The sequence below is a fragment of the Paenibacillus algorifonticola genome (assembly GCF_000971975.1).
Lineage (GTDB): Bacteria > Bacillota > Bacilli > Paenibacillales > Paenibacillaceae > Pristimantibacillus > Pristimantibacillus algorifonticola.
The window spans coordinates 325-57995 of record NZ_KQ040784.1 but is presented as its reverse complement, the minus strand read 5'-3'; the positions used below and the strand labels follow the sequence as shown (position 1 = coordinate 57995).

At 49.7% G+C, this 57671-nt stretch carries 50 protein-coding genes, 1 other RNA gene and 2 riboswitches (1 of these 53 running past the window's edge); of the genes, 43 read left to right on the top strand and 8 right to left on the bottom strand.

Going from position 1 to position 57671, the window contains the following annotated elements:
- From cyoA to WH37_RS05590, 3 genes are all read right to left on the bottom strand, one after another.
- Window positions 1-682, bottom strand: partial view of a ubiquinol oxidase subunit II gene (gene cyoA, locus WH37_RS05600; protein ID WP_082110673.1) — the 5' portion only. The gene continues 281 nt to the left of window position 1, outside the view; 682 of the gene's 963 nt are visible here — the first part of the coding sequence; it begins with the start codon at window positions 680-682; its stop codon lies off the left edge, out of view.
- A 392-nt stretch (window positions 683-1074) separates the two neighbouring features.
- The gene (locus WH37_RS05595; protein ID WP_046229591.1) at window positions 1075-1347 is read right to left on the bottom strand and encodes a hypothetical protein; all 273 of its coding nucleotides are present in this window, start codon (window positions 1345-1347) and stop codon (window positions 1075-1077) included.
- A gap of 139 nt (window positions 1348-1486) precedes the next feature.
- The gene (locus WH37_RS05590; protein WP_052736834.1) at window positions 1487-3541 is read right to left on the bottom strand and encodes a transglycosylase domain-containing protein; all 2055 of its coding nucleotides are present in this window, start codon (window positions 3539-3541) and stop codon (window positions 1487-1489) included.
- 355 nt (window positions 3542-3896) lie between these two features.
- On the opposite strand from WH37_RS05590, the gene speE reads away from it, so the two are divergent.
- The gene (speE, locus tag WH37_RS05585) at window positions 3897-4724 is read left to right on the top strand and encodes a polyamine aminopropyltransferase (protein WP_046229590.1); all 828 of its coding nucleotides are present in this window, start codon (window positions 3897-3899) and stop codon (window positions 4722-4724) included.
- A gap of 31 nt (window positions 4725-4755) precedes the next feature.
- Window positions 4756-5625 (top strand): agmatinase, encoded by an 870-nt coding sequence (gene speB / locus WH37_RS05580; protein WP_046229589.1) that lies wholly within the window; start codon window positions 4756-4758, stop codon window positions 5623-5625.
- 168 nt (window positions 5626-5793) lie between these two features.
- Here speB and WH37_RS05575 read toward each other — a convergent pair whose 3' ends face one another.
- Complete coding sequence (locus tag WH37_RS05575) at window positions 5794-6345, bottom strand: guanylate kinase (RefSeq protein ID WP_046229588.1); 552 nt, start codon at window positions 6343-6345, stop codon at window positions 5794-5796.
- Window positions 6346-6514: 169 nt separating this feature from the next.
- Window positions 6515-8191: a PucR family transcriptional regulator gene (locus tag WH37_RS05570; RefSeq protein ID WP_046229587.1), complete on the bottom strand. Its 1677-nt coding sequence runs from the start codon at window positions 8189-8191 to the stop codon at window positions 6515-6517.
- Window positions 8192-8474: 283 nt separating this feature from the next.
- Here WH37_RS05570 and allC point away from each other — a divergent pair, with 283 nt between their 5' ends.
- From allC to WH37_RS05555, 3 genes are all read left to right on the top strand, one after another.
- A complete protein-coding gene (allC, locus tag WH37_RS05565) occupies window positions 8475-9788 on the top strand; it encodes an allantoate deiminase (RefSeq protein WP_046229586.1) in 1314 nt (437 codons plus the stop codon).
- Window positions 9785-11023 (top strand): pyridoxal-phosphate-dependent aminotransferase family protein, encoded by a 1239-nt coding sequence (locus tag WH37_RS05560; protein WP_046229585.1) that lies wholly within the window; start codon window positions 9785-9787, stop codon window positions 11021-11023. Before allC ends, WH37_RS05560 begins: the two co-directional genes overlap by 4 nt.
- A gap of 390 nt (window positions 11024-11413) precedes the next feature.
- A complete protein-coding gene (locus WH37_RS05555) occupies window positions 11414-12739 on the top strand; it encodes a cation:dicarboxylate symporter family transporter (RefSeq protein ID WP_046229584.1) in 1326 nt (441 codons plus the stop codon).
- A 112-nt stretch (window positions 12740-12851) separates the two neighbouring features.
- Here the strand turns inward: WH37_RS05555 and WH37_RS05550 are convergent, their stop codons facing one another.
- Complete coding sequence (locus WH37_RS05550; RefSeq protein ID WP_046229583.1) at window positions 12852-13742, bottom strand: LysR family transcriptional regulator; 891 nt, start codon at window positions 13740-13742, stop codon at window positions 12852-12854.
- Window positions 13743-13856: 114 nt separating this feature from the next.
- Between WH37_RS05550 and WH37_RS05545 the strand changes: the two genes are divergently transcribed.
- Window positions 13857-14231: a CidA/LrgA family holin-like protein gene (locus tag WH37_RS05545; RefSeq protein ID WP_074904965.1), complete on the top strand. Its 375-nt coding sequence runs from the start codon at window positions 13857-13859 to the stop codon at window positions 14229-14231.
- Window positions 14228-14914 (top strand): LrgB family protein, encoded by a 687-nt coding sequence (locus WH37_RS05540; RefSeq protein WP_231594133.1) that lies wholly within the window; start codon window positions 14228-14230, stop codon window positions 14912-14914. The genes WH37_RS05545 and WH37_RS05540 overlap by 4 nt, the downstream gene beginning before the upstream one ends.
- 16 nt (window positions 14915-14930) lie before the next feature.
- On the opposite strand, the gene WH37_RS05535 is transcribed toward WH37_RS05540, so the two are convergent.
- Window positions 14931-15203, bottom strand: a complete 273-nt coding sequence (locus WH37_RS05535) for a hypothetical protein (RefSeq protein ID WP_046229582.1) — start codon at window positions 15201-15203, stop codon at window positions 14931-14933.
- 161 nt (window positions 15204-15364) lie between these two features.
- On the opposite strand from WH37_RS05535, the gene WH37_RS05530 reads away from it, so the two are divergent.
- The 22 genes from WH37_RS05530 to WH37_RS05425 all read left to right on the top strand — a co-directional run bounded on the left by WH37_RS05530 (window position 15365) and on the right by WH37_RS05425 (window position 43199).
- Window positions 15365-15883, top strand: a complete 519-nt coding sequence (locus WH37_RS05530; protein WP_046229581.1) for a DNA-deoxyinosine glycosylase — start codon at window positions 15365-15367, stop codon at window positions 15881-15883.
- An 81-nt stretch (window positions 15884-15964) separates the two neighbouring features.
- A complete protein-coding gene (locus tag WH37_RS05525) occupies window positions 15965-16411 on the top strand; it encodes a YwiB family protein (protein WP_046229580.1) in 447 nt (148 codons plus the stop codon).
- 2 nt (window positions 16412-16413) lie between these two features.
- Window positions 16414-18093 (top strand): arginine--tRNA ligase, encoded by a 1680-nt coding sequence (gene argS, locus WH37_RS05520; RefSeq protein ID WP_046229579.1) that lies wholly within the window; start codon window positions 16414-16416, stop codon window positions 18091-18093.
- 265 nt (window positions 18094-18358) lie between these two features.
- Window positions 18359-19369, top strand: a complete 1011-nt coding sequence (locus WH37_RS05515; protein WP_046229578.1) for a glycosyltransferase family 2 protein — start codon at window positions 18359-18361, stop codon at window positions 19367-19369.
- 3 nt (window positions 19370-19372) lie between these two features.
- Entirely contained in the window at window positions 19373-20632 is a 1260-nt protein-coding gene (locus WH37_RS05510; RefSeq protein ID WP_046229577.1) for a mannosyltransferase family protein, read from the top strand.
- Window positions 20633-20720: 88 nt separating this feature from the next.
- Window positions 20721-20808: riboswitch (cyclic di-GMP riboswitch) on the top strand.
- 81 nt (window positions 20809-20889) lie between these two features.
- A riboswitch (cyclic di-GMP riboswitch) is annotated at window positions 20890-20977 on the top strand.
- Window positions 20978-21061: 84 nt separating this feature from the next.
- Window positions 21062-22009, top strand: a complete 948-nt coding sequence (locus tag WH37_RS05505; protein ID WP_052736829.1) for a glycoside hydrolase family 26 protein — start codon at window positions 21062-21064, stop codon at window positions 22007-22009.
- A 416-nt stretch (window positions 22010-22425) separates the two neighbouring features.
- On the top strand, window positions 22426-24624 hold the full coding sequence (locus WH37_RS05500) for a glycosyltransferase (RefSeq protein ID WP_143088647.1): 2199 nt from the start codon (window positions 22426-22428) through the stop codon (window positions 24622-24624).
- Between the two features lie 69 nt (window positions 24625-24693).
- The gene (locus WH37_RS05495) at window positions 24694-25941 is read left to right on the top strand and encodes a Wzz/FepE/Etk N-terminal domain-containing protein (RefSeq protein WP_046229576.1); all 1248 of its coding nucleotides are present in this window, start codon (window positions 24694-24696) and stop codon (window positions 25939-25941) included.
- A 249-nt stretch (window positions 25942-26190) separates the two neighbouring features.
- Window positions 26191-27075 (top strand): UTP--glucose-1-phosphate uridylyltransferase GalU, encoded by an 885-nt coding sequence (galU, locus tag WH37_RS05490; protein WP_046229575.1) that lies wholly within the window; start codon window positions 26191-26193, stop codon window positions 27073-27075.
- Entirely contained in the window at window positions 27075-28403 is a 1329-nt protein-coding gene (gene tuaD, locus WH37_RS05485; protein WP_046229574.1) for a UDP-glucose 6-dehydrogenase TuaD, read from the top strand. The genes galU and tuaD overlap by 1 nt, the downstream gene beginning before the upstream one ends.
- Entirely contained in the window at window positions 28384-29910 is a 1527-nt protein-coding gene (locus WH37_RS05480; protein WP_197091343.1) for a lipopolysaccharide biosynthesis protein, read from the top strand. The genes tuaD and WH37_RS05480 overlap by 20 nt, the downstream gene beginning before the upstream one ends.
- A gap of 26 nt (window positions 29911-29936) precedes the next feature.
- Window positions 29937-31079 carry a glycosyltransferase gene (locus tag WH37_RS05475; RefSeq protein WP_046229573.1) on the top strand — a complete coding sequence of 381 codons (1143 nt, stop codon included), beginning with the start codon at window positions 29937-29939 and terminating at the stop codon, window positions 31077-31079.
- Between the two features lie 43 nt (window positions 31080-31122).
- A complete protein-coding gene (locus tag WH37_RS05470; RefSeq protein ID WP_046229572.1) occupies window positions 31123-32943 on the top strand; it encodes a polysaccharide biosynthesis protein in 1821 nt (606 codons plus the stop codon).
- A 43-nt stretch (window positions 32944-32986) separates the two neighbouring features.
- A complete protein-coding gene (locus WH37_RS05465; protein ID WP_046229571.1) occupies window positions 32987-34297 on the top strand; it encodes an O-antigen ligase family protein in 1311 nt (436 codons plus the stop codon).
- A gap of 67 nt (window positions 34298-34364) precedes the next feature.
- Window positions 34365-35114, top strand: coding sequence for a glycosyltransferase family 2 protein (locus tag WH37_RS05460; protein ID WP_046229625.1), 750 nt, complete (start codon window positions 34365-34367; stop codon window positions 35112-35114).
- Window positions 35115-35153: 39 nt separating this feature from the next.
- Window positions 35154-35729 (top strand): sugar transferase, encoded by a 576-nt coding sequence (locus WH37_RS05455; protein ID WP_046229570.1) that lies wholly within the window; start codon window positions 35154-35156, stop codon window positions 35727-35729.
- A 16-nt stretch (window positions 35730-35745) separates the two neighbouring features.
- Window positions 35746-36621, top strand: a complete 876-nt coding sequence (locus WH37_RS05450) for an SDR family oxidoreductase (protein ID WP_046229569.1) — start codon at window positions 35746-35748, stop codon at window positions 36619-36621.
- A complete protein-coding gene (locus WH37_RS05445; RefSeq protein ID WP_143088649.1) occupies window positions 36621-38294 on the top strand; it encodes a pectate lyase family protein in 1674 nt (557 codons plus the stop codon). Before WH37_RS05450 ends, WH37_RS05445 begins: the two co-directional genes overlap by 1 nt.
- Before the next feature lie 392 nt (window positions 38295-38686).
- Window positions 38687-39733 carry an SGNH/GDSL hydrolase family protein gene (locus WH37_RS05440; protein ID WP_046229567.1) on the top strand — a complete coding sequence of 349 codons (1047 nt, stop codon included), beginning with the start codon at window positions 38687-38689 and terminating at the stop codon, window positions 39731-39733.
- A 4-nt stretch (window positions 39734-39737) separates the two neighbouring features.
- A complete protein-coding gene (locus WH37_RS05435; RefSeq protein ID WP_046229566.1) occupies window positions 39738-41135 on the top strand; it encodes an MBOAT family O-acyltransferase in 1398 nt (465 codons plus the stop codon).
- Between the two features lie 12 nt (window positions 41136-41147).
- On the top strand, window positions 41148-41768 hold the full coding sequence (locus WH37_RS05430) for a YdcF family protein (RefSeq protein WP_046229565.1): 621 nt from the start codon (window positions 41148-41150) through the stop codon (window positions 41766-41768).
- Between the two features lie 51 nt (window positions 41769-41819).
- The gene (locus tag WH37_RS05425; protein ID WP_052736826.1) at window positions 41820-43199 is read left to right on the top strand and encodes an ABC transporter substrate-binding protein; all 1380 of its coding nucleotides are present in this window, start codon (window positions 41820-41822) and stop codon (window positions 43197-43199) included.
- Between the two features lie 199 nt (window positions 43200-43398).
- Here WH37_RS05425 and WH37_RS05420 read toward each other — a convergent pair whose 3' ends face one another.
- Window positions 43399-44532, bottom strand: coding sequence for a S8 family peptidase (locus WH37_RS05420; protein ID WP_046229564.1), 1134 nt, complete (start codon window positions 44530-44532; stop codon window positions 43399-43401).
- 411 nt (window positions 44533-44943) lie between these two features.
- Between WH37_RS05420 and rpoE the strand changes: the two genes are divergently transcribed.
- From rpoE to WH37_RS05350, 14 genes are all read left to right on the top strand, one after another.
- Complete coding sequence (gene rpoE, locus WH37_RS05415; RefSeq protein WP_046229563.1) at window positions 44944-45516, top strand: DNA-directed RNA polymerase subunit delta; 573 nt, start codon at window positions 44944-44946, stop codon at window positions 45514-45516.
- A 398-nt stretch (window positions 45517-45914) separates the two neighbouring features.
- A complete protein-coding gene (locus WH37_RS05410; protein ID WP_046229562.1) occupies window positions 45915-47519 on the top strand; it encodes a CTP synthase in 1605 nt (534 codons plus the stop codon).
- A gap of 139 nt (window positions 47520-47658) precedes the next feature.
- Window positions 47659-48054 (top strand): response regulator, encoded by a 396-nt coding sequence (locus WH37_RS05405; RefSeq protein WP_046229561.1) that lies wholly within the window; start codon window positions 47659-47661, stop codon window positions 48052-48054.
- Between the two features lie 417 nt (window positions 48055-48471).
- Window positions 48472-49731 carry a UDP-N-acetylglucosamine 1-carboxyvinyltransferase gene (locus WH37_RS05395; protein WP_046229559.1) on the top strand — a complete coding sequence of 420 codons (1260 nt, stop codon included), beginning with the start codon at window positions 48472-48474 and terminating at the stop codon, window positions 49729-49731.
- Between the two features lie 131 nt (window positions 49732-49862).
- Window positions 49863-51230 (top strand): transcription termination factor Rho, encoded by a 1368-nt coding sequence (gene rho, locus WH37_RS05390; protein WP_046229558.1) that lies wholly within the window; start codon window positions 49863-49865, stop codon window positions 51228-51230.
- A 22-nt stretch (window positions 51231-51252) separates the two neighbouring features.
- A complete protein-coding gene (locus tag WH37_RS05385) occupies window positions 51253-52509 on the top strand; it encodes a radical SAM family protein (protein ID WP_046229557.1) in 1257 nt (418 codons plus the stop codon).
- Between the two features lie 143 nt (window positions 52510-52652).
- Window positions 52653-52850 (top strand): 50S ribosomal protein L31, encoded by a 198-nt coding sequence (rpmE, locus tag WH37_RS05380; RefSeq protein ID WP_046229556.1) that lies wholly within the window; start codon window positions 52653-52655, stop codon window positions 52848-52850.
- 86 nt (window positions 52851-52936) lie between these two features.
- Complete coding sequence (locus tag WH37_RS05375; RefSeq protein ID WP_046229555.1) at window positions 52937-53353, top strand: hypothetical protein; 417 nt, start codon at window positions 52937-52939, stop codon at window positions 53351-53353.
- Between the two features lie 134 nt (window positions 53354-53487).
- Window positions 53488-53755, top strand: an RNA gene (gene ffs, locus WH37_RS34150) — signal recognition particle sRNA large type.
- 168 nt (window positions 53756-53923) lie between these two features.
- Complete coding sequence (dnaX, locus tag WH37_RS05370; RefSeq protein ID WP_046229554.1) at window positions 53924-55708, top strand: DNA polymerase III subunit gamma/tau; 1785 nt, start codon at window positions 53924-53926, stop codon at window positions 55706-55708.
- Window positions 55709-55730: 22 nt separating this feature from the next.
- Window positions 55731-56042 carry a YbaB/EbfC family nucleoid-associated protein gene (locus WH37_RS05365; protein WP_046229553.1) on the top strand — a complete coding sequence of 104 codons (312 nt, stop codon included), beginning with the start codon at window positions 55731-55733 and terminating at the stop codon, window positions 56040-56042.
- A 42-nt stretch (window positions 56043-56084) separates the two neighbouring features.
- Window positions 56085-56684, top strand: a complete 600-nt coding sequence (recR, locus tag WH37_RS05360) for a recombination mediator RecR (protein ID WP_046229552.1) — start codon at window positions 56085-56087, stop codon at window positions 56682-56684.
- 220 nt (window positions 56685-56904) lie between these two features.
- Window positions 56905-57198 carry a DUF2508 family protein gene (locus WH37_RS05355; RefSeq protein ID WP_046229551.1) on the top strand — a complete coding sequence of 98 codons (294 nt, stop codon included), beginning with the start codon at window positions 56905-56907 and terminating at the stop codon, window positions 57196-57198.
- A complete protein-coding gene (locus WH37_RS05350) occupies window positions 57195-57461 on the top strand; it encodes a pro-sigmaK processing inhibitor BofA family protein (RefSeq protein ID WP_231594132.1) in 267 nt (88 codons plus the stop codon). Before WH37_RS05355 ends, WH37_RS05350 begins: the two co-directional genes overlap by 4 nt.
- Window positions 57462-57671 lie beyond the last annotated feature (210 nt).

Here is a 57671-nt window from a genome sequence, read left to right as displayed (position 1 = left end):
TTGTTTTCACCTCTTGAACCCATGCTTTATAATCATCCTCGGAAGTTGTCTTCACATTAAAGGTCATTTGCGCAAAATGCTCCCCTGTGAAGTTGGCACCCGAGCCATAATAATTGCCGATCTCATCTGCTTGCAAATAAAGCGTCATTGCCATGCCGGACATCGTATAAATTTGGCCGCCCAACTGCGGAATCCAGAACGAATTCATCGCCGTATCCGAAGTCAGTCTGAACTGAATCGGAGTGCCTTCTGGTATTTGAAGGTAGTTGACTGTAGATATACCCTCTTCAGGATAGGTGAACAGCCATTTCCAATCCAACGAGGTCACTTCAATCGTTATCGGTGCTTTCGCAGAAGCAATGGGCTTGGATGGCTCCAGTTCATACGTATATTTCGCCGTCACGATCGCCAGAATAGCGATAATTACAATTGGAATGCTCCACCAAATAATCTCCAGCTTCGTGCTGTGATTCCAGTTCGGCTGGTAAGGAGCATTGTTGCCTTTTTTGTCACGGTAGCGCCATACGATGTAGCCGGTCAAGATCAAAACGGGAACGACAATAACCAGACAGAGGATCGTTGTAATATAAATCAAATCCTTCTGACTTTCGCCAATCGGCCCTTTTGGATCGAGCACCAGATACTGCTCGCCGCAGCCAGAGAGAAGAACGGCCATCAGCATGATGAGCAGGGGTGTCAATACACGAATATAACGTCTCAAATGGTTCAACTCCTTGGATATACTCTTAGCCTTAACATTAGCAGATGTTACGGAGAATAACTGCTGACTTAACAATTACGTCAACAATTCGTCTTTTTTTTGTAATAGAAAGTTCACCAGTTCGACATTTGTCATTCACTGGCTCTCAAAAAAGCGCCGGCTTCGTCTAAAATATGAGCAAAAAGCCAATTGAGGCGGTTCACGCGGGCTAAGGCTTGTCCTTTCTGTATGAATCATATCGTCATAAATGTGACTACATTAAATAGGTTGAAAAAAATAAAAAGCCCCACTGTCCAAATCGACGGTGAGGCTTTAAATTGCACGTTCTCAATTGTGGTGCTGATCCTGCACGGTTACTTGTGTTCTTCAGACTGCTGCGCCCGTCTTGCATGAACAAGGCCAATTGCAGTGCCGATTGTGTAAATAAATACGCTGCCTACCATAAACCCGAGCCCTACCATAAGCCAAACGTTCTTATCGCTGAAGTGGCTGAGATTTATTAAGCAAAGGACTACGCCTACAGAGAGAACGGTCCAAGCGATGATGGTCATTGCGGTTACCAAACGTTTCACACTAGCTGCAGTTGCTGATTTAACGTCGCTAATTGTTGCTGTTTTCGTTGTCATTATAAACACCCCGTTTACTTGTAAGTGCTTTCTTGCACTCATTATAACACACTTTATGCAATTTGTTCAAAGAAAATTCACGATTTGATCAAATTTTAGACAAAATTAGGTGAAGTGGCTTTACTTTTAGGTTGTTGTATTAGTCGTGCTGCCACCAGCGCTTCAAATCATTCCACCATGATTTTCGCTCCTCGGCAGCTTTGCTCTCTTCTGTTCCTTGATCGGAGGTGTCGCCGGGAGCTCCCGACGCTTCGCCGCATACTTCAATTGGCTCTGTACCCTTGACGAAATATTCGAGCTGCTTTGCCGAGCAGGTGGCTTCTGCCAGCTTGCCGCTGGCGGGATCGACGTAGACGCTGACGACATCCGCCGGTATCGGGAAAATTTTCGGCGGAACCGCCGATAGCGCCTGCTCGGTATACGCGGCGAAAATCGGCGCAGCGCGATGTGCTTCGGCTACGGTCAGCTTGCGGCCTTTATCAAACCCTGTCCACACCGCCGTAGCAAGCTCCGGCGTGTAGCCAACCAGCCAGGCATCATTGGCGGTCGTGCCTGTTTTGCCAGCAACGGGCCGTTTGATCATGGCAGCTACGCGATTGCCAGTGCCTCCGCTCTCGAAGACGCTTTCCATGAGGCTGGTCAATACGAACGCATTTGCGGGATCCACGACCTGCTGGGCCTGCTGCTTCGCTTCATATAAAATGCGCCCGCTGCGATCCTCTATTCGTGTAATGGCGGTCGGCTCTACTCGCTTGCCGCCATTCGCTAACACGGCGAAAGCCGAAGCCATCTGGTACGGGCTGACCGGGAAGGTGCCTAGCGCAAGCGAAGGCAGCGGGCTCATTGGGCTGGTAATGCCCAGCTTGCGAGCTGTCTCAATTACTTTGTCCGCGCCAACCGTCATAATGGTATCTACAGCGTAAATGTTATCGGAGCTGGCAATCGCTTGCCGCATCGTAATAAAGTCATTGGTGTACTTGTCATTGTAATTGCTGGGCTTATACACTTTACGTCCCTCATCATAGATGAAGGAAGTAGGCTCGCTCTTGAATCGAGAAGCAGGCGTCAACTGTCCGCTTTGGAGCGCGGTTAAATAGACAATCGGCTTAAATGAAGAGCCGGGTTGGCGTGTATCCGCAAATACGCGGTTAAATTGATTGTTTTTGTAATCCCGTCCGCCAACCATTGCTTTAATGTAGCCATTGCGCGGATCGAGCGAGATGAGCGCTGCTTGCTGCCCGTCGCTGTTCGCCAATTCTTTGTCGACAGCGGTTTCGGCAGCATTTTGCGCCACAGGATCAAGTGTTGTATAAATCGTAATGCCGCCCTCATTAAGGAGCTGCTCGTTGATGCCAAGCTTGTCCACTGCTAAATACTTCACATAGTCGCGGAAATACGGCGCAAATCCGGCCTGGTTGCCGGCTCCGAGCGGCTGAAATTGCAGCACCTCTTCATATGCCTTATCCGCTTCGGTCTTCGAAATCACGCCATCCTCCGCCATAATGGACAAAATGGTAAGCTGCCTGTCCTTGGCGTTTTTCATATCCATGTGCGGGGAATAATATTTGGGCCCCTTTGGAATGCCTGCCAGCATGGCGCTTTCGGCGAGCGTCAATTCCGATGCTTTCTTATTGAAATACAACGAAGCTGCCGCTTCAATGCCATAAGCGCCATGCCCGTAATAAATTTGGTTCAAATAGAGGCTCAAAATTTCGTCCTTGGAATAATGCATCTCCAGCTGCATGGTGTAGATCGCTTCCTTGAATTTGCGCTGCCACGTTTTCTCATGCGTCAAATACAAATTGCGGGCGAGCTGCTGCGTCAGCGTGCTGGCCCCTTGCTTGGCTGATAACGAAACCGTATTCGCCACGATGGCGCGCCCCAGCCCTTTGATGTCGAAGCCAGGATGGTCGTAGAAGCGCCGGTCTTCAATAGCGATGGTCGCCTTCACCAGATTGGGGGAAATTTGATCGAGCGGAACCGAACGGCGATTTTCGCCAGTATGGAATGTATCGATAACCTGGCCATGCAGGTCGAGCATTTGGGAGGTTTGGCTAATGGATGCTGCAGGCAGCGACTGCATGCTCAAATACAGCAAAGCGCCGATGAGGCAGGCGGTCAGCAGCAGAAACAGTGCGGCGATTCGCCCCGCCCATTTTTTAAATCGATGAAAGGCTGTAGGCTGTAAAACCATTCCGGACGTCTGATGCCGTTGCGCATGATGTACGGATGTTTGTGCCGCTTGTGGGCGCCCAGGCCTGTTCGTGCTTGGACGCTGGTGGAGCCTAGGGAAAAATCGCTCGGAAAACGCAGAAAGCTTGCGTCTTAGCGACGGCTTGACGGGCTTGATTTTGTGCTTGTTCATGGAGCGTGCTCCCTTCGGATGAACGATCATTCCTCTTTAGTATGGAAAAAGCAGGGAGGCTATATTCATCCTGTGTTAGCGGAGTGTTAATTTTTTGGGCGGATATGGTGTAAAAGGTTGCTTTTTGACCTCGTTCTACTATAATACAGATTGAACCATTGACGGAAAGAAGGGATATCACGCTATGGAATTGTGGTACACGGAGAAACAAACTGACAGCTTCGGCATTACAGCGAAGATTAAAGAAACTTATGTGACAGAACAAACGGACTTTCAAAAGCTCGATATGATTGAGACGGAAGAATTCGGTACGATGCTCGTATTGGATGGCATGGTTATGACGACAGTGAAGGATGAGTTCGTTTACCACGAAATGGTGGCGCACCCGATCCTGTTCACGCACCCGAACCCTGAGCATGTGCTCGTTGTGGGCGGCGGCGACGGCGGCGTTATTCGCGAAATCATGAAACACCCTAAGGTGAAAAAAGCAGTCCTCGTTGACATCGACGGCAAGGTTATCGAATATTCGAAAAAATATTTGCCGACTATTGCTGGCGAGCTGGACAACCCGCGCGTAGAAGTTATCGTGAATGACGGCTTCATGCATATCCACGATCACAAAAACACGTATGATGTCATTATGGTTGACTCCACAGAGCCCGTTGGCCCTGCTGCTAACCTGTTCACACGCGGCTTCTATCAAGGCATTTACGAAGCGCTGAAGGAAGATGGCATTTTCGTTGCACAAACAGACAACCCTTGGTTTAAGGCTGATCTGATCCAAAGCGTCAACAAGGATGTGAAAGAAGTGTTCCCAATCGTGCGTGTATACGGTGCGAACATTCCTACATATCCGAGCGGCCTGTGGACATTCACTCTGGGCAGCAAAAAATACGATCCGCTTGAGGTTGACGAAGCGTCGATCGCCGAGATCGATACGAAATATTACACTCCGCGCCTTCACAAAGCGGCATTCGTGCTGCCTAAATTTGTGGAAGACCTGATTAAATAAGCAAACGTACAGAAAGCGAGGACAAGCCCTCATGAAACTCGATCAAAAATATTCCGGCAACGTCTTCATCCTGAGCTCTGAGGACTATGCGGCTTCCAAAGCGGTCATTTATGGCATGCCGATGGATTTCACCGTCAGCTTCCGTCCGGGCTCGCGCTTCGGTCCGCCGCGCATTCGCGAGGTATCGATTGGCCTAGAAGAATACAGCCCGTATCTGGACCGCAGTCTGGAAGAGATTGAATACTTCGATGCAGGCGACCTGCTGCTGCCATTCGGCAACGCGGCACGCAGTCTTGAAATCATCGGCGAATTTGTTCGCGGCGTCCTGAACGATGGCAAAATGCCTGTCGGAATGGGTGGAGAGCATCTCGTATCGTGGCCGATTTTCCAAGAGGTGTATGCGAAATATCCGGATCTTGCGATCATTCACTTTGATGCTCATGCTGATCTGCGTGAAAGCTACGAAGGCGAGCCTTTGTCGCACTCCACGCCGCTGCGCAAAGCAGCAGGACTGCTGGGCGGCAAAAACATTTACCAATTCGGTATTCGTTCGGGCTCGCGCGAGGAGTTCCAATATGCCCGCGAGAACATTAATTTCCACCCGTTCGAGGTGCTGGAGCCTTTGAAAAAGGTGCTTCCAGAGCTGGCAGGACGTCCGGTTTACTTGACGATCGACATCGATGTGCTTGATCCTTCGGCTGCGCCTGGCACAGGCACGGCGGAAGCTGGCGGCATTACATCGAAAGAGCTGATTGAGGCGGTTCACGCTATCGCGGCTTCCGGTGTTAACGTTGTTGGCTGCGACCTTGTTGAAGTAGCGCCTGCTTACGATCCGACAGAGCAAACGCAAATCGTTGCTGCAAAGGTCATTCGCGAAATGCTGCTTGGCTTTATTAAGTAGCCTAACGGGAACGACAGGTTAAGAAGGAAAGTGGAAGAACTAAAGCCTGCCCAGACGAGCGTTATTACGCCGTCAGGCAGGCTTTTTTTGGCCGTCCGTAAATGGTCTTTGAAGCAAGGAGCCGCTCTGTTGTTGCAGAGTGGCTCCTTTTGTGTGAAGCAAACACGCTTATAAATGCGATTGAATCGCTTCGCGAATTTTCATCATCGTGCGGTTCAGGTCGAGATTTTCCAGCACATGCTCGCATTGCTTGCGGTAGACGACCTCATCGGTGTAAATCGAGATGTAGTTGTTGATGACCTCCGCAGGAAGCCCCTTCGCCTCCAGACGCTCAATGACGGTGCGTTTCTCTACGTACAGGAATAGGCGGACGACTTGCTCGCCGTAAAGCTTTTTCATCAGAGATGCACCGTCGCTGTTGAGAATCATATATACATGCTTGCCCTCGCTCAGAGGATCGGTAAGCTCGTGGGTACGGATGCCATAATGATGCTTATGGATGAGGGCCGTTTCGATAAAATCCCCACTTGTATTCATGCGGTCAAATCTCTCTTGATCAATATAGTGATAGTCGCGGTCAGGCGGCTCTGAATCTCTTGGAGGGCGTGTTGTATAAGAGCTGACATGCTTGATGCCAAGTTCCTTGCCAATCCGGTGAGCCATTGTTTTTCTGCCAGATCCGCTAGTACCGGTAAAAATGAAGATATAAGGTCCAGCCATAGCCTGTCGCCTCCTTCATCGCGTAGAAATATAAGTCCATTTATAAGCTCATCTATAAGCACACCACTTATAAAGTCTTATATTTTAAAGATAGCATTCGACAAAAATCGCGTGAATCCTTCTTTTTGGAAGAAGCGGCCATGTTAATATTCAATAAATTGGTAAAAAATTACGACCCCGGCGGCTCCAAAATTTGACCGATGAGATAGGCGATGCGGAAGCGCAAATTGTCGCTGTCATTTCGCAGCTTGCGGCCTGTAAGCTGCTCGCATTTTTCCAAGCGGTAAATGACGGTATTGCGGTGAACGAACAGCTGCTTTGCTGTCTCAGCGATCTGGCAGTTGTTGCTGTGATAAACGACGAGCGTTCGCATCAGCTCGCTGCGCTCTTTTTCCTCCAGTCGGTTCAGCTCCTTGAACATGTCGTTATGAAATTTCCGCAGTTCCTCGACCGGCAGCAAGCGAAGCAAATCTGTCAGCTCCTTTGCATGGTAAAACTGCACGAAGCGGCGTTTGCGGCTGGTGAATGCTGTCTCCCAGGCGTCAATCGCTTCCTTATAGGTCGCTGGAATGTCGGTCAGTTTCTTGACCGGATTGCCAATGCCAAAGGAGACGGCGATGCCTGTGCTTTCGAATACTTGATCGCTGATTCGAGCAAGCAGCTCCGGCGCTATCGTCTGCGCTTCTTCGGGCTGGAAGGTGAGTAGGAGCACGAGCCAGCTCTTTTTGCTGAAAATAATAAAGGACAGCCCTTGCTCCTTGAAGGCAGCCTTTAGGCTGTCGTACAGCTCCTCATAGTCGGATAGCTGCTGTTCTTCAAATGGCCGTGCTTTGATTGACGCCTTGGATGCTGTGGGAGAAGCGGGTTCAGCGGCGCTGCTGTCCGGTCGTGCCACAATGCACAAGGAGGAAGTGGTTCCGGCGTTTAAGCCGTACCGCTTGCCGCGGCGCAGCATCTCCTGCTCGGAGGTGACGAGACCGTCTACAAAATCCGAGAACAGATCATTTTTGTAGCGGCGCGAGCGCTCCTTGACCGCCTGCGTCTTCAGCAGCTCGAAGCTAATGACATTGGCGGCCTGCTCCATGGCAAGCGCGGGAAGCTGCTGGAGCTGGTACGAATGCTGGAGTGAGACGAGAAACCCTTGCGGCTGATAGGTTTTGATCGGATGCACGGCAACATGGTTGAAGACGCCGGGCTCAGGGGCAGTCAGGCAGAAGACGGCTTCCTTGTCCTGGGCGCTCAGCGAGCCTACAGCCAAGCGAATTTGCGGGAGCATGCGGGAATACGGCTCTTTCTGAAAATGGGACGAAGCCGCGACTAGCGTAAGCTTCGGATCAAACAGCATCGTCGGGCTGCCCAGCAGCGCCGCGAGCTCCTGGACGATTTCGTGAATGCCCTGCCCCTTGAGCACAATATTGGAAAAGTGGCGGTGGCTCTCCAGCGCATACCGCAGCTCATCGGTTTGCTTCTCCAAAATAAAGCCCAGCGATTGATTAAGAATATCGCCAAGCGACACATCAAGCGACAGCTCAATAAGCGGGAATTGCAGCTCATCCGCTCTGGCGATGGCGGCTTCCGGCATTTCGGCAAGGAAGCGCTTGGTCTTGATGCCGAGGCCCGCGCAGCCAACGGCTGCCATAGAGGTGATCAGCGCGACGAGATCCTGCGGCGTATCTTTGAGCGCATAAGCTGTCGTTACGAGCAACTCATGCGGCTTAATATAATGGATAATATCCGGGGCATCCATCAAATTGACGGTGCTGACCTTGCGGTTTAGCCCGGCGTGCCCGGCAGCAACTGTCGAGCCGGAGAGGGACGGTATTTTCAATAGATCGGCTAAAATCATCGGTTCCGCTTCCTCGCTCTCTTTATGTGAGAATAGATAACGCGAATATATCATTTTTATAGCTGAAAAACAATGAAAATGAGTTAATATAACCAATCAATCGCTGTATCATTAGTCAATTTGAACAATGACTTGCTCGTGCTCTGCTGATTATAATGGAGGTATGTTAGATTAACTGTGCGATTGGTAGAGGATAGGAAGCGGCATAGAGCAGCTGCAGGGCGTGTTGTTAGCTTCTTGCGGCATGTGCATGCATGGTCTAGCGGTAGAGGGAGGTAGCGCCATGAGTAGTAGCGGACTGGGAATTATAGAAGAGCGAGGAGCGCTCATTTCTTCGCTTGCTGAAGATTTGGAACAGCTGCTGGAGTGGTTGTCCGGTTACGGTAAGCAGGAAAGCGGCGGGGTGACGCGGCTGTTGTATTCCGAAGCGTGGAAGGAGGCGCAGCAGGCGCTTGCTGAACGAATGCGTGTGAGCGGACTTGTCCCTTCCTTCGATCAGGTGGGCAATTTGTATGGCAGACTGGAAGGGACGGGCGTTGCCCTTTCCTCTATCCTGACGGGCTCCCATGTCGATACGGTCAAAAACGGCGGTCTATACGATGGGGCATTCGGCATAGCGGCAGGGATTGTAGCGCTGGATTATTTGAAAAAGCATTTTGGAGCACCTAGGCGCAGCCTGGAGGTCGTGTCCTTTTGTGAAGAGGAAGGCAGCCGCTTCCCTATCGCTTATTGGGGCTCCGGCAGTGTGACGGGCCGCTTTAAGCTGGAGGATGCGGCGGGTGTAGCCGACATGGATGGTGTGCGGCTGGAGGATGCGATGCGGCAGGCGGGTTTTGGAGCCGAGGGAAGCCATGCTGGCAGAGGAGCGGCTGGACCGAGCAAAGCTGAGCGGCGCGACATCGCGGCTTTCGTGGAAATTCACGTGGAGCAGGGGATTGTTCTGGAACGCGAGCAGCTGCAAATCGGAGTCGTTGAGGCGATTGTAGGCCAGCAGCGTTATACCGTAACGGTGACAGGCGAAGCCAACCATGCGGGAACGACGCCGATGGTATGGCGCAAGGATGCGATGCGCGGCGCGAGCAAAATGATTAATTGGCTGCTGGATGCCGCTGCTCAGCAAGGGGCTCCGCTCGTAGCGACGGCGGGCTATATGGAGGTTCGTCCAAATGTAACGAACGTCATACCGCGGGAGGTAGCATTTACCGTTGATGTTCGACATACGGATGAACGGGCTTTGGAGCTGTTTTGCAGCCGCTTCCGCTGTTGTTTCGAAGAAATTGCCGCATCCTTGGGACTTGGATTGCATATCAAGCACTGGATGGACACTTCGCCGGTCTATATGGATGAACAGCTAACTAGGCAGGTGGAGCAAATTTGTGAGCGAAATGGCATTGCTCACCGCCGCATGGTCAGCGGAGCGGGGCATGATGTACAGGAGCTGCAAAGCATTTGCCCTTCAGCGATGATTTTTGTGCCGAGCCGTGCGGGAATTAGCCATTCGCCGCTTGAGCATACCGATTCGCTGCAGCTCGCAGAAGGAACGGTCGTGTTGATTGAGCTTTTATACCAACTTGCCTATGGAGAGGGTTCCCTATGAAAAAATATAAAGATTTATCCCCATCGCCGCGTACGATTATGACTCCGGGTCCAGTGGAGGTTGACCCGCGGGTGCTTCGCGCCATGTCTTATCCGATATTGGGGCAGTTTGATCCCGAATTTACAGGACTGATGAATGAAACGATGGGCATGCTGCGGGAGCTTTTCCAGACGGAAAATGAGTGGGCGTTCCCTATCGATGGCACGTCGCGTTCCGGGCTTGAAGCGGTGCTGACGAGCGTCATTGAACCGGGAATGAAGGTGCTGATCCCGATTTATGGGCGTTTTGGCCATTTGCTGGCGGAAATTTCCGAGCGCTGCGGAGCGGATATTGTAACCTTGGAGCAGGAGTGGGGCAAGGTGTTTGACCCAGAGGAGGTCATTGGCGCGATTAAGCGCGAGCAGCCTGCTGTCGTGGCGATGGTGCATGGCGAAACCTCGACAGGGCGCATACAGCCGCTAGCAGAAATCGGCAGAGCATGCCGGGAGCTGGATGTACTGTTCGTTGTAGATGCGGTCGCGACGATTGGCGGCGTGCCGGTCGAGACGGACAATTGGTGTATTGACGCCGTCATTGGCGGAACGCAAAAATGCTTGTCTGTCCCCTCGGGCATGGCGCCGATTACGTATAACAGCCGAATTGAGCAGCATATAATGCAGCGAAAGCGCATTGAGCGGGGGCTGCGTGATCCGGGCGAACCGCTGCTCGAGCTGGGCCGGACGATTCGCAGCAACTATTTTGACCTGAGCCAGCTTCAGGATTATTGGAGTGCAGCACGGCTGAATCATCATACGGAAGCGACGTCGATGCTGTATGCGCTGCGCGAAGGGCTGCGGATTTTGCTGGAGGAGGGGCTGGAGGCGCGTTTTGCCCGCCATTTGCTGCATGAACGTGCGCTCGCCTCCGGCATCGAAGGAATGGGGTTGGAGCTTTATGGCGATCCGGCATGCAAGCTGCCCGTTGTCACCTGTGTAGCTATTCCGGACGGCGTAGATGGTGAAGCAGTCAGAGCAATGCTGCTGGAGCAGTTCAGCATTGAAATTGCCAGCTCGTTCGGTGTGCTGAAGGGGAAAATATGGCGGATTGGCACGATGGGCTATAGCTGCCGCAAGCAAAACGTGTTGCAGGTGCTAGGTGCGCTGGAGGCCGTCCTGACCTATTGTGGCTCGTCTGTTAATAAGGGGGCTGCCGTTCAAGCTGCGCTCGTTGTTTATCGCGAAGCGGAGGCGACCTGAAGTAGCGAGTAGTGACGGGCAATGGCTTGCCTTCTTGCGTTGCAGTGATAGCCTGTTTAATAGCTTTGTTTAATACAAATAGATTGTGTATGAGCCTGCCCACTGTGGCAGGCTTTTTTCTTTGGGTGGATTTTGCTGGAACATTGGAGGCGTAAACGCAAAGGGTGGTGTTATATAACATGACTAAAAACCAGGGATGTTTTTTGGTTACAATAGACAATGTAAAAAATCCACGTTCCCCTTATAATAATGTTAGTAAACAATACTTAATAAGTGATGAAACATAACATATAAAGAATGATGTGGCATGTTTCGGCGCGATTTTAGCCAAGGAGGCTCCGAGAGAAGCGGTAGTCAAATGGAATAACACATTCATAGGGGGACTAAAGAATGGATCAAACTATTAAATCGCGTCAGCCGTTTTACAAAGGACTATTTTTTCAAATTATGCTGTCAATTGTGGCGGGTATTGCGGTTGGATATTTGTGGCCTACGTTCGGCGTAGCCCTTAAACCTGTCGGCGACGGCTTTATCCGCCTCATCAAAATGGTCATTGCTCCGCTCGTGTTCGTCGTTGTCGTGCTGGGCATTGCCAAGGTCGGCAACATTAAGACGGTAGGGCGGATCGGCGGGAAGACGCTGCTTTATTTCGAAGTCATCACGACGCTGGCGCTCATTATCGGAATGGTGATCGCCAATCTGATGAATCCAGGCGCTGGTATGAATATCGACCCGGCGACTCTATCAACGGACGGTGTGGAGCAGGCGACGAAAAACGGTCATTTGCCGAGCGGCTCGGAGTTTTTTCTGAATATCATCCCAGAGAGCGCTGTAGCAGCTTTCTCTACGAATACGATGCTGCAAGTGCTGTTGGTTTCCTGCTTCGTCGGCTTCGCCATTGTGCATATCGGCGGGCGTACCTCTGAGGTTCTGGTCGATTTTCTAGACCATGTCAGCAAAGTTATTTTTCAAATTATGGGTTATATTATGAAGCTTACAGCGCTTGCGACCTTTGGGGCAATGGCATTTATGGTCAGCCAATATGGCGTTCAGACGCTAATGGCTTTCGGCAAGCTGTTCCTTGCCATGACGGTCGCTTGTGTGCTGTTTCTGCTCCTGCTGGCCGTTGTGATGCGGGTGTTCGTGGGCATTAGCCTCTGGAAGCTGATCCTACTGGTGCGTGAGGAAATCGTATTTGCTTTTGCCACAGGCTCAACGGAGGCGGTTATGCCGCAGCTCATGAACAAATTTGAAAAAGCGGGCTGTGACCGCGCTGTAGTTGGACTAGTTGTGCCGACAGGTTATTCGTTTAATTTGGATGGCGCCTCCATCTATCTATCGCTCGCTGTTGTATTTTTAGCGCAGGCGACGGGTGTGGATCTCGGTTTGAAGGAACAACTGGTGCTGCTCGGTGTGCTGTTGCTCACCTCCAAGGGGATGGCGGGCATTCCAGGCTCGGCATTTGTCGCCTTATCCGCTACTGCGGCAAGTACGGGTTCTATTTCCATGGCTGCTGTTGCTCTTATGCTTGCTCCGGACCGGATCATGGGCAACTTCCGAACGACAGTCAACATTATTGGCTATTCGGTTGCGACGTTTGTGATTGCCCGCTGGGAGGGACTGCTCGATAAGGGGCTCGCGCAGCAGGCGATGCAGCGCAAGATTGTGGCAGAGGCTCCGGCATTGGTGAAGGAAACGCCGATTGCCAGCAAGTAAAACGGTGGTCCATTCATAATTAAAGCTTAAACAAGGGGCTATTCCGAACGCCGAATTTTACAGGCGGAGCGGGATAGCTCCTTTCTCGTCGTTGTGGCATCGGGGGAATGGTCTATTCGGCAGGCTCAAAATAAGCTTTCGTAAACCGTATCCATTCTTGGGCGGCAAACGATAAATAGCCGTCGCGACGCCAGATCATGGCAAGATTCCAAGGAATGACGGGGTCTACCATAGCAATGGTGCTGACGCGCGCCGTATCAAGCTTTTGGCAAATGGCTTCCGGCAGCAGGGCGATGCCCAGTCCAACCGCCACCGTTTCGCTAATAAAATCCCACTGGGAGCTTTCGAGCATGATTTTGGGCTTAAAGCCGAGCCGTGCGCATTCGTCTATGATGCGGGCATGCAGCGCGAAGTCCTCGCGGTACATAATGAACGCCTCCTGCTCGAGCTCGCGCAGTGTAAGCTCGCTGCGTCCTGCCAGCGGATGCTGATGGTGCATCACGACTCGAAGAGCCGCATTTTGAATCGGAAAAACCTCGAATTGGTCATTTCTCACGGGCAGCATTACAATTCCCGCATCAATGGCGCCGCTGGCGACCTCTGCCTCGACTTTCAGCGAGCCCTCTTCAACCAGCCGAATGGTCAGGCCGGGATAACGTTTGACGAATTGGCTGACGATTTCGGGAAACATAATCGAGCTGATCATCGGTGGGAGGCCAATGCGCACCAGCCCTTTGCGAAAGTCGGTTACATCGTTAAGCTCGTTCTGCAGTGTTTTGAACAGACGGATAATATCTTGCGATTGGGCAACGATGGCCTGCCCTGCGTCGGTTAGCTGCACTTTTTTGCCGGATCGAATGAACAGGGGAGTTTGCAGCTCGTCCTCCAAGTTTTTAATCATTTTGCTAATGGTAGGCTGCGTAATATGCAGCGCCTCGGCTGCTTTCGTGAAGCTTTCGTGGCGCACAACCTCCAGCACATATTCCAAATGACGAATGTCCATGCGAATACTCCTTCTTCTTTTTCCATAGATAAATCGAATATGACTCATTCTAATTATTCATTTTACCTATGTCAATTCACAGGTATACACTGTATGAAGGAAGGGGCTATCCGCATGTTAAGAAAAATAACACTTGGACTCGTCCAGGTTCTCTTTTTTGTAGGACTGTTTTGGATGCTTAATGGACTGTCGGTTTGGCTGCACTTGAAGGTGCCGGGGAGCATTTTGGGGCTGATTCTTGTCTTTCTGCTGCTTCATTTTCGAATTGTAAAAGTAGAATGGATTGAAATGGGCTCAACGTGGCTGGTCGCGGAAATGCTGCTGTTTTTTATTCCTCCTGCCGCGGGCATGATGCAGTTCAAGGATTTATTGCTGGGGAATGGCGTGCAAATTTTGCTTGTTATTGTGGTGACTTCTGTTCTCGTCATGGTGTGCGCTGGCGTAATGACACAATTCGTAGCTAGCAGGAAGGAGCGGAGCAGGGGATGATGATGGCGCTGATGTATATTGTGCTGACGGTCGGCATTTACTGGGGAGCGAAGCGGCTACATCGGTTGAAGCCCGTGCTGCTGCTGTCACCGCTTATTGTGACCCCGGTTATCGTGATTATGATACTGGTATTAGGGAAAATTCCTTACCAAAGCTACAATACAGGGGGGCATTGGCTCAGCAGTATGGTAGGTCCGGCGACAATTGCTTTGGCGGTTCCTATGTATAAGAATGCAGCTATTATGAAAAAGCATGCGCTCGAAATTATAGCGGGCGTTCTCTCGGGCTGGATTGTCGGCATGATGGCGGCGCTGTTGTTCAGCCGTTCGCTGAAGCTAAGCGATAGCCTGATTGACTCGCTGCTGCTGCGTTCGACGACGACGCCGATAGCGCTGGCCATTAGCGATATGATCGGAGGCATTTCCACTCTGACAGCTATTTTTGTGCTGATAACAGGCATTCTTGGCACGATTATTGGGCCGCTCGTTATTCGAATGGCGCGTATTCGCAGCGATATCGCCAAAGGTGTTCTAATGGGGAGCAGCGCACATAGCGCAGGAGCTCATAAAGCCTTTGAGTTTGGGCTTGTGCCGGGATCGATTGCGAGCATTGCGATGATCGTGACCGCCTTTATTTCGCTGGCGCTGCTGCCTTGGCTGACAGGGCTATTTATGCATGGATAAAGGAGGGGATAGGCGTTTATGGCCCGAATATGATCACGGCGAGCGGTGAAAATATAAAAATGTACCAGCTGAGCAGCAGGAAGTTGGCTGTTGCGACAGCTGCGCACCAAATGGATCGTTTTCTAGCCTGGAATGGGCCGCAAAAGCTAATGATCGTGCCTGCCAGGCTGCTTGCAAACCCAATAAGCCACTGCGAACCGAACAGCTGTTGTTTTGTCATTAAAAAGTAGATGGTTAAAAGTGCCATGCATGCGGCAAATAAGGTAAGTGTGCTGCGTGCTTTGCTCATTTGATCAGCTCCTTGTCCTTTTATTTTAGAAAAATAATGCGGATTGAAGAAGTACTAACTTTGTGTAGTACTTCTTATTAGCATGTCTTTATTTGTGCGCGAGAAATTTCCCTCCAAAAATGCCATAATAGTAAAAACAGCTAGCAGGGGGTGACAGAGCTATGACAGAGCGTGTTTATTCTTTTCCTCCCGTCATTGATGAGCGGGCCCGCGTGCTGGTGCTGGGGACGGCGCCGAGCGTGAAATCGCTGGAGCATCGCCAGTTCTACGGTCATCCGCGGAACTATTTTTGGGGGATGGTGTATGGGTTGTTTGACGCTGGGGCGCCGGACGAGGATTATGCGAAGCGGCTCGCTTTTTTGCAGGAGCATCGGCTGGCGGTGTTCGACGTCATTGAATCTTGCGAGCGCGAAGGCAGCCTTGATGTGAACATTAAAGATGAGAAGCCGAATGATCTGCCTGCACTGCTAGCGCAATATCCGGGGCTGCGCTGCTTTGCATTTAATGGAACGAAGGCGTACGATACGTTTCGAAAATATTTTCGCGAGCATCCTGCGTTTGATTCGCTGGCGCTGCTCAAGATGCCTTCAACGAGCCCGATTCCGACGCAGAAAATGCGAAACCTCGAAGATCGGATCGAAGCGTGGCGCGGCATTGTTCCTTTTCTGGAGGAACAGTAATCGCCCTTAATCGTTGAAATTGAGAGGATACGTGTATATAGTAGAAGCATACGTTAAGACTGAAGATACAGGAGCACGGATATGTCTGAAAGAATGAACGTCAGCATTAAGCTGGAAAGCAGGCAGGATGGCGCTGTTCAGGTCAATGAGCACCGTGGGGAGCTGTTTCGCAAGGATCGCTCGCTCTACATCCGCTATGAGGAGCCGATCGAGGGCGAAGCGAATTCGGAGCCGATCAGGTCGCTTATTCGCTATCGCCAAGGCGAGCTGCTTATTACGCGCCGGGGGGCGGTAGATTCGGAGCAGCTTTTCGCTGTAGGCGGCAAGCGGGCTGGGCGCTATCGGTCCCCCATTATGTCTTTTCAAATGGAGACAGAGACGGAACAGCTCGCGCTTCATGCGGAGGATGCTGCTGAGGGAGAGTTGGCGGAGCCTCCTTTTACAATAGAGTGGAAATATGATTTGTGGATTGACGAGCATTTATCTGGCCGATTTCATATTCGGCTGCATATTCAGGGGGAACAGTAACGATGAGTGGAAATGTATTGGAGCAATTGTATGAGCAAGTAAAAGCGGCTATTGCCGATGCGGCAGTAGCGGGCGGGCTCGCAGCACGCGAGGAGCTTCCGGCATTCGTGCTGGAGGTGCCTAAGGATAAAGAACATGGCGATTTGGCGACGAACGCAGCGATGCAGCTCACCAAGCTTGCGAAGAAAAATCCGCGGATGATCGCTGAGGCGATTATTGCGAATTTGGACTATGCGAAGGCGTCGATTGTATCTGCAGAAATCGCAGGACCGGGCTTTATTAACTTCCGCATGGACAAAAGCTATTTGTACGCCGTCGTTGGCGAGGTTGTCGCAGGTGGCGACAACTACGGGCGTACGCAGATCGGCGCAGGCAAGCGCGTGGAGATGGAGTTTGTCAGCGCGAACCCAACGGGCAGCCTTCATCTTGGACATGCACGCGGCGCGGCGGTAGGCGATGCGCTGTGCAATGTGCTAGAATATGCGGGCTATGAAGTAACCCGCGAATATTATATTAACGATGCCGGCAATCAGGTGAACAATCTGGCGAAGTCGATTGAAGCGCGCTACCAGCAGGCGCTGGGCAAGGAAGCGGAGATGCCGGAGGATGGCTACCACGGCGCGGATATTGTCGGTTTCGGAGGGCTGCTTGCTGAGCAGGAGGGAGATCGTCTGCTCGGCCTGAGCGCGGAGGAGCGCCTGGAGTTTTTCCGCAGCTTCGGCCTGGAGCGAGAGCTAGACAAAATCAAGCATGATCTTAATCGCTTCCGCGTCGGCTTCGATATCTGGTACAGCGAGACGTCGCTTTACAAGAACGGCAAGGTTGAGCAGGCGCTTGAAGCGCTTAAGGAGAAGGGACACGTGTACGAGGAAGAGGGCGCGACGTGGCTCGATACGATGCCTTTCGGCGACGATAAAAACCGCGTTCTTGTCAAAAATGACGGCTCCTACACGTATTTGACGCCAGACATTGCCTACCATATGGACAAGTACAGCCGCGGCTACGACCGCATGATCAACATCTGGGGCGCAGACCACCACGGCTACATTCCGCGCGTTAAAGCGGCAATGGAGGCGCTTGGCAACGATCCAGGCAAGCTGGTCGTATTGATTGCACAGATGGTCAGCCTGTTCCAGGACGGCGAGAAGGTGAAAATGTCCAAGCGTACCGGCAAAGCGGTCACGATGCAGGATTTGATGGACGAGGTTGGCGTGGATGCCATCCGTTATTTCTTCACGATGCGCAGCATGGACTCGCATCTGGATTTTGACATGGATCTGGCGATTTCGACTTCAAACGAAAATCCGGTGTTTTATGTGCAATATGCGCATGCGCGGATTTGCAGCATTTTCCGTCAGGCACAGGAGCAAAGCCTTGCGCTGCTGCCGCTTGAGCAGATCGACCTCGGCAAGCTGGCGTCGGAGGCTGAATATGACCTGCTGCGCAAGCTCGGCGAGCTGCCGCAGGAAGTGGCGGAAGCGGCGGAGCAATATGCGCCGCACCGCATCATTCGTTATGTATATGAACTGGCATCCCAGTTCCACAGTTACTACAGAGCGGAGCGCGTCATTACCGAAGACGCTGCGCAGACTCAGGCGCGCCTTGCGCTGCTTGGCGCTATTCGCACGGTTATTGCGAACGCGCTTCGCCTCGTAGGCGTATCGGCTCCACAGCAAATGTAAGCTGCTTCATGTTTCAGAGCGGCTGGGTGTAAGCAGGCACAGGCGTGGACGAAAGAGATCAGCCCTTGCGGCAGCGGTGGCAGACAGCTACCTAGGCCGCAGGGGCTTTTTTTGGGGGAAAATGGAGCATAATATGATTTGAAGACGAGTTTTTCTATATACTTCCATAGGCAGAGCGCGGTTTTTCACTTTACTTTAACCAATGTATGCTATTATACTAATTGTCGAAAAATGGACAACATCATAGAGAGCGAGGGAGATAGTCATGAGAGGCGATGAGGCCGATTTACCCATTGTATCGATAGTCATGCCTTGTTATAACGAGGAAGAGGCGCTTCCGGAGACGGTGCGGCAAATGACAGCGCTGCTTGAACGGTTGGTGAGGGAGAAGAAGGTGTCGGAGCAAAGTAAAATGCTGCTCGTAGATGATGGCAGCCGTGATAAAACGTGGTCGCTTATTGATTCCTTTCACCGAAGCAACCGTTTTGTGAGCGGGCTGAAGCTTTCCCGTAACGTCGGGCATCAGCGGGCGCTGCTGGCGGGCTTGTTGACGGCGAAGGAATATGCGGATTGCATTATTTCCATCGATGCCGATTTACAGGATGATATTACGGTAATCGACCAGTTTATTGAGAAGTACAAGCAGGGCTACGAAGTTGTGTACGGCGTGCGGAACAAGCGGACGACCGATACGATGTTCAAAAAGTTCAGCGCGCAATTTTTCTACAAATTAATGATTAAGCTTGGCGTAAACGTTGTTTATAATCATGCGGATTACCGAATGATGAGCAAGAAGGTTGTTAATAAGCTGGAGGAGTACCAGGAGGTTAATCTGTTCTTGCGTGGCATTATTCCTACCATCGGCTTCAAATCCGACAGCGTGTATTATGACCGTCTGGAGCGAACTGCTGGCGAATCGAAATATCCGCTGAAAAAGATGCTCATATTCGCATGGGAAGGCATTACCTCCTTCAGCGTATCTCCTATCCGAGCGGTGTCGGTTGTCGGATTCTTCATGTCGGTCATGAGCCTTTTGTTTGCATTTTATGTATTTGTAAGGCATTTGCAGGGCAACACGGTATCCGGCTGGAGCTCGTTGATTCTTTCGATTTGGTTCATTGGCGGCATTCAGCTGCTTTGCATTGGACTAATTGGCGAATATATCGGCAAAATTTACATTGAAACGAAGAAAAGACCGAAATACTTCGTTGAAACCGAGCTGCATAACGTTGTAGTGACAGAAGCGAAAACGCAGCAATTACAAGAGACGAGGTGACGAATGGAATCGCTGCTGCTTAAAGCAAAGTCGAACACGCAAGTTTTGATCTTCCTGCTCTCCTTGTTTGTCATCACGAGGATATTGCTTTATTTTGCAGGTTTTCTCGGCATGAACCTGTTTCCGAATTATCAAATTCCGCCGGACTATACGGTCGTGCAGGGGCATGATTTTACATCCAGCCAGCTATCGATCCAGACGGATATTTCACAGCTGAAGAAGCCGAGCTTCGAGGATTTAAGGAAATTTGACAGCGTATGGTATTTGGGTATCGCCGAAAATGGCTACGATACGTATAACATCAGCGAGCCGCATCCTAGTGCGAATTGGGTGTTTTTCCCTTTATACCCTTTGTTAGTCTTTTTGGTGGAGTCTATTTCTAAATATGATGCGACAGTCGTTGGATCGGTTTTATCGAATTTATTTTTGCTCGTATCGCTTTTTTATTTTTATGGCATTTGTTTAAAAAGAGGGCTGAAACAGGAGCATGCCCAAGTCGCGGTGCTGCTGCTGCTTGTTTTTCCGACCGCCATCTTCTATGCCGTGCCTTATACAGAGAGCCTGTTCCTCATGCTTTCGCTTATGACCGTTTATTATGCGATGCAAAAGCGATATTTTCTGGCGTTTCTGTTCGGGGGCTTGTCCGCTGTGACGCGCAATCTGGGCTTCGTCAACTTGTTTTTCGTTGTGGGAACGCTGTTGATTGAACACAGGCTGTATCGTTTTAAATGGAAGGACACCAAATATCTAGGCTATGCCATTATGTCCGCGCTGCCGCTGGCCGGTTATCTTTTGTACATGAAATGGCTCACGGGCGATTTGCTGGCACCGATTACCGAGCAAAGCATCAACTGGTATCGCAAGACGGTTGCTCCATTCTCGAACTATATTCATTTTATCCAAAAGCCTTATTTCTCAGGAAATGGCGGCTGGGAAAATGGCCTGCTTGCCTTTATCATTGCGAATGCCGTCCTCGTCATTTTTGCCGCCTTTCTCATTATGCGTTGGAAAGAAATTCGCCGTAATGCACATGAATGGCTGTTTTTTGCATATGGTTTGCTGCTTATGCTCATTCCGTTCGCCAGCGCCGAATTTTTGCAAAGCATTCCACGTTATGTCATGGTCGCGTTCCCCTTCTACATTTATTTTGCGGATGTGCTGAAAAATAATAAGCCGCTGCAAATGTTTTATTTCATGATGTTTTTCCTGCTTCATATTGTGTATGCGATCTGCTACTTTAATGGATATTTTTTCGTTGTATAATTTTATGAAAAAATAATTTGACGAAATTTGCGATCAAGGTGTACAATAACACCATATTGCATTAGCTCATACTTTATACCTATTACGTTTAACGAAAAGGCAAACTCAGGGAAACCTGATGTGCGCAAAGCTACAGGGGCTTCATTCCTAACGGAATATGCTCGCCAGCTACCGAATTCAACATCGCTTCTTCCTTTATTAATCAAGGTAGACTTTGTTCTTTCGGGAGCAGGGACTATCTTTTTTTATTGCTTTCAAGCACGAAAAGGCAAACTCAGGGAAACCTGATGTGCGCAAAGCTATAGGGGCTTCATCCTTCACAGGATATGCTCGCCAGCTGCCGAAGCCCGACATAGCCTCCTTTGCCTGATGAAGGTGTGGCGTGTTCTTCGGACCACGTACCATCATTCGCTCGGGGGAGGAACTACTATGAAAAGCAGAAAGCTCGGCCTTACACTCGTGATGTTAGTTTCGACACTATTTTGGGCACTTCCCGTGAGCGCACAAAGCAATTTTTACAACGGTGCATGGATCGGCACTTGGCCGAATCAAAACTTGAACAATATCGCTGCCTATGAGCAAATGATTGGCGGACACCAAGATGTTATACATACTTTTGTCAATTCGAATCAAGGGATCAATGAGTGGAAGGGCTTTTTGGACTATGTGAATAGTAATGGTTCGATTAACCTACTTACCCTTGAATTTAAAAATAAAAATTACAAAGAATATTCGACTGCTGATATCAATAGAGGCGTAGTAGACGCTTACCTGAAACAAACAGCTAAGCAATTGATTAACTGGCAAGCGGCTAATAAAAACCCCGAAATCTGGCTCCGCCTTTTCCACGAAGGCAACGGCAACTGGTATGGCTGGGGCGTTGGCGACAGCACAGTTAACACGAACGAAACCTACAAAGCGGCATTCCAACGTGTCGTGACTATTTTCAAAGAACAAGGCGCAACAAATATCAAATTCATGTACAACGTAAATGCTGAAAATGTTGGCCAAAACGCTTCGTTTACAGCTATGTACCCAGGTGATGCTTATGTGGACATGCTTTCGATTGATGGTTACAATTTTGGAACGAAAGAATCGTGGAGCTCGTGGAGAACGTTTAACGATGTATTCTATGCTTCTTACCAAGCGTTGACTAGCATTTCGAGCAAGCCGATCATTATTGCGGAGACAGGCACAACCGAAAGCGGCGGCAGCAAAAACGAATGGGTTATCGATGCCATGAACCAAATCCAATCGCCAGCCTACAGCCAAATTAAAGGCTTGATCTGGTTCAATGAAAACAAAGAGCTGGATTGGAATATTGATTCGTCGGCGGACAGCCTGAGCGCCTACCAAACGTTGCAAAACACGCTTTAATAGAATAGGCTGGTAATAAAGGACTAGGCCCAATCCCTTTCAAATACTCGCTGATATAGTACTAAATAGGTATTATGAAAAAACTCTAATTTCGCGAAAACCGCGTAAAATTAGAGTTTTTTCGCTTTTTTTCTACACATTTTCGATGATGAATATGATGTTAAGAAGAAAAATTAACTTTTAAAGGGTCAAGGATTGTGATAAGATAACTTTGAATTTGAGCCTTAGCCGCCAAAAATATCATATTTCCGGCCGATTTAACAAATATCGACAGCGAAAATAGACAGCATAGTCAATCCATGTTGTAGATTAGTCAGAAAAGGAATGGAATTATGGCGAATAAATAGAGCGCAAAGGATTGGGGTTATTTGAAAACGAAAGCTAGGTACATATTAACAACGGTATCCATTGCTATCATGATCGTGTATCTAGTATGGAGACTTGTACAAACACTCCCATCTGGCTGGTCATTAATTTTTGGATCGTTGTTACTATTTTTTGAAATTATTTCTATTTTTCAATCCGTTTTATTCCACATTCTTCTGCTAAAACCCACTGAAAGAAAGCCTGCGCCATTACCTGACAACCTTTATTCTGTGGATGTTACAATCGCTACCTACAATGAACCGCCATCCTTGGTTAGAAAAACCATCCTTGCCTGTAAAAACTTGAATTATCCGGAGCATTTATTAAATATTTGGGTATGTGATGACGGAAAACGAGCGGAAATGAGAGAAGTGGCCGAAGGTTTAGGCGTTCATTATCTCGATCGTCCCGGAAATGAGCATGCTAAAGCTGGCAATTTGAATCATGCGCTGACGAAAATGAAGGGTGATTTACTCCTCACTTTAGATGCCGATATGATGCCAAAACCAGATTTTTTACAGCGCACGGTAGGTTTTTTTGCAGAAAATGAGAAGCTTGCTTACGTACAAACGCCCCAAGTTTTTTACAACGAAGATATTTTTCAATACAACTACTACCAAGGGCGTAATATTCCGAACGAGCAGGATATGTTTATGCGACTTATTCAGTCGGGAAGAGACCGTTTTAATGCGGTTATTTATGTGGGCAGCAATTGTATTTTCCGGCGCAGTGCCATTGATCATATTGGCGGTTTTGTTATTGGTACGATAACAGAGGATTTGGCTACAGGGATGAAGCTTCAATCGAATGGGTTCGATTCTTATTGCTTGAATGAGGTGCTGGCACTAGGTCTAACGTCTGAGTCGATATCCGATCAAATCAAACAGCGGGCCCGCTGGGCAAGGGGCACGATACAAACGACGAGGATGTCCAATCCGCTTGAGGCAAAGGGCTTATCCTTGATGCAGCGGCTGTTGTATTTCTCCAACCTGCTGTATTGGTACTTTGGCGTTACACGCTTTATGTACATACTGTCTCCGATGCTCTTTTTAACCTTTGGCGTGGCTATTCTTGAAACAAGCTTGCAACAACTACTTATCTTCTGGCTGCCGTATTTCGTGTTCTCGGTTACCGTTGTGCCTTATTTAACGAATAAGAAGCTTAATGTGTTCTGGAACAACGTTTACGAGACTGCTATGACGCCGACGTTATTCCTCGCAGCCCTTCAGGAAACGATCTTCCGCAAGGCAATTCCCTTTGAGGTGACGCCGAAAGGCATTTATCAGAACAAAACGTCCATTAATTATCGCTATATGATGCCGTTGTTTGTTTTGCTTGTGCTTTCGATTGTGCTGATGGGTGTAAATGTGGGGCGTATTGCGGGAGCGGGCGAAAATGAATGGCAGTCCATGCTCATTAATTTGTTCTGGCTTGGATATAACGGAGTGTTTCTCATACTTGCGCTGCTGCTTGGCTTTGAACGCCCACGCATGCGGGAGGCGGAGCGCTTCGCCAAGGTGCTGCCGCTTACGCTTCGTTATATGGAAGATGAAGAGCTGAAGATGGAAAACGTCAAGACACTGGATATTAGCGAGACGGGCTGCCGCATTTATACGGACACGATTTTGCAGCTACCGGATCGCATGGAGCTGGATATTCCGTTATCGCAGCACGCTATACGCGTGGAAGCCGAGAAAATATTCTATGATAAGCATGGCTCCGGATTTCAGGTTGGCTTCAAGCTTCATTGGAGCAACATTGATGAGGAGCGCAAATGGCTTGCTGAAGTATATGGGAATGCAGATGAGTTCGTTAAGGGCATTTTCCAAGCGGGCGTGTGGACTTCCATGATCAGTTATATTTCTAATTTCAAGTACACCTATAAATCGATTAATCGCAAGTCTCCGAGAGTTAGGCTGAAGCGACGCGCTTCGATCGTGATCGATCAAGAGGAACGCTACCGTACGCAGCTGCTTGATATTAGCTATACGGGCTGCAGAATTGAGCTCCCGCAGAAGGCGGCGATGCATGAAGGCAAGAAGGTCAGGCTGCAAATTATCGGCTCGGCGTTCGAGGCAAACGGTCGTCTCATCCGCGTTGGCTGGGTGAGGCGCAATAAGATGACGGCGGCCATTGTATTCGATGAAGCTTTTGATTTAAGCCTGCTGCTGGGGGAGTCCAGCAGCATACCGCCAAGCAAGGAGCTTCGTTCTGGCATTGTGCCAGCAGAAGCGAACTCCAAGTCATAGCCTAGGCTGAACACGAATGAACGCCAGGCTATGACAGGCGAATGATTGTTTTGCAAGGGGATGAGAGATTTGGAAATACACAGAATTGTTAAGCTGATCATCCGCAGATTGCCGTTCGTCATTATTCCGGCACTGCTGCTGTCAGCCGCAGTGGGCTATGTGAAGATGCAAAGTCCTCCGTCTTATAAGGCGACGGCTGAAGTTGTAATAACCTCGCAAGAGACGAGCGATAATTTCACTTCGATTCAAGGCAGTCTCAAGCTGATGGATACGTATAATGTTATTTTGAAAAATCCACTGATTTTGGAGCAGGTAATTGCGGCGCTTGACCTGCCTTACAGCACAGATCAACTGGCTGCCAAAGTTAGCGCGAAAAGCGTCGAGCTCTCGCAGGTTATCCGAATTACCGTAACCGATGGTGACCGTAAGCAGGCAGCCTCCATTGCCAACACGATCGTTAGCGTGTTCCGCTCGCAAAGCTTGGAGCTGTTCAAAATCAACAATATTGTCCTGTTGCATAAAGCAAGCGCGGAAAAAGCGGTTTATGTGAGCGCCAATCCGTTATTTTATATGCTGCTCTCGTTTGTTGGCGGGCTGATTGTACTTTTGTGCTTGTGGCTTCTGCTGCATATGATGTCGCGCAAGCTGCAGACAGCACAAGAGGTGCAAGCGATATTCGCCGAGGTTCCGATGGAAACGACGAAGCTCGCAAGCCGGGTGGAGACAGCTATCCCGTTCTATGGGGGATGGTTGAAGCGCCGGATGGCAGAGGAAGTGAAGTCGCGCGCGCTGCGTTACCGCCATGTGATGGAGAAAAGCGGAAAGCGCACACTAGCCTTCGGAACGCTTGACAATAAGCTTGCGAGCGGGAAGATCAGCAAGCAGCTGGCGCTGAAGCTGGCTGGGGAAAGCAAGGTCGCTTGGGTGAGGTTTAACCCGAACGGCAAGCTGCCAAGTACGGCTTCTGGCAAAAAAGGCTATGCGGAATGGCCAATTAGCCAAGGTTTTTATGGAAAAATCAAAACTGCCGGAAAGCAGTTGGATTTCATCGAAGTATGCGTAGTAGGCGGAAGTCTTTCCATGAAAACGTCGGCTGAGGAGTTGATGGCACATCTTCGGGAAAGCTACGAAGTTGTGATCTGGGATTTGCCTTCTTATGCTCATTGCTCGGAAGCGCAGACGATTGCGGAGCTGGCCGATTGGCATACGCTCGTGATCAAGGAGAACCGGGTACTCGCTCCGGTTGCACAGGAATGGAAAAGCCGTCTCGCGGCAACGGATGTTCAGATAAATAGTATCGTGTTTATTGAAGTGTAATCACTTTTTGAAAATATAAGCATTTATAAGTTTCACCCTTATAATCGGCTTATATTTCATCGCGAAACGGTAGCTTTGCCGCCAGAGGGCGGCGACAGCCGTTTACGCTTGAAATATAAGCATTTATAAGTTTCACACGTATAAATAGGCTTATATTTCTTGGACTGAAACGCGCTGCGCCGCCAAAGGACAGCGACAGCCGTTTCACCTTGTGTAATCACGTTTTATCTAACTTGGGAGGGATTTGCGATGAAAGTAACAAAAGCGATTATTCCGGCAGCCGGACTTGGAACACGGTTTTTGCCAGCTACAAAGGCGATGCCGAAAGAGATGCTTCCCGTCTTGGACAAGCCAACGATTCAATATATTGTAGAAGAGGCCGTACAATCCGGCATTGAAGAAATTATTATTGTAACGGGTAAAGGCAAACGTTCGATTGAGGACCATTTTGACAATGCATTTGAGCTGGAAGCGAATTTGCTGAAAAACCAAAAGCTGCATCTGCTTGAGAAGGTACAGGAAATTTCCAAAGTCGACATTCACTATATTCGTCAAAAAGAACCAAAAGGCCTCGGGCACGCGATTTGGTGCGCACGCAAGTTTATCGGCAATGAGCCTTTCGCCGTGCTGCTCGGTGATGACATCGTTAAAGGTGAAACGCCATGCACGAAGCAGCTGATTGATGCTTTTGAGCAAACGGGCAAATCGGTTATCGGCGTACAGCATGTGCCGGATAAAGAGACGGCACGTTACGGCATTATTGATCCATCTGAGGTGAACGATCGTTTCATTAAAGTGAACAATCTGGTAGAGAAGCCGAAGCTGGGCACAGCCCCTTCCAACTTTGCCATCATGGGACGTTATGTGCTGACGCCGGAAGTGTTCAACTTGATTGAGCAGCAAGAGGTTGGCGCGGGGCAGGAAATTCAATTGACCGATGCGCTGCAAAAGCTGAATCAGGTTGAGGATGTACTCGCTTATTTATTTGAAGGCAGACGTTACGATGTCGGTGAAATTCCAGGCTTTATTTTGACAAATGTAGAGTTCGCACTCGAACGTCAGGAGTTTTCCGCAGATTTAATTAGATCGCTTGAACAGATTTTAAGCCGTGCGAAAAGTGGAGTGAATGCATAATGAAAGTTACGATAATTGGTACAGGCTACGTTGGCCTGGTGAACGGCGCTTGCTTCGCTGAGAAAGGTCATCATGTCATTTGTGCCGACATTAACCAAAACAAAATCGACCAGTTGAATGACGGTCAAATTCCAATCTATGAGCCAGGCCTTGCTGAATTGGTACACGCGAACCGCCAAGCGGGAAGACTTAATTTCTCAAGCGACGTGGAAGCGGCCGTGCAGGCTTCGGATATTATTTATATTGCAGTGGGCACGCCAATGTCGCCAACTGGCGAAGCGGATCTGACTTACGTTGACGGTGTAGCAGAGACGATTGGGAAGTCGCTGAACGGGTATAAAGTCGTCGTGAACAAAAGCACCGTGCCAGTTGGAACGGGCAAGCGGGTAGAGTCGATCATTCGCCAGCACTTGGGCGGGAGAGAGGCAAGCTTCGATGTCGTGTCCAATCCGGAATTTTTGCGCGAAGGTACGGCAATCAAGGATTGCATGAATATGGAGCGTGCCGTCATTGGTGCCGAAAGCAAGCAGGCGATGCAGTTGATTCGCGAGCTGCATGAGCCATTCAACACAATCATTGTCGAGACAAACATTGAAACGGCTGAAATGATTAAATATGCCAGCAACGCCTTCCTCGCGATGAAAATTTCCTTCATTAATGATATTTCCAATATTTGCGAGCGGGTCGGTGCGAATGTAGTCGATTTGTCTTACGGGCTAGGTCTGGATAGTCGCATTGGAAATAAATTCTTAGATGCCGGTATCGGATTTGGCGGCTCCTGCTTTCCGAAAGATACCGAGGCACTCATTTCCATCTCCAAAAATGTCGGTTACGAATTCAAGCTGATTGAATCAGTTATTACAACGAACAAAAATCAGCCGATCCATTTTGTACAAAAAATCGATACGATTGTTGGTTCTGTTGCAGGCAAGAAAATTGCCGTGCTCGGTCTGGCGTTTAAGCCGGAAACAGACGATATGCGCTCCGCGCCTTCGATTCCAATCATTCGTGAGCTCATCAGCCGCGGTGCTGAAGTGCATGCGTATGATCCGGTAGCGATTGAACAGGCGAAGCTGGTTATTGGTACGGATGTTGTTTATTCGGATGATCTGCTGCAAACGGTCGATGGCTGCGATGCTTGTGTGATTTTGACCGAATGGCCGCAGGTAGTGAAGATGGATTTGGATGAAGTGAAAAAGCGGCTTAAGCAGCCGATTTTGATTGACGGACGCAACATATTTGATTTGGCAGAGATGGAGAAGCGGCAGTTCGTCTATGCTTCCATCGGTCGCCCGGATATTAACGCTTATGCCAGCCAAATCGGATAATCACGTGTCGGAAGCCGGCTTGACCCGCAGAACCCGCAAGGGTTTTCTGTGGGCATTCACGGGAACCGGATTGCAAAATGTCATCCAGATGGTCGTGTTGGTCGTCCTCGCCCGCTTTGTCGGTGCCGAGGAGTTTGGACTAATCAATCTGGCGCTTGTAATCGTCAGCTTCTCGACCTTGTTCGCCAGTATTGGCGTAGGTCCGGCCATTATTCAGCGTAAAGAAATTCAGACGGTCGACTTGCAAGTTTCCTTTTTTATTTCTTCTATGCTTGGCGTTGTAGTGGCAGCGACGCTGTGGCTGTCCTCTGATTTGCTGGCGGATTTTTTCAAAATGCCGCAGCTTGCAGCGGTACTGGGCATTCTGGCGCTCGTGTTTCCACTCAATGGCGTTTCCATTGTTTCTGAAGCTTTGCTGCAACGGGAGCTGAAGTTTCGTCAGCTATCGCTGTCGCAAATCGTATCTTATACGGCGGGCTACGGCATCGTCGGCATTACGCTCGGCGTGTATGGCTATGGCATTTGGGCGCTGTTAACCGCGCATTTGGTGCAGACGGCTATCCGTTTTACGATGCTGATTGCTGCGCAGCCGCCCCGGTTTCTACGGGAGAAAACGAGTGGACATGTACAGGCGGCAAAATCGCTGCTGAAGTTCGGCGGTGGTGCAACCATCGACAGCTTAAGCAATTATTTAGCGGTACAAAGCGACAATTTGATCATTGGCCGCGGGCTTGGCGCAGCCGCGCTGGGACTGTACGGCAGAGCCTATCAGCTGGCAGTGCTTCCGGCCACGCTGCTGGGACAAGTGCTCGATAAAGTGCTGTTTTCGTCGATGTCCAAGCTCCAGGATGATCTTCAGCAGCTAAAAGCCTCTTATATAAGAAGCATTTCTTATACATCCTTGCTTGTTGCTCCTATTAGCGTCATCTGTTATCTGCTAGCTTCCGAGATTGTTGCTGTCGTTCTGGGCAGCGGGTGGACGGAGGTCGTCATTCCATTCCAAATTCTATGCATCGGCATGTTATTCCGAACCACCTACAAAATCAGCAATTCGCTCGTACTGGCAAGAGGGTACGTGTACAAACGGGCTTCACGGCAGGTGCTTTATGTCCTGTTCGTTATTTCGGGCGCAGTGATTGGGATGCGCTGGGGCTTGTCCGGGGCCGCTTACGGCGTTTTGATTGCCATAAGCTTGCACTACTTCAATATGCTGTACTTGTGTAAAACGATTCTGTCGTGCACGTGGCGGGAGCTGGGGAAGGCGCATTTGCCTGCGCTGCTCGGCAGTGCGTGGATGCTGATTGGCTTGTATGCCGTGACAGAGGCGATCAGGCCGCTTGGCTGGGTCAGCTTCGTAAACCTTGTGGTGTCAGGCATTTTCGCGATTGTATGGTTTGCGGTGGTTGTACTGTTGTTCCCTAAAGTGATGGTACATACGAGCAGAACGGCGCTCCGCAGCAAAATGCAGCAGGTTCTGGGCAAGGTGCGCAGAAAACGGCAAGCTTAAATTTTTCAGGCAGAAGGTGGTTTACGATGGTTCAACATAAGGTGGTTCATATGACAACGGTGCACCATCCGATGGATACTCGCATTTTCCATAAAGAATGCGCCTCGCTCGCGAGTGCGGCGTATGATGTGACGCTGATTGCGACGGACCATCCGGATCTGGACCGAGTAAAACCGGCTTTCAAGCTGATCAAGCTTCAGAAAGCAGCGAACCGCTGGGTTCGTATGACGAAGAACAGCTGGCAGGCTTACCGGCTCGCGAAGCAGCTTGAGGCGGATGTGTATCATTTTCACGATCCCGAGCTGATTTGGGTGGGCTGGCTGCTCAAAAATAAATCGAATCATGTCGTTTATGATATCCACGAGGATTACGAAACGGGCATTCGGCAAAAAAAATATTTGCCGGTTTGGGCAAGAAATACGCTTGCGAGTATTTATCGCATTGTAGAGAAGCTTTGTATTAATCAGTTTGAGATTGTGCTGGCAGAAAAATATTACCGGGACAAATATTTGCGCGGTGTAGATGTGCTGAACTATCCCATCTTGCAGCCGATGGCAGACAAGCCTGCTGCAAACGCGGAAGCAGGCGGAGCACAGCAGGATGATGCCATTCATCTGCTGTACACGGGCAACGTCACGCTTGATCGCGGCTCAGAGCTGCATGCGAACGTAGCGAAGCTGGATGAGCGCATTCATGTGCATTATGTGGGCAAATGCGCACAGGCAATTGCGGACCGGGTTGCTGAGGCAGCCGGGGAAGCGGCGGATCGCGTAACGATTGACGGCGTGGAGAAGTTTATTGCACGCGATGCGATTGATGCTTATTATGCCGAGAGCCGCTGGCTCGCGGGTTTGGCGCTGTTTCCGCCGACTGAGCATTACGCGAAGAAAGAGCTGACGAAGTTTTTCGAGTATATGAATGCGGGACTGCCGATCATTTGCTCCAATTTTCCAAGCTGGGAAGCGTTCGTGAACCTTCATCAATGTGGTATAGCGGTTGATCCTAACGATGGGCCAGCGGTGCTGCGAGCGATTAATGAACTGAAAAACGATCCAGCTAAAGCGGCGAGAATGGGACGCAATGGAGAGCGGGCCGTACGCGAACAGCTCAACTGGGTACATGAGGAGAACAAGCTGCTCGGCTTCTATGCGCAGCTGCTGACCAAATAGAGTCTACAATTATAGTGAGTTGGTATAGGAGGAGAGAAGAGAGATGTGGAAAAAAAGAATTCCACTCTTATTATTCGTTGATATTATCACATGCACGCTCATTACGTTTATCGGCTTCGCTTTAATGTACGAAGGCGAAGGAGCGAGCTACTGGCGTGCGGTGCTTATTTTTGCGCCTGTCCTGTCGGCATCAACGATTTTATTCATGCTTCGTTACAATTTGTACCAGCGAATATGGAAGTATTCGAGCGTCGGCGAGCTTGTGTCGATTTTCAAAGCGGTCACGTTAGGGGTTGTCGTTAGCGGACTGTTGTTTAGCATTCTGAATTGGGAATGGATGGATCTGGTCCTGCTGCTGTTCATTTTCCAGTCCTCGCTAATCGTCAAAGGCAGCACGCGCTTCGCGCTGCGTCTCAAAAGCGATACCTACAACAAAAAAGGGACCGGCGATATCAAGGTATTGATTATCGGCGCGGGCGACTGCGGCTCGATGGTGGCCAAGGAAATCAAGCAAAACAAATACATCAACAACAGCTATCCAGTTGGTTTCATCGATGATGATGAGCAGAAGCGGGGCAACCGCGTTGGCGGCCTTCGCGTATTGGGCAATCGTAATGATATCGCCGCAGTTGTGGAGAAGCATGAGATCAACCACATCATTATTGCGCTTCCGGCAGCAAGCAAGAAGGATATTTCCGATATTATCAATCTCTGCAAGGAAACGAGCTGCGAGCTCAAAATCGTGCCGCGGCTGGACGACATTATTCTCGGCAAAGTGACGGCATCATCGATTCGTAATGTCGAAGTAGAAGATTTGCTCGGCAGAAGCCCAGTGGCAATCGACCTCGAAGGCATCGCGAATTACGTGGAAGGCAAGGTTGTACTGGTGACGGGAGCGGGCGGTTCTATTGGTTCAGAGCTATGCCGCCAAATTGCGCCGTTTAAGCCAGGCAAGCTGCTGCTGCTCGGTCATGGGGAAAACAGCATCTATCAAATTGATATGGAGCTGAGCAAGACGTTTAAGGAATTGCAGACGGAGGCGATTATCGCTGATGTACAAGACCGTGAAACGCTGTTCGCGCTGTTTGGCGAATACAGTCCCCAAGTCGTATTCCACGCCGCTGCTCACAAGCATGTTCCCTTGATGGAGCGCAATCCGAAGCAGGCGGTCATGAACAATATTATGGGTACGAAAAATGTAGCCGAAGCCTGTGACCAGCACGGCGTAGAGCGGTTCGTCCTTGTCTCGACAGACAAGGCAGTCAACCCAACAAGTGTCATGGGAGCGACGAAGCGCGTAGCAGAAATTATCGTGCAGTCGATCAGCTTTTATAGCAATACGAAATTTGCAGCCGTGCGATTCGGCAACGTATTGGGCAGCCGGGGCAGCGTCATTCCGCTGTTCAAGGCACAAATTGCCGAGGGCGGCCCAGTTACGGTAACGGATCCGGAAATGATTCGTTATTTTATGACGATACCGGAAGCTTCCCAGCTTGTCGTGCAAGCAGGCGCCTTCGCCAAGGGCGGCGAGGTGTTCATTCTCGATATGGACAAGCCCGTTAAAATTTACGAGCTGGCCAAAGACTTAATTCGCTTATCCGGCTTCGAGCCGTACCGCGACATTGACATTAAATTCACCGGCCTGCGTCCGGGCGAGAAAATGTATGAAGAGCTGCTGACCGATGCCGAAGGCATGTCGGCTACGCTGAACAACCGCATTTTCATCGGCAAGCCAATGGCGCAGGATATTGAGCCGGTCATGCTGGAGCTTCAGCATTTGGAAGGCATTATCCGTTCTGATTTGTCGGAGGTTAAATCCTTCGTGAAACGGACGATCGCATCGCAGAATCGCAGTGCCGTATAGCTTTACTGCATACTTTTATTAAGGAAAGAGAGGGTGGTCACTGATGTTAAAATCAAGCACATTTGGGGCCACGCTCTTGCCTGGCGCCGGGCGGAAGTGGGGGGCGCTGGCTGCCCCGTTTGCGATATTGGCGTCAGGGGAATTTCTGCTGGGCGTATTTTTATTATCCGGCTATATTAAATCGGGCATTCCGTTTCCCGTTGACTTAACCTTTTTTCTAATGGCTGTCACGATGTTTCTTTATTTTATCCGCCTTATGCAATCCCAAGAGCTTCCGAAGCCGGCGCTAATCCCGCTGCTGCTGTTTGTGCTGCTGCTTGGCTATATTTTGTTCAGCTTTTCTTATTCAACAAGCTATTCATTCGCGATTCAGAAAACATCCCGTTTTGTGCTGCTGACCGCTTGGTCCTTCATCGGACCTTTTTTGCTTATTCGTGATAAAAAAGGGCTGGAGCGATTTTTCGTCGGCATTATTGCCGTCTCCTCGCTGATGACCTTCTATTGCCTGCAGATGTTTTTGGAGAAGCTGCAAGCCGGTCAATTCATCGGGCAGATTGAGGTGCTGGGCTCGGATTATCTCTCGCTTGGACGAACGAATGGCATCGCGGTCATCGCCTTGATCGGTTTATATTTATACAATCCGCTGCTTAGGACACCGGCCAAAATTCTCGCCAGCCTGTTTCTGGCGCTGACCTTTCTATCGGTTGCTGTCAGCGGCGCCCGGACGCCGCTTATTACGCTAGTTGGAACAATCGTGCTGATCATGTTCCTGTCCGTGAAAGTGAATCGGGGCAAAATCACCTTCTCCAAAGGAGTAGGCACGCTTTTTTCAATTATTTTGCTGCTCGCTGTGCTCGCAGTACCACTCGTGGCTTCTGGCGTCATGGACACATTCATTTACCGGATCTCGGTGTTGTTTAATCAGCCGGGGGGCGGAGAGTCGGCGGAGGGACGAGTCGAGCGTTATGCGGTGGCATGGCAAATGATTCAGGATCATTTTTTCTTCGGCGGCGGGATTGGCAGCTTTACGATTGCTTTCGCCCATGAGGATGTTTCGAATTATCCGCATAATATTTTTCTCGAGCTGTGGAGCGAGCTTGGGCTTGCCGGCGTATTGCTGTTTCTGGCGATTTTTTGGGGAGCGATTCGAGCAGCTGCGCACTTTATAGCTGGAAAAATGATAGACCGCTTCACTTTGGTTACTGTTTTCTCGGTGGTGTTCCTATTTCTGAACGCCAATGTGTCAGGCGATTTGAATGAGAACCGATTGTTGTTCTGTTACGTAGCGATAGCCTGGCTGCTGCCCTATGCTACGCTGCAAGAGCGAAAGCCGCTGGATTTATTCAGAAAGTAGGCAGCTATGCCTGCCCACGCCGCAAGTTCTCTAATGATAAGCTGGAGGGATATTCGTGTCTAATCTGATGGACCCGGTCGTTACGATTGTAACGCCGTCCTACAACTGCTCGCGTTTTATAAAGGAAACGATTGCTTCGGTCAAAGCCCAGACGTTTACGGATTGGGAAATGATTATCGTAGACGATTGCTCCTCGGACAATTCCTGCGAGATTATTGAAGCGGAAGCCGCGCTCGACAGCCGGATTAAGCTGCACCGCCTACAAAAGAACAGCGGAGCGGCGGTAGCCCGCAATACAGCGATGAATATGTCGCGGGGCCGTTACCTCGCTTTTCTGGACAGCGATGATTTATGGCTCCCGACGAAGCTGGAGCTGCAGCTTGATTTTATGCGTACGCAGGATGTTGGTTTCTCCTTCACGAGCTACCGTGTCATGTCGGAGGAGGGGGAGCTGACGGAGCGTGTTATCGGAGTTGTTCCTTCTATTAATTACGATACGCTATTGAAAAATACGATTATCGGCTGCCTCACCGTCATGCTGGATCGGCATAAGCTCGGTCAGGTGCAAATGCCGAACATTCGGGCGAAGCAGGACACGGGCATGTGGCTGTCGATTTTGAAAAAAGGGCATTTGGCCTACGGCCTGCCCGTCGAGCTGAGCTATTATCGCCTCGTGAAAGGCTCGATCTCGAACAATAAAATCAAAGCCGTCTACAAAATGTGGCGCTTGTACCGCGACGTTGAGAAGCTAAATCCTTTTAAAGCATTATGGTGCCTGATGAATTACGTTAAAAACGCCGTGTTTAAGAGATTGTAGAGATAGATGTCGTATAGTGTGGGGAGGAGCGAAAAACGCATGTACAATCAGTTTTGGAAAAGAGCATTCGATTTTATTTCCGCTGGCATCGCGCTAATTGTGTTCAGCCCGGTTATGCTGGTGGTGGCGATTTTGATTAAGCTGGAATCACGGGGACCCGTATTTTTCGTACAGCAGCGGATGGGGCAAAATAACCAGCTGTTCGCGATTTACAAGTTCCGCAGCATGCGGACGGATACGCCGAACGTAGCAACGGATTTGCTGCAAGATCCAGCATCCTACATAACGAAAACGGGAAGATTTTTGCGAAAATCAAGCCTAGACGAGCTGCCTCAGCTCATTAACGTCGTGAAGGGGGAAATGTCGGTCGTCGGCCCAAGGCCCGCGCTGTATAATCAGTATTCCCTAATTGAGAAGCGCAATGACCGTAAAATCAATGATATTAAGCCGGGCTTGACGGGCTACGCCCAAGTGTCGGGCCGGGATTCGATCTCCGATGACGAGAAGGTTCGTCTGGACGAGCATTATTTGCAGCAGATGTCCTTCAGCTTTGACATCAAAATTATATTCATCACTATTTTCAAAGTATTCAAAGCAAGCGATATTAAAGCTTAAGGCGGAGGTAAGAGCAATGATTCTGGTAACGGGCATAACAGGGCTGACGGGCCGATTTCTATATGAGCAGATTCAGCGGGATTTTAAGCGCGATCAAGTATGCTACATGGTCAGGGAATCAAGCGATGTATCCTGGATGAAGAACGGCGAGCGTTTCGTCTACGGCAATTTGCGTGATGCAGACGATGTGCGGAAGGCTCTCGGCCATGAGGGCATTACGGAGGTACTGCATCTAGCGCCGCGCAATCAACTCAAAAATGTGCTTGATGCTTGCCTTCAGCATGGCATTCAGCGCATTTATTACGTGAACAGCACAGGGATATACAGCAAGTTCAAGAGCTCATCGCATATTGATCTGCAAAATGAACAGATGCTGCGTGCCAGCGGTCTGACCTATACGATTATTCGTCCGTCGATGATTTGCGGCAATCATCAGGATGGCAACATCCATATGCTCGTCAAAATCATGAAGCGTTTTCCCGTTTATCCGATTTTGGGAGCAGGGGATGGCCTGATGCATCCGATCTACGCCAATGATTTGGCGAAGGTGCTCGTTTCGATGCTGAATCGCGAGGAGCTGACGCGCGGCCAAGAATACGATGTCGCGGGCAAAGCGCCGCTGAAATACAAGGAGCTGCTTAGCCTGATCGCTGGGGCGATGGGCAAGAAAATTGTATTTTTGCATATTCCTTATAAGCTTGCCCTGCTCGCTGGCCGAATCGGAGAGAAAATACCGAACCGGATCATTAATTATGAGAAGGTTCTCCGTCTGAACGAGGATAAAAACTTTGACTACTCCAAAGCGGCGAAAGAGCTGGATTTCAAGCCGATTGCCTTCGATGAAGCCATCGTGCTGGAAGTTGCCGCGCTTCGCAAGCAGGGGACGATATAATGAGTCGATTCACGAGAGAGGGAAACAACAACATGATGAGACGCAGCTGGATTTGGGGAATTAGTTTGTTGGTTGTCATTTTGGCCGCGCTGGCTTTGCCGTCGCTGAAGTCGGATAAGGTGCCGACCTCTTCTAATGAAAGTGGAAGCACAGGCTTTCATTTGGAGGTAGAGGGGAATCCAGTGGCGAGCGCCGCTGCAGCGACAAGCAGTGCAGATGCCGCTTATATCAATGTAGTGGATTACGGTGCAGTAGGTAACGGGAAAAAGGATGATTGGAACGGGATTTCCAAAGCGATTGCCAAGGCAAAGGCGCTGCGGGATAAGGGACGGCAAGTCACACTGCTTTTCCCGGAGCTAACTGAATTCCGCTCCTCCAAGGCAATCGTGATTCCAGCGAATATTTCGGTGGATCAGCGTGCCCCACTCATTTATACCGGAACGGCCTATGTGCCTTTTCTGACGCTGGGCGAGGAAAGTACAGTAACGGGAGCTGAATACAGCGGCCTTAATGTACGGCGAAGCAAGCTGGTCGATTGGTCCAAGGACAAGTCGCACAAGGCCATCGGCATTCGGATTATTAATGCCAACAATTCAGGTATTCACATTCAGCGTGCCGAAAATTTCTCCATTGGCGTAGAGACAATCGGGATTGGGACAGGCTTCGCTTACAATGACATTCGGCTTGGCAAAATCACCTCCAACCAAATCGGTCTTAAAGTGACGAACAAGCGAAATAAAGCCAAAGTATCGGGCTGGAACAATGAAAACTTGTATACGGGCGGCAACTTCGCGGTTTGGAGCGGCAACAATACGTCGCAGAGCCGATATGGCATTGTCATTACGACGGAGGATGGCTCCTATAAGAATAATAACAACAATGTATTCGTAAAGCCTAGCTTTGAGTTGAATCAGCGAAATACGAAGGGCTCTGCCGAGAGCGTGCCGATCGTCATTGAACATGGATTGAACAATACGTTTGATTATGTTCGCAATGAGACGAACGGCATTTATATGGCCCGGTTGAAAAATAAAAGCAACAACAACAGCTTTAATGTCAGCTACGGCGACGCTAAGCTGGATGACCAATCGGAGTTCGGCAATCAAATTGTAACGACGCAGGAATCGAGCTTTTTTGACCAGTTCACGCTGCGCGAATCGTTTAATTTGTCGGAGCGCTGGAACAAGTCGAATACAGCAGCCTCGCTTGATGGCATGTCCTTTCTGAGCAATAAGGGTGGCGAGCCTACGGCGACGAATAATTTTGACTGCATCAGCAGCAGTAAAGGCTTTGTTACTTTCGCAAATGGCTGTGTGGCTGTGGGGGCAATGATCGATGTCTCGGTCGTCAAGCAGTTCGTCATTAAGCGGGCGGCGCAGAATGAGCTGGGCGGACGGGTTATTGTTCGCGGCTATGACAAAAATGGCAAGCTGCTGAGCGGCTCGGGCAATTGGCTTCGCGGCATGAGCAACAACAGCTTTTATTTTGCAGATACGTTCGGCGGTGTTTATATGTCCGCTCGCGATATGGCAGACCCGGTCTACTTCGACGTGAAGGATAATGTGAAAAAGGTTTGGGTCGGCGTTACGGCTGGCAGCGGCAAGGCGGTTATTAATTCGTTTGGTATTTTTACGAGATCCACCGATTATCCGGCGGTTTATAGCGGCGGATAATAGAGCTTGGTTTGGTGAAGAGAGGGCTGCGCTGCGTGGAAAGGTTGGTTTACGACCGTTGTTGTGCGTTGATTTCTTCTATTACCTTCTCCAAAGGTAGAAATCAACACACAAAGACGGGCGCTCACCTTGCTTACGAAGCTGCTTTCCTTCGGAAAGCTTTAACTCAACCTTTCCGCTCCGCTCCGCCTTCCTTCACCATATTCTCTAAAAACCCTTCATTAAAACCTTAAAGCAGAAAGACCTATACCATCAGTGCGCGTTGCTGCTGATTTTATAGTGAAAAACCAAGATCAAAGACCAAGATTAAAACCAAGACAAAGATAGTTTGCTGGCCTTGCTATGGGCCAGGCGGCGTGGATGCGGGAGATTAATAATGGGGTGTGGGAATAATGAGGTACAAACTTGCGGGTAAAGCGCTGCTGGCTTTGCTTGTTGCGCTGGTCGCCTGGGAAGGCATTTTGGAGGTTACAACGATTCGTACGACAGGCTTCCAGCAGCATCCGGAACTAGGGCGCATCTTGAACCCAGGGCTGTATGTGAACGGGCAGGAAGGCTACGGCATCACTAAAATTTATGCGGAAGGCGCCATCGCGCAGCCTTTCCCCGATCCGAAGGAGACGGCCGCTGCCCGCAAGGCAGAATACCGGATTTTGTTTTTGGGCGACTCCTATACGGAAGCGCTTCAAGTGGGTGATCAAGTGAAGTTTTTTCGCCAAGTCCAGACACGGATGCCCGAGCTGGATTCACGCAAGGTCATGACCTACGATGCCGGGCGCAGCTCCGCTTCACCTGCGCATTATGCCTACTTGGCGGAATTCTACGAGAAGCGTGTCGATCCCGACGCCGTTGTCATTCAGATGAATGAGAATGATCTCAAGGATTTGTATGGTGAAAATTCCAGCTACTATGCCACGAAGGACGGAGACTCATACAAGCTTGTCTTTAATGAAGAATTTATTAGCAAAAATGCGGTGGCGGCCAAGCTGCAAGCCCTCTATGGCTTACTGAGGCTGTCTGTTGTGCGCGTTGGCTCCGATCACATGCAAAAGCTGCTGGAGAAGGACGATGCTGCAGCAGAAGAAACGAAAGGCGCAGACTTCACACCTCAAGCGGGGGATGAACAGCTGGTGAAATGGATATTCGGTATTTTGAAGGAACAATATCCAAAGCTCGTTTTCGTGTTTTTACCACAAATCGACTTTCAGTCGCCAGAGGGCGAGCAGCAGCCTGGTTATTTTGAAAAAATTGCCGAGCGTACAGCCGAGGAGCAAGGTATTCCGATGCTGAATATGAGACAGGATTTTGTGAACGCCTATCAGGATACGGGGCTGCCAGCCTATGGCTTCTCCAACACTACGTTTGGAACTGGGCATATGAACAGCTCAGGGCATGATTTAGTGAGCAAAGCAGTAGCGAATTATTTCGAAGGAAGATGAGAAAATGATATTTTCAAGCTGGGAGTATCTGCTGTTTTTTGCCATAATGCTAATCCTGTTATCTACTATTAAAATACATGCGCTGAAAAAAGCGGTTTTGCTGATCGGCAGCTATTATTTCTACAGCGTATGGGATTACCGCTTCGTCCTGCTCGTGCTGGTGATGACGCTTATTAACCATGTGAGTGCCGTGTCGATTGACCGATCGACAGTTGAAGCAGTGCGCAAGCGCTGGCTCATATTCAGCGTCATTGCCAATCTCACGATTCTTGGCTTCTTCAAATATTTTAATTTTTTCATAGATTCGGCGAACGGCTTGCTGGATCAGTTTGGCATGACGTTTCCACTGCTGTCGATCGTACTGCCCGTGGGGATCTCGTTTATTACGTTTGAGGTAATGAGCTACACGATAGATGTGTACAAGCGAGACATCAAGCCGTCGTCCATTTGGGACTTCTCGCTGTTAATCGTGTTTTTTCCGCATTTGATCGCAGGACCGATTCTCAAGCCGCGGCATTTCCTGCCGCAAATGGCCCGTGATATTGTCATCAAGCGCAGCAACCTAATTGAAGGCGGACAAATATTCATCTTTGGTCTGGTCAAAAAAATTATTATCGCCGACCATATGGCGATGTTTGTCGATCCGGTTTTCGCAAGTCCCGGCGAGTATTCGCCACTTACCGTATGGCTCGCAGTTATTGCGTATGCTGTACAAATTTATTGCGATTTTTCCGGCTATTCCGATATGGCGATCGGTTCGGCAAAATGTATGGGCATCGACATTCCGCGCAACTTCAATATGCCGTACCTGTCCCGCAGCGTTACAGAATTTTGGCGGCGCTGGCATATTTCGCTGTCGTCCTGGCTGAGAGAATACTTGTATTTCTCACTGGGCGGCAACCGCAAAGGGGCGATTCGTGCCAATATCAATCTCATTCTTGTTATGCTGCTTGGCGGCCTTTGGCATGGAGCAAGCTGGAATTTCGTATTATGGGGGCTGCTGCACGGCCTTGCGCTCGTCATTCATAAGCTTTATTTCAACCATGTACTTAAAAAACGGGAAATCAATCACTGGCTGTACCGAACCGCTGCGTGGGCGCTTACGTTTGTGTTTGTCTGCGTCACCTGGGTGTTTTTCCGCTCGCAAAGCTTCGAGCATTCCTGGCTGGTGCTGCGCAAAATGTTCCTCATCGACACCGGCGGCCTCATGTGGTTTTATCCTTATTTGGGCTTCGTGCTTGTGCTTGTTTTGGCCGGCCATATGGTCGGCGTAAGGCTTAAAACGTATCCTAGCGTCAATTTGACAACCTTTGGCGGCTTGTTTATTTTATTTTTCGTGCTGTTCGCGCTCTTATTGCTTATGCCAACAGCCTCTACTCCATTTATTTATTTTCAGTTTTAAGGGGGACGAGGCGTGAAGCGGCAATGGAGTCGAAGGAAACGCATCACCTTGTGGACGCTCGGCATGCTGCTCGTTTTGCTTGCGCTTGCCGTATGGCGCGCCGGGTACTTTTTGGCGGTTGCGCCGAACGCTGCCGCCTCGCAGGCGATTATTGTATTGAGCGGCGAGGAGGGGCGGCTGGCGAAGGGGCTGGAAATTTATCAGCAATATGGAGCCCATGCACTCATTATTTCCAACGCAAATGACCATTATATTCAAGAGGAGCTTCGCCTCGCTGTCTTGCCGCCAAGCGGTGTTTATTTGGAGACACAGGCGCGAAGCACGAAAGAAAATGCGGCTTACATACGGGAGCTCATGGACCAGCATGGGCTCAGCTCCGCTATTGTGGTCACTTCTGATTTTCATATGCGCCGGGCGAGATATCTTTTTGAGCAAACGTTTGAGGATGGGAGCGTTCGGCTCACCTATTCCAGTTACGAAAGCCCGCAGTTTAACGCCGCCAAATGGTGGAGCAGCAAAACTAGCCTTATGATCACCGGCAACGAATATATCAAGCTGGGTGGAAATTGGCTCGGTATCGATGGGAAGGAGGCCAAACGCCTACTTAAACGCTTGAATAAAGCTGTATTCTGAATGGGACAACGACAGCTGCAGCTAGAATGATTTTACAATGGGGGTCTTGTGATGAAAAAAATGTGGGTGGTCCTTGCGCTGCTTGTGCTTGTGATAGGTATCTATCTGGCATTCGGCCAAACGAAGCAGCAAGGTGTCTCTCCGGAAGCGTCTCCTGTAAAGCCTGCGGAAAAAATCAGCTTGTCCTTCTGGACGTATTATGGCGGCTGGGAGGATACCATTAAGGCCTTTAACGACCTGCATCCGGAGGTTTCCATTAAGGTGACAGAGGTCACCTATGCCGATCAAGTTAAAAAATATACCGAAGCGCTTGCCTCAGGCAACGCTCCAGATATTATGATGCTCGATAGCGCTGCCTTTCCGAACTTTGGGGATAGCGACAAGCTGGAAAATTTACTGGACGCTCCTTATAATGCTGGCGAATACAAGGCTGGCTTCAGTCAGACGCTGTGGGACAGCAACCTTTCCTTCGACGGAAAGCGACTTATTGGCTGGCCGCTCTCCTCATCGCCAAAGGTGACCTACTACCGCGAGGACATTTTGAAAAAATACGGCTTCCCTACTGATCCGGAAAAGCTTGCAACGTATATGGATGACCCAGACAACTGGGTTAAGATGAACAATACGCTGCAAAATAAAGGCATTCGCATTACGCAGTGGTATGGCGAGACGATTAATCTGTTTGCCAGCGCCCAAAGGACCGGCATGGTGAATGATAACAACCAGTTCGCCTTCAATAATGATACCTTCGAGCAGGCGATTGCCCTGACGCAGCGTATGAAGGAGCATGTGCCAGGCATCAACATCTGGGAGGATTCAGGGGAAGAGGCTGTTCGTGATGGCAAGCTGGCCATGGTGTACCTAGGCGTCTGGGGAGATTCGGTTCTGGAGCAATGGGCGCCGGAAACGGCAGGCAAGTGGCGGCAAACCCGTCTGCCGCTAAAATTGAACGGCTGGGAGAACAGCTCGGTATTTCTGCTGCCTTCCGGCGGCAAGCATAAGGAAATGGCATGGACGTTCATGAACTATGTCGTAACTGATCATGCGAAATACGGTCTCGGCAATGCGGTTCCGGCATATGCTCCCGTACTGAGCAATAGCAGTCAGAAGCCTCAGCCTACGACATTTTTAGGCGGACAGATTGTTTATCCGCTTAATGTAGAGCTCGCTAGCAAGATGCATGAGCGCAAATACACGGCGCAGGATAATGAGGTGCAGAAGCTATGGAACGAGCTGCTCGCCAAAGGCATTGAGAAGGGCTGGAAGCCGAAGACCATACTGGATCAGGCTGAAAAAGAAATCAATCGCAAGCTCGCTGACCTAGCGGGCAAAGCTGGGGCCACAGCACCGACGGCAGCTACAGCGGCCAACACATCGACTGATGCTGCCGCAGCGTCTGAGGCCACTTCCAGCGCGGCAGCGAGGCCTTAATTGCAGCAAGGCTGCGGAGCTGTGCGCGCCTGGCTGCGTGAGAGATGAAAGAAACAGACTGTAGCATGAGCTGCAGTCTGATTTGCGTTTATACAGCAGCGTGACGGAAGAGGCTGGACGAGGGAGTCGCTGATCCATGGGTAAGCGGAAAGCGAGCGAGTAAACAGATAGGAGAGGGCAAGCTGAAAAGCCGCCGGCCTCAGCGGTCAGCGGCTTGCAGCATGCGCATAATATCAAGCTCTCCGGTGAGCCGCTGTACTTTGCCGCCCCGCAGTGGCTGGGTGGATCGCTTCAGAATCCATTTAATGTCGGCGGGCGATAGGCCCGGTTTGTAGGCGAGCAGCAGTGCAATGGCACCACTGACATGAGATGTTGCCATGGAGGTGCCACTCATCTCATGGTATTTGCCGCGCAGCCATGAGGAAATGATTTTATCGCCAGGGGCGTAAATATCAATATGGGTACCGCGGTTGGTGAAAGGGGCGACGCGCCTAAGCCGGGTAGTTGCTCCCACAGAAATCGTTTGCGGATAACGTGCCGGATAATCAACCGAGCGTCGTTTGCCGTCATTGCCTGATGAGGCGACTACTATGATGCCTGCGTTATAAGCATTGGTGATGGCGGTAAGCAGCGCTTTGCTGCGGGTTTTCATTCCGAAGCTCATATTGATAATGTTAACCCGGTTTCTCACACACCAGTCGATGCCGAGTATAATGTCCGAGACGAAGGCGCTGCCATTGTGGTCGAACGCTTTCACGGGATAGATCTGTGCGCGAGGAGCGATGCCAATCATGCCCTGCATCTGATTGGCGGCTGCAATTGTTCCGGCAATATGGGTGCCATGTCCATTATCGTCATGCGGGAGCATACTGCGGTTCAGCAGATTAATGCCGCGTGACAGCGACTGGCGCAGGTCGGGATGGCTGAAATCGACGCCGGTATCAATGACGCCAACTTTAATGCGATGGCCGGTAGTCATGCCCCAGGCTTGCGGGGCTTTGACATGCTGGACGCCCCAAGGAATTCCTTTTTCGGACAATAAGGATTTGGGTGTAGCGGCATGAATGGTAATGCGTCGATCATCCTCAATCCATACCCCTGTGGAGAATCGGGCGAGGGTTTCTTCGACAGGCAGACGACAGGAAATAGCACGAATGATGGGCATCTGTTTGACGGCTTTAAGCGCAGCCTTGCCATCCGGAAGCTCCGACCAGTCTTTTATAAACTGCCGGTACTCGCTCTGCTGGTGAAAACGGATAATGCGCTTTGGTGTCGTCTGCTCCGAGCTCGCCATCGCGCCTTGCAACCAATGGAGAAAAACGGTGGTGTCCAAATTTCGCGTCCCCTCCCGACGGACGATGCTGAGCTATTGTATGACGGAGGGGAGCAAGCTGCATGAGCCACTTGCCTTTTTTGATATAATTGGGCGTGAAACCGTGTCAAAATGCACGGTCGCACATAGGATGATGTAAGAGTTCTATGGGGCTCTTACCTCTCCGGAACGTTAGCGGCCAGCGCGGCCCGGATGGATACAGTCAGAGCGAAGGGATTCCTTCGCTTTTTATCATGTTGTCCAAGCTGTGGAGAGCGGTTCAAGCCGCTCTAGCGCTAATAAATTCATTATCGTGGCGTGAGCTTTGTGGACAAGCCCTACAATGGAAAGGCTGACGCTTGCTTTTTTGAAAGAAATAGGTTTTACTATAGTTTGATAATGAATGAAGATGGCAAGAGAGGATGTGTCCATATGAGCGGCAGCAACATCACTTTGAAGCTGGACCCTGAGCGGATTAAGGAAATGCCAATGGTTGATTTGGCATTTGAATTTCTTAAGACAGCTAATACGCCGTATTACTACCGTGATCTCATGATGGAGATTGCTAAAATACGCGGATTGTCTACGGATGGGATTAATCAGGTCATTGCACAAGTATATACTGAAATTAATATTGACGGCCGTTTCGCTTGCGTCGGCACAAATATGTGGGGCCTTAAGCGCTGGTATCCAGTAGAGCGCAGCGAAGATCCAATTTCCAACGCCAAACGCTCCAGAATCATTAACGACGACGACGATCTTGATGATGATGATCTGTTCGCGGATGAGGAAGAGGAAACTTACGCAGCGGACGAAGAGGACTACGATGTTTATGATGAAGATCGTGAGTTCGAGGAAGCTGAGGAAGAAGCCGAGGCAGACGAAGAAACCGGAATCGAAGGCGAAGAGCTGGAAGATGAAGAGGATGTTTCGGATGAGGAGTTGGAAGACGGCGAGGAAGCGGACGATTTTGAAGAAGATGAAGAGGAAGAGGACGACAAATAAGTCCTTGTTCACCCATGAATCGTTTAGGCTTGGAATATAAGAAAGGATAAGAAGGTCTCTTATCCAACCGCTTCTATTTCTACGCGGAACGCTCGCTGCCGCCAAGTACGACAGGCAGCGCCGTTTATACTTGACAGGTTGTATACGTCAGAGTAAACTATTGCATGGGCTTTAGATTCGGTTAAGACAACCGCTTAATAATACGCCAAACGAAAAGTGCCCCGTACTCTACGGGTGTCACTTTTTTTGTTTGTAGAAGAACAAGTTCGGCGACGGAAGGCTTACGCTTTTCGTTTGATGATACAGATAAACCGCTGTGGCGCCAAAGCGCCTATGTTTATTGGATAGATTGGGAAACCTATAGGAATACACACTAGAGCTTGGAGGGTATTGGCACAGTGACAAAATATATTTTCGTAACCGGAGGCGTTGTCTCTTCCTTGGGTAAAGGGATTACAGCCGCATCACTTGGTCGATTGTTGAAGAACAGAGGCCTCAAAGTAACGATTCAAAAGTTTGACCCGTACATTAACGTAGACCCGGGAACGATGAGCCCTTATCAGCACGGTGAAGTGTTTGTAACCGATGATGGCGCAGAGACGGATCTTGACCTTGGCCACTACGAGCGTTTCATCGATATCAACCTGTCCAAAAACAGCAATGTAACGACGGGTAAAATTTATTCCAACGTTATTACCAAAGAGCGCCGCGGCGACTATTTGGGCGGAACGGTGCAGGTTATCCCGCATATTACGAATGAAATCAAGGATCGTGTTTTCCGCGCAGGCAAAGAATCGGCATCCGATGTTGTCATTACGGAGATCGGCGGTACGGTAGGTGATATCGAGAGCTTGCCATTCTTGGAAGCTATTCGTCAAATCAAGAGCGATATTGGCCGTGACAACGTAATGTACATTCACGTGACGCTGATTCCATTCATTAAAGCGGCTGGCGAAGTGAAAACGAAGCCGACCCAGCACAGTGTAAAAGAGCTTCGCAGCATCGGCATCCAACCGAACGTAATCGTATGCCGTACGGAGCATGCGATGGCGGAAGATCTGAAGCACAAAATCGCCTTGTTTTGTGATATTGACGCTAATGCAGTTGTGGAATGCCGTGACGCTTCCACCTTGTATGAAGTGCCTTTGATGCTTCGCGAGCAAGGTCTCGACGATATCGTCGTGAACCATCTGAAGCTGGGCACAAACGAGCCGGATATGACCGAGTGGACAAGCCTCGTTCAGCGCGTGAAGTCGTTGCACAAAACGACGGAAATCGCTATCGTTGGTAAGTATGTGGCTTTGCATGATGCTTACCTCAGCATCGTGGAATCCCTTGCTCATGCAGGTATCGATGCAGATTCCGAAGTGAAAATTCGCTGGGTAAATGCGGAAGAGCTGACGGATAGCAATGTAGCAGACCGCTTGCAAGGCGTTCACGGCATTCTCGTGCCGGGCGGCTTTGGCGATCGCGGTATTGAAGGCAAAGTTATTGCCATTCGCCATGCCCGCGAACAGCAAGTGCCGTTCTTCGGTATTTGCCTTGGCATGCAAGTGGCCGTTATTGAATATGCACGTCATGTGGTTGGCCTTGATGGCGCCAACAGCTCGGAAATTAACCCATCGACGCCATACCCTGTCATTGACCTGCTGCCTGAGCAGAAGGACATTGAAGACATGGGCGGCACGATGCGTCTTGGCCTATATCCTTGCAAGCTTATTCCAGGTTCGCTAGCTGCTACAGAATATGGCGATGAGCTGGTATATGAGCGTCACCGTCACCGGTACGAGTTCAATAATGAATTCCGCGAGCAGGTGGAAGCAGCTGGCTTGACCATTTCGGGAACTTCGCCGGATGGCAGACTGGTAGAAATGGTTGAAATGAAGGATCACCCTTGGTTCCTGGCCGTTCAATTCCACCCGGAATTCACTTCCAGACCTAATCGTCCGCAGAAGCTGTTCCGTGGTTTTGTCCGCGCTGCGCTTGCGTTTTCTGAAAGATAGTGTATTCGTAACATAAATGTATAAACCGTCCAATTTTTTTCCTGGGGCAGAAGGATATTCCGACTTGATCCGCGAATATATTAACGATGATGGAAGAGCCGACCAATTGTTGTCGCTCTGTCGTGGGAGGTATTATATTTTGGAGCAAAAGAAGCTATTAATAGTGGACGATCAGAATGGAATCCGTGTGCTTTTGATGGAAGTGTTCAGCAGCGAGGGTTATGCGACTTTTCAGGCCTCCAACGGAAAGCTTGCCTTGGAAATTGTGAAGAAGGAAAGCCCTGATTTGGTGCTGCTTGACATGAAGATTCCCGGTATGGACGGTTTAGAAATTTTAAAGCATGTGAAAGCCATTAATAAAGACATAAAAGTCATTATGATGACGGCCTATGGTGAACTGGATATGATTAAGGAAGCGACCGATCTCGGAGCCTTGATGCATTTCACCAAGCCGTTTGATATTGATGAAATGCGAATAGCGGTGAACATGCAGCTAGATGGCGGTTCCAGCAGTCGTTTCGCGATAGGGTCCTGATTAGCGGGCCCTTTTTTATTATTCTATTATTGGAGCCTTGGCAAAAGAGCTTTACCATTCCTGACGTCATTATGGTATAATGGCTCAGAATCAAGCTGTTCATTTGTCTATCGCATCAGGTATTGGTAAAATAAATGTAAACATAGAGAACCTAGTGGTTTGCAGCTCTGCAATTCTCAGAATTATGTCAGCAAATGGACAAGGCATTCATCCATGGAGCTACCTGGCTCCTGCTCGCTTTGCAAAGCAAGCTGTATTTCAAGAGAAAATCCGCTTGTTCGGAAGTAACAATCAAGCGTAACAACAGGAGCACGGGATGACGAACCGCCTTCTAACAGTGTGCATGCGGCGGCGTGTGCTCGCTGTGGCGGTTTTTCCTTTGTTCTCTTTCGATACAACGGGAGGACTACAAAATTGATGGAGAAATTGATGATACGCGGCGGACGTCCGCTGCAAGGAACGGTCCAAATCAGCGGTGCTAAAAATAGCGCTGTAGCGTTGGTTCCCGCTGCAATACTGGCGGAGTCCGAGGTTGTGCTGGACAATTTGCCTCATTTGAGTGATGTTGCTGTTTATAGTGAAATTTTGCAAGATCTTGGCGCGGTAATTGATTGGCAAGGTGATAGTATGCGTATTGATCCTTCTAATCTGAAAGCCAAGCCTATGCCGAACGGAAAGGTTAAGCTGCTGCGGGCTTCCTATTATTTGATGGGAGCGATGCTAGGACGCTTCGGAGAAGCGGTAATCGGCTTGCCGGGCGGCTGTAATTTTGAGCCGCGACCTATCGATCAGCATATTAAAGGGTTTGAGGCGCTAGGCGCAACCGTAACGAATGAACATGGCTCGATGCGCATATCTGCCAAGCAGCTGCGTGGAGCGAAAATTTATCTTGATGTGGTAAGTGTAGGAGCAACGATCAACATTATGCTTGCGGCCTCTCGGGCCAAAGGCTCTACGATAATAGAAAACGCGGCAAAAGAGCCTGAAATTATAGATGTAGCTACTCTTCTCAATGCCATGGGCGCAAAAATCAAAGGGGCCGGCACGGAAACCATTCGGATCGAAGGAGTGGATAGCCTGCACGGCTGCCGCCACTCTATTATTCCTGATCGTATTCAAGCTGGAACTTACATGATTATCGCCGCGGCAACGCGCGGAGATGTCCTGATTGACAACGTAATCCCGAAGCATATGGAAGCTATGACGGCGAAGCTGGAGGAAATGGGCGTTACCGTATACGAAATGGATGAATCTATCCGCATCGTGGGCGCTCCAAAGTACAATGCCATCGATGTTAAGGCATTGGTCTATCCGGGCTTTGCGACTGATTTGCAGTCTCCTATGACAAGCTTGCTGACACAAGCAAGCGGCGTAAGTATTTTAACCGACTATGTATACAGCAATCGTTTCAAGCATGTTCCTGAGCTTGCGCGCATGGGCGCAAACATTCGTGTTGAAGGAAGATCAGCCATTATTGAAGGCGGACCGCTTAACGCCGCTAAGGTTCGAGCAGCAGATTTGCGTGCAGGCGCGGCGCTTGTCATTGCTGGATTGACCGTACCGGAAGGCATTACCGAAATAAGCGGCGTGGAATATATTGACCGTGGCTACGATCATTTGGTTGATAATTTGCGAAGACTGGGCGCTGATGTGTGGCGCGAGACGGAAACCTCCTAAATAAGCAGGCTGACCTAAGCTTGGCGCTGGTCCATTGGGATGAGGAATAGCCAGCGCCAACTATGGTATATACTGATAGATCGGACTATAGCGGTTTGCTGTATCATAAAACTGAATAAAGTGGTGAGAACATGACAGATCTTCAGATCGCCGATCTGGAAGAGTTGAAGCTGACGGATTTGTATAAGCTGGCAAAGCAGTATCAAATTCCGTATTATGGTCAACTCAAGAAGAAGGAATTGATTTTCGCAATATTGCGGGCTCAGGCTGAGAAAAGCGGCTTGATGTTCATGCAGGGCGTCCTGGAAATTTTGCCGGAAGGCTTCGGCTTTCTTAGGCCTATCAACTATTTGCCAAGCAAAGAGGATATTTATATTTCGGCTTCCCAAATTCGCAAGTTCGATCTTCGTACTGGCGATCTCGTATCCGGCAAATGCCGGCTTCCGAAAGATTCGGAGAAATACTTTGGTTTGCTGCAAGTAAATGCAGTTAATGGGACGAGTCCTGAATTAGCAGCTGAACGGTTACATTTTCCCGCATTGACTCCTCTTTTTCCACAGAAAAAACTGGTGCTTGAGACGGCATCCTCTAAACTTTCCACACGAATTATGGATTTAATTGCGCCTGTTGGACTTGGCCAGCGTGGACTCATTGTTGCACCTCCGAAAGTCGGCAAAACGTTGCTTCTCAAAGAGATTGCCAACAGCATTTCTACCAATCATCCTGAAATTGAGCTGTTCGTACTGCTTATTGATGAACGGCCTGAGGAAGTTACAGATATGCAGCGTTCGGTTAAGGGCGAAGTCATCGCTTCGACTTTCGATGAAGTGCCAGAAAACCATATTAAGGTAACAGAGCTTGTCCTGGAGAGAGCGCTGCGACTGGTGGAGCACAAGAAGGATGTTGTTATTTTGATGGATAGCATTACGCGTCTCGCTCGTGCCTACAACTTGGTAGTGCCGCCATCCGGCCGTACGCTGAGCGGTGGTATTGACCCGGCTGCATTTCATCGTCCGAAGCGGTTTTTCGGTGCGGCGCGGAATGTGGAAGAGGGCGGAAGCTTGACGATCCTCGCGACAGCGCTTGTGGAGACAGGCTCGCGTATGGATGACATCATTTATGAAGAGTTTAAAAGTACAGGCAATATGGAGCTGCATTTGGACAGAAAACTGGCTGAACGCCGGATTTTCCCAGCGCTGGATATCCGCAGATCGGGTACGCGCCGAGAAGAAATGCTCCTGACGCAGGAAGAGCTGGAGAAGCTATGGATGGTTCGTAAAAATATGAACGATTCGATTGAGTTCGTTGACGGCTTCCTCAAAAAGCTGAAAAACAGCGAAACGAATAGTGAATTTCTCATGTCGCTCGATTCCATGCCAGAGACGAAGCCGCCGCAGCGCAGCAGCGGGATCAAAAGCAGCAGTACCAGTTCGTCGTCGTCATCAACGCCAGCGACCGGACGCCGTTCGGCAGCCCCTCGCACGACGCATAGCTCATAGCGCTGCCTGAAAGGAGAACATCATGAATCTTGTATATGCTGATGAGCAAGGAAATGTCTTTGATCATCCTCACTATATAGCTTTAGGCCGCAGCGGCGATATGATTGTCGAAATGATGGAGGACGAGCTGATTCCGTTGCCTGAAGGGGCTACGCTTGTAAGCTTGCCTTTTACGAAGGCGGTTGGCCTGAGCCCGGATACGGGTGAAATGCAGTTGCTTCCGGGCAATAAGCAGGCGGTAGGCGCGCTTTTGCCGCAAGGCTATACGCGGCTTGCGCTGCCAGGCTATGTCAAAGCGGATAAGAATGAAAAGCTACCTTTGTTCGGCTATACGGCAGTCGTTTGGAAAAACAATGGCTTCTATGTTGCAGCTGAGCAATGCGATGATCCGGAACGCTGGGATCCGCTGAATTGCGACCGCGATGAGGTTAAGCAGCAAGTAGAGCGCATCACGTCTAAATATCCAGAAAATCGTCTATATAAGCATTTGTCGAACTGTGCACTTGGCTACGAATGCCTGACGTCATCCAATACCTTTCTGCAGCGCTGGGAAGGTGCGGTTCCGGTTTCGTATTCGTGTAATGCAGGCTGTTTTGGCTGTATTTCCGAGCAGCCGGATGACAGTGGCTTTGTTGCTCCGCAAACACGGATGAATTTCAAGCCGACGGTGGACGAAGTGACTGAGATTATGCTGGAGCATCTTCGCCATGAAGATTCCATTATCAGCTTCGGGCAAGGCTGCGAAGGCGAGCCTTCTACGCAGGTACGCATTATTGTCGACGCGATGCGCCGGGTAAGAAGTCAGACGTCGCTTGGCTACATTAACATTAATACGAACGCTGGGCTGACGGATCACATTCGTGCAATTGTCGATGCGGGCCTGAATCTGATGCGTGTCAGCACCATCAGTGCGCTTGATGACCATTACAATGCCTATTACAAGCCGCGCGGCTATACGCTCGCCAATGTAGAGAAGTCGTTGAAATATGCGACGGACAAGGGCGTGTATACGTCGATTAACTATTTGATTTTCCCTGGTGTGACGGATCGTGAGGAAGAGATGGAGGCGATGATCGGCTTTGTTAAGCGAACCGGCCTCAAGCTCATCCAAATGCGGAACCTGAACATTGACCCGGAAAGCTATTTATCCTTGATTCCGCCAGCACAAGGCGAAATTTATGGGATGAAGCAGATGCTGGAAATTTTCCGCGATGAATTGCCAGATGTTGTGATTGGCTCGTTCACGCATGTTCCGCCTGCGAGCTTAATTCAATCCTGATGCCCTAGAAGGAGCGGTTTTTCCGGTATGGGACAGCGCCTTCTTTTGTGTTTTACAACAAGGACTTGGCTATGCTATAATGCAGAGATGTATGACTTAATTCTGGGCCCGCCTGTGGCTCAGGGCAGAAAGAGGTGAAAGAGATGAAACAAGCTATTCATCCGACATACCATATCACTACAGCAACTTGCGCTTGTGGTAACACTTTCGAGACTGGTTCGATTAAACCGAACCTTCGTGTAGAGATTTGTTCCCAATGCCACCCATTCTATACGGGTAAGCAGAAGTTCCTGGATGTGGGCGGCCGCGTCGATCGTTTCAAAAAGAAATACGGCATCTAATTGCTGTGATGTCTATTTTGTCTATATTTGGCAGAATACAAGAACCTCCCGTAGCCATTCTAATGGTTATAAGGGAGGTTTTTTTGATGAGATGGAGCAGGAGCATATTACTTTCGAAAAGATCGCGCACACTGTTGTTGGCAGGCGCCTTGCTGCTGGCAGGGATAAGTCTTGCTGGCTGTGGTCAGCCTGACCATAAGCAGCAGATGCAATCCTATGGCCATGACGGCTATATGGGGCTGTCTAACAGCAATCCGAACATACCAAATAAGCATTCGTATTTAAATTATGGTTCCGACGGCAAATTCGTCGGCGAGTTGATCAAGAAGATGGACGGCGTCCAAAAAAGCAGGATTCATTTTAACGGGGAGCATCTTGTCGTGCATCTGACTGCAAAGCCTGGCTTGACCGATGCGCAGGTGAAGGAGCTTCAGCATAAAGCAGAGGAGACTCTGCAATATAATATGCCGCGCTATGAGGTGCGAGTCAAAACGAGCCGTTAATGCCTGCTTATATGTGAAACGGGCGCTCCCTTCAAGGAAAGGCAATGCTGTTCACGCTTGCTGAAAAGGTACATTTCGTGTCTTGTCCTGAGAAAAGTTGCGCTTTGTATCAATATCGGCTATACTTATTTTTGCCGTGCTAGATGGGGAGTTAGCGGTGCCCTGTAACTCGCAATCCGCTTTAGCGAGGTTGAATTCCTGTTTGAGGTTATGTCTATGCGGGGTTTGGCGCTTGCGAGCAGTGTTGACAGTTGGGTCCTCCGCAATGGACGCTTGTGAACTCGGTCAGGTCCGGAAGGAAGCAGCCGTAAGTAAGTTAGTTCATGTGCCGGGGGAGTGCCTGGCTCGAGCTGTGGTGCAAGAGTGCCGCCTGGGTTACATCAATCAAGGGCAGGTGCACGGTATTAAAGTTTTATATTACGGATGTTAACAGACACCGGCGACGCTTTTCGATGAACTCGAATGGTGCTGCGGGTGTTTTTTGTTTGGCTTGAGGCTTTGATCATGTATAATAAGAGATAGAGTATTTTTGCAGAATTCCTGTAAGGAAACAAGAAGGGAACGGTCCATGTGACTCATATTGCCTTGTACCGTGCCTGGCGTCCCCAGACGTTTCGGGACATGGTGGGACAACAGCATATTGTGCAGACGCTGCAAAATGCGATAAAAGAGGATCGCGTTTCGCATGCCTATTTGTTCAACGGTCCCCGTGGGACGGGGAAGACGACGACAGCTAAGGTATTGGCGAAAGCAGTCAATTGTGAATCCGGCCCGGCAGTGGAGCCATGCAACGAATGCGACGCATGCCGCGGTATTACAGCTGGTCATATTATGGATGTCGTGGAGATTGACGCTGCCTCCAATCGGGGCATCGACGAAATTCGCGATATACGGGATAAGGTGCGCTACGCCCCATCTGAAGTGCGATATAAAGTGTACATTATTGACGAGGTTCACATGCTTACTTCAGAGGCGTTCAATGCTTTGCTCAAAACATTGGAAGAGCCGCCTGCACATGTTATCTTTATATTAGCAACAACAGAGCCGCATAAGCTTCCTGCAACGATTATTTCCCGCTGCCAGCGTTTTGATTTTCGGCAGGTATCGCTTGCAGAGCAGTCGGAGCGGCTTCATGAGATTTGCAAGGAAGAAGGCATTGCCGCCGAAGATGATGCGATTGCTTATATTGCAAGGCTGTCAGAAGGCGGCATGCGTGACGCCATCAGCCTGCTTGAGCAGGTAGCAGCATTTGGAGGCGGGAGCATTACGCTAGACGGTGCTGTCGATGTGACGGGGGGAATGGCGGCCGACCAGTTCTACGAGCTGGCGGAAGCGGTTCGCGACCGTGATGTTGGCGCTGTGATGCCGCTTGTAGAAAGCTTGACGCAAGCGGGGAAGAGTGCGGATAAGTGCATGGAGAACCTGATTTATTATTTCAGGGATTTGCTTGTGCTTAAGCTTGCTCCACAAGGCGGAGCAGCAACGGAACGCGTCGTTGACGCAGACCGCTTCCGGGCAATGGCGGATGCTTTTACGCCGGACCGCCTGTTTCGCATGATTGATACGCTGAACAGCTATCAATCAGAAATGAAGCATGCCGCTCAGTCGCAGACACTGTTTGAAGTCGCACTGATGAAAATTTGCACCATCGGCGATAGCCGCGAAGGAACCTCTGCGGGGGATGCTGCCCAGCCATCTGGCGGGGCAGCGAGTTCTTCCGCAGAGGTGGGCCGTCTGCGTCAGCAAGTGGAGCAGCTCGAACGCAAGCTGGAGCAGCTGTTGCAAAATGTTCCGGCTGCTGGCGGAGGAGCGGTTGGCGGTGGCGCAGCAGCCCGGGCCGGGGCAAATGGCAATCGTCCTGCCTTCAATAACCGCAGCGGCGGTTCTAACTCGGTGTCTGTTCGGACGCCAGTTAAGCTGGGGCCATATTTATCTGCAGCTAGCAGCAGTGAAACGGGGCAAGTTCGCATGAAGTGGAGCGAGCTGCTGCAGCGGGTGAAGGAAACCAAAATCACGGTCCATGCTTGGTTGATGGATGGTGAGCCAGTATCGGTTGTGGATGGCACCGTATTGGTTGCTTTCAAAAACACGATGCATAGAGAAACAACGGAGAAGCCGACGCATAAAGAAATTATTGAGCGGGTTCTGCAAAGTGTATTCGGGGAGCCGCTTCAGCTTGCGACGGTTATGATTAAAGAATGGCAGTCGGCTACAGATAATGGCTCAGGAACCCCGGACGAAGCGTTTGAACTGCAATCGGATATGCCGGACGCAGCGCCAGCCCAGCCTAAATGGGTAGAGGAAGCGGTAAAGCTGTTTGGTGAAGAGCTTGTCGTTGTGAAAGAGGATTTTTAACTATAAATAAGAGGTGATTATAATGAACAATATGAATCAAATGATGAAGCAAGTGAAGAAGATGCAAGAGCAAATGATGAAAGCACAGGAAGAGCTTGTCCACAAAACCGTTGAAGGCACAGCAGGCGGCGGCGTAGTTAACGTTACCGTAAACGGCCACAAAAAAGTTCTTGATATTACAATCAAACCGGAAGCAGTAGATCCGGAAGATGTTGAAATGCTGCAGGATTTGATTATTACAGCTGTAAACGATGCCCTTGCGAAAGTGGACGATGTTGCGAACCAGGATATGGGCAAATTTACAGGTGGCATGAAAATCCCAGGCTTGTTCTAAAATAAGCCTCTGCTCGTTCTGATTTGAAAGGAGCTACACCTGTTGCATTATCCCGAACCGATAGCGAAGTTGATTGACAGTTTTACCAGACTGCCGGGTATTGGACCGAAAACAGCTGCGAGACTGGCTTTTTATGTGCTTCGCATGAAGGAAGACGATGTCATTGATTTTGCTAAAGCGCTCGTAAGCGTGAAGCGCAATCTGACTTACTGCTCCATCTGCTGCAATATAACTGATACGGACCCTTGCCGTATTTGCCAGGATAAGCTCAGGGACAACTCCGTCATTTGCGTCGTACAGGAATCGAAAGATTTGGTGGCGATGGAGCGGACGAAGGAGTTCATGGGACATTATCACGTGCTGCAAGGGGCTATCTCTCCTATGGAGGGAATTGGTCCAGATCAGATCAAAATTGCCGAGCTGCTGCGCCGTCTCAGTGATGAGCGTGTGCAGGAACTTATTCTGGCGACTAATCCGAATGTCGAAGGAGAAGCGACCGCTATGTACATATCGCGGCTTGTGAAGCCTTTTGGCATACGGGTCACTCGAATTGCTCACGGCTTGCCGGTAGGCGGCGATTTGGAATACGCCGATGAGGTTACGCTGTCCAAAGCATTGGAAGGCCGCAGAGAGCTAGGCTAAAGATAGGCAAAGCTGTTCTTATCGTTCAAAACGATAGGAGCAGCTTTTTTATTAGAAGCATGTATAAGATATGAGTGCATAACGTATTGCTGCTTCTCGTCCTAGAAAGCTGCTGGATTTGATTGATCTCGACGCTAGTTCTATTTGCAAGGCTCTCCGCTTATATATGGAATATAGGCAGCCTTGGCTCTTGAATGGACAAGCGGGAGGTCGTGAGGAAATGAAGCAGTTCAATAAATGGAGAAACGGCAGTACGATAGCGGAGAAAAAGTCTGTTAATGGCGTTCAAGGGGATATGGATGCCCTGCAGTGGACGGATCGGCTGCGCCAGGAAATTTATGAAGCCCATTTGGAATGGGAAAATGCGAACCGTTTTTTTGACTATGCTTTGGGTAAAGACCAAATCGATTATGCGATTTACGCAATTATTACGGCTGAAAAGCGATATGACTCTCTGCTCCGCACCGCAAAAAGAGCTTGCAAGAGCTGGTCGGAATGGAGGGCGGTTCAATGATGAATACCGTCTTATTAGTTGTCCTGGTTGTATCCTCCATCACGCTGCTTGCCATTATTATTCGACATCGTCTTTCATGGTCATGGGCGAAAAGCTTCGCCCTACATCTGATATGTGCTTGCGCAGTTCTTTATTTGTTGAATTACTCTGGTCTTATTTCTGATATTAAAATCCCAATTAATCCAGCGACCATATCAACGGTGGTCGTACTCGGCGTGCCGGGTATTGCGCTCATTGTTGGCTTGCAGCATATGATGGTTTAGTTATTCGGAAGCAATGGAAGGCGATGTTTATGGACTTAAGAAGATCAGGACAAGCCTAGAATAAGGGCTTGCCTGATTTTCTTGCTTTTGGGTTGACTTGCCCTTGTGGTTCATGGTATTCTATATCTCGCGTCAAGGGCAGGTGCATACAGGGTTGAAAAACACTGAAAAAGTTTTTGAAAAAAAGTACTTGCATTTACTTGGGCGCCT

Bases quoted from the DNA above. Each gene is read 5' to 3' on its own strand.
- WH37_RS05375 (WP_046229555.1), top strand. From the start codon at position 52,937: ATGAGATGGAGCAGGAGCATATTACTTTCGAAAAGATCGCGCACACTG.
- WH37_RS05595 (WP_046229591.1), bottom strand. From the start codon at position 1,347: ATGACAACGAAAACAGCAACAATTAGCGACGTTAAATCAGCAACTGCA.
- WH37_RS05385 (WP_046229557.1), top strand. From the start codon at position 51,253: ATGAATCTTGTATATGCTGATGAGCAAGGAAATGTCTTTGATCATCCT.
- WH37_RS05555 (WP_046229584.1), top strand. From the start codon at position 11,414: ATGGATCAAACTATTAAATCGCGTCAGCCGTTTTACAAAGGACTATTT.
- WH37_RS05470 (WP_046229572.1), top strand. From the start codon at position 31,123: ATGTGGAAAAAAAGAATTCCACTCTTATTATTCGTTGATATTATCACA.
- WH37_RS05515 (WP_046229578.1), top strand. From the start codon at position 18,359: ATGAGAGGCGATGAGGCCGATTTACCCATTGTATCGATAGTCATGCCT.
- WH37_RS05570 (WP_046229587.1), bottom strand. From the start codon at position 8,191: ATGATTTTAGCCGATCTATTGAAAATACCGTCCCTCTCCGGCTCGACA.
- WH37_RS05425 (WP_052736826.1), top strand. From the start codon at position 41,820: ATGAAAAAAATGTGGGTGGTCCTTGCGCTGCTTGTGCTTGTGATAGGT.
- WH37_RS05395 (WP_046229559.1), top strand. From the start codon at position 48,472: ATGGAGAAATTGATGATACGCGGCGGACGTCCGCTGCAAGGAACGGTC.
- WH37_RS05525 (WP_046229580.1), top strand. From the start codon at position 15,965: ATGTCTGAAAGAATGAACGTCAGCATTAAGCTGGAAAGCAGGCAGGAT.
- WH37_RS05475 (WP_046229573.1), top strand. From the start codon at position 29,937: ATGGTTCAACATAAGGTGGTTCATATGACAACGGTGCACCATCCGATG.
- WH37_RS05505 (WP_052736829.1), top strand. From the start codon at position 21,062: ATGAAAAGCAGAAAGCTCGGCCTTACACTCGTGATGTTAGTTTCGACA.
- WH37_RS05450 (WP_046229569.1), top strand. From the start codon at position 35,746: ATGATTCTGGTAACGGGCATAACAGGGCTGACGGGCCGATTTCTATAT.
- WH37_RS05545 (WP_074904965.1), top strand. From the start codon at position 13,857: ATGTTAAGAAAAATAACACTTGGACTCGTCCAGGTTCTCTTTTTTGTA.
- WH37_RS05575 (WP_046229588.1), bottom strand. From the start codon at position 6,345: ATGGCTGGACCTTATATCTTCATTTTTACCGGTACTAGCGGATCTGGC.
- tuaD (WP_046229574.1), top strand. From the start codon at position 27,075: ATGAAAGTTACGATAATTGGTACAGGCTACGTTGGCCTGGTGAACGGC.
- WH37_RS05365 (WP_046229553.1), top strand. From the start codon at position 55,731: ATGAACAATATGAATCAAATGATGAAGCAAGTGAAGAAGATGCAAGAG.
- speB (WP_046229589.1), top strand. From the start codon at position 4,756: ATGAAACTCGATCAAAAATATTCCGGCAACGTCTTCATCCTGAGCTCT.
- WH37_RS05500 (WP_143088647.1), top strand. From the start codon at position 22,426: ATGATCGTGTATCTAGTATGGAGACTTGTACAAACACTCCCATCTGGC.
- WH37_RS05460 (WP_046229625.1), top strand. From the start codon at position 34,365: ATGGACCCGGTCGTTACGATTGTAACGCCGTCCTACAACTGCTCGCGT.
- WH37_RS05465 (WP_046229571.1), top strand. From the start codon at position 32,987: ATGTTAAAATCAAGCACATTTGGGGCCACGCTCTTGCCTGGCGCCGGG.
- WH37_RS05435 (WP_046229566.1), top strand. From the start codon at position 39,738: ATGATATTTTCAAGCTGGGAGTATCTGCTGTTTTTTGCCATAATGCTA.
- WH37_RS05535 (WP_046229582.1), bottom strand. From the start codon at position 15,203: ATGAGCAAAGCACGCAGCACACTTACCTTATTTGCCGCATGCATGGCA.
- speE (WP_046229590.1), top strand. From the start codon at position 3,897: ATGGAATTGTGGTACACGGAGAAACAAACTGACAGCTTCGGCATTACA.
- WH37_RS05550 (WP_046229583.1), bottom strand. From the start codon at position 13,742: ATGGACATTCGTCATTTGGAATATGTGCTGGAGGTTGTGCGCCACGAA.
- rpoE (WP_046229563.1), top strand. From the start codon at position 44,944: ATGAGCGGCAGCAACATCACTTTGAAGCTGGACCCTGAGCGGATTAAG.
- rpmE (WP_046229556.1), top strand. From the start codon at position 52,653: ATGAAACAAGCTATTCATCCGACATACCATATCACTACAGCAACTTGC.
- WH37_RS05355 (WP_046229551.1), top strand. From the start codon at position 56,905: ATGAAGCAGTTCAATAAATGGAGAAACGGCAGTACGATAGCGGAGAAA.
- WH37_RS05445 (WP_143088649.1), top strand. From the start codon at position 36,621: ATGAGTCGATTCACGAGAGAGGGAAACAACAACATGATGAGACGCAGC.
- WH37_RS05510 (WP_046229577.1), top strand. From the start codon at position 19,373: ATGGAATCGCTGCTGCTTAAAGCAAAGTCGAACACGCAAGTTTTGATC.
- allC (WP_046229586.1), top strand. From the start codon at position 8,475: ATGAGTAGTAGCGGACTGGGAATTATAGAAGAGCGAGGAGCGCTCATT.
- WH37_RS05350 (WP_231594132.1), top strand. From the start codon at position 57,195: ATGATGAATACCGTCTTATTAGTTGTCCTGGTTGTATCCTCCATCACG.
- WH37_RS05440 (WP_046229567.1), top strand. From the start codon at position 38,687: ATGAGGTACAAACTTGCGGGTAAAGCGCTGCTGGCTTTGCTTGTTGCG.
- argS (WP_046229579.1), top strand. From the start codon at position 16,414: ATGAGTGGAAATGTATTGGAGCAATTGTATGAGCAAGTAAAAGCGGCT.
- WH37_RS05590 (WP_052736834.1), bottom strand. From the start codon at position 3,541: ATGGTTTTACAGCCTACAGCCTTTCATCGATTTAAAAAATGGGCGGGG.
- WH37_RS05530 (WP_046229581.1), top strand. From the start codon at position 15,365: ATGACAGAGCGTGTTTATTCTTTTCCTCCCGTCATTGATGAGCGGGCC.
- rho (WP_046229558.1), top strand. From the start codon at position 49,863: ATGACAGATCTTCAGATCGCCGATCTGGAAGAGTTGAAGCTGACGGAT.
- WH37_RS05455 (WP_046229570.1), top strand. From the start codon at position 35,154: ATGTACAATCAGTTTTGGAAAAGAGCATTCGATTTTATTTCCGCTGGC.
- WH37_RS05480 (WP_197091343.1), top strand. From the start codon at position 28,384: ATGCCAGCCAAATCGGATAATCACGTGTCGGAAGCCGGCTTGACCCGC.
- WH37_RS05540 (WP_231594133.1), top strand. From the start codon at position 14,228: ATGATGATGGCGCTGATGTATATTGTGCTGACGGTCGGCATTTACTGG.
- WH37_RS05560 (WP_046229585.1), top strand. From the start codon at position 9,785: ATGAAAAAATATAAAGATTTATCCCCATCGCCGCGTACGATTATGACT.
- galU (WP_046229575.1), top strand. From the start codon at position 26,191: ATGAAAGTAACAAAAGCGATTATTCCGGCAGCCGGACTTGGAACACGG.